This window comes from Lysobacter sp., from assembly GCA_013141175.1.
Classification (GTDB): Bacteria; Pseudomonadota; Gammaproteobacteria; order Xanthomonadales; family Xanthomonadaceae; genus Lysobacter_I.
Map to the genome: position 1 here is coordinate 1255478 of JABFRN010000001.1, position 57671 is coordinate 1313148.

At 65.0% G+C, this 57671-nt stretch carries 44 protein-coding genes and 1 tRNA gene (2 of these 45 running past the window's edge); 31 read left to right on the top strand and 14 right to left on the bottom strand.

All coding sequences use genetic code 11. From position 1 onward, the window contains the following. The 18 genes from HOP03_05690 to HOP03_05775 all read left to right on the top strand — a co-directional run. Window positions 1–107 carry the 3' end of a YciI family protein gene (locus HOP03_05690; GenBank protein NOT87655.1) on the top strand. 328 nt of this gene lie to the left of the window's left edge, so 107 of the gene's 435 nt are visible here — the last part of the coding sequence; its start codon lies beyond the left edge, outside the window; it ends in the stop codon at window positions 105–107. A gap of 31 nt (window positions 108–138) precedes the next feature. After that, complete coding sequence (locus HOP03_05695; protein ID NOT87656.1) at window positions 139–555, top strand: extradiol dioxygenase; 417 nt, start codon at window positions 139–141, stop codon at window positions 553–555. A 33-nt stretch (window positions 556–588) separates the two neighbouring features. Next, window positions 589–1005 carry a VOC family protein gene (locus HOP03_05700; GenBank protein NOT87657.1) on the top strand — a complete coding sequence of 139 codons (417 nt, stop codon included), beginning with the start codon at window positions 589–591 and terminating at the stop codon, window positions 1003–1005. Then, a complete protein-coding gene (locus HOP03_05705; protein ID NOT87658.1) occupies window positions 1002–1430 on the top strand; it encodes a glyoxalase/bleomycin resistance/extradiol dioxygenase family protein in 429 nt (142 codons plus the stop codon). Before HOP03_05700 ends, HOP03_05705 begins: the two co-directional genes overlap by 4 nt. Before the next feature lie 44 nt (window positions 1431–1474). After that, complete coding sequence (locus tag HOP03_05710) at window positions 1475–1933, top strand: SRPBCC family protein (GenBank protein NOT87659.1); 459 nt, start codon at window positions 1475–1477, stop codon at window positions 1931–1933. Between the two features lie 43 nt (window positions 1934–1976). Further along, the gene (locus HOP03_05715; protein ID NOT87660.1) at window positions 1977–2333 is read left to right on the top strand and encodes a DUF1428 domain-containing protein; all 357 of its coding nucleotides are present in this window, start codon (window positions 1977–1979) and stop codon (window positions 2331–2333) included. Between the two features lie 28 nt (window positions 2334–2361). Then, a complete protein-coding gene (locus HOP03_05720; GenBank protein NOT87661.1) occupies window positions 2362–3630 on the top strand; it encodes an RNA polymerase sigma factor in 1269 nt (422 codons plus the stop codon). 186 nt (window positions 3631–3816) lie between these two features. Beyond that, window positions 3817–4485 carry a thermostable hemolysin gene (locus HOP03_05725; GenBank protein NOT87662.1) on the top strand — a complete coding sequence of 223 codons (669 nt, stop codon included), beginning with the start codon at window positions 3817–3819 and terminating at the stop codon, window positions 4483–4485. 2 nt (window positions 4486–4487) lie between these two features. Next, window positions 4488–5987, top strand: coding sequence for an AMP-binding protein (locus tag HOP03_05730; GenBank protein NOT87663.1), 1500 nt, complete (start codon window positions 4488–4490; stop codon window positions 5985–5987). Window positions 5988–5998: 11 nt separating this feature from the next. Beyond that, on the top strand, window positions 5999–6673 hold the full coding sequence (locus HOP03_05735) for an iron-containing redox enzyme family protein (GenBank protein ID NOT87664.1): 675 nt from the start codon (window positions 5999–6001) through the stop codon (window positions 6671–6673). Continuing rightward, window positions 6673–7464, top strand: coding sequence for an SDR family oxidoreductase (locus HOP03_05740; GenBank protein ID NOT87665.1), 792 nt, complete (start codon window positions 6673–6675; stop codon window positions 7462–7464). Before HOP03_05735 ends, HOP03_05740 begins: the two co-directional genes overlap by 1 nt. A gap of 65 nt (window positions 7465–7529) precedes the next feature. Further along, entirely contained in the window at window positions 7530–8195 is a 666-nt protein-coding gene (locus tag HOP03_05745) for a hypothetical protein (GenBank protein NOT87666.1), read from the top strand. A gap of 21 nt (window positions 8196–8216) precedes the next feature. Further along, a complete protein-coding gene (locus HOP03_05750) occupies window positions 8217–8909 on the top strand; it encodes a response regulator transcription factor (GenBank protein ID NOT87667.1) in 693 nt (230 codons plus the stop codon). 47 nt (window positions 8910–8956) lie between these two features. Beyond that, window positions 8957–10336, top strand: a complete 1380-nt coding sequence (locus HOP03_05755) for a two-component sensor histidine kinase (GenBank protein NOT87668.1) — start codon at window positions 8957–8959, stop codon at window positions 10334–10336. 46 nt (window positions 10337–10382) lie between these two features. Next, window positions 10383–11225 (top strand): bifunctional DNA-formamidopyrimidine glycosylase/DNA-(apurinic or apyrimidinic site) lyase, encoded by an 843-nt coding sequence (gene mutM, locus HOP03_05760; GenBank protein ID NOT87669.1) that lies wholly within the window; start codon window positions 10383–10385, stop codon window positions 11223–11225. A 78-nt stretch (window positions 11226–11303) separates the two neighbouring features. After that, window positions 11304–11885 carry a sigma-70 family RNA polymerase sigma factor gene (locus HOP03_05765; GenBank protein NOT87670.1) on the top strand — a complete coding sequence of 194 codons (582 nt, stop codon included), beginning with the start codon at window positions 11304–11306 and terminating at the stop codon, window positions 11883–11885. Between the two features lie 12 nt (window positions 11886–11897). Then, complete coding sequence (locus HOP03_05770) at window positions 11898–14714, top strand: serine/threonine protein kinase (GenBank protein NOT87671.1); 2817 nt, start codon at window positions 11898–11900, stop codon at window positions 14712–14714. 23 nt (window positions 14715–14737) lie between these two features. Beyond that, window positions 14738–15205, top strand: coding sequence for a hypothetical protein (locus HOP03_05775; GenBank protein NOT87672.1), 468 nt, complete (start codon window positions 14738–14740; stop codon window positions 15203–15205). Between the two features lie 7 nt (window positions 15206–15212). On the opposite strand, the gene HOP03_05780 is transcribed toward HOP03_05775, so the two are convergent. The 4 genes from HOP03_05780 to HOP03_05795 form a co-directional block, all read right to left on the bottom strand. Further along, entirely contained in the window at window positions 15213–15836 is a 624-nt protein-coding gene (locus tag HOP03_05780) for a thymidine kinase (GenBank protein ID NOT87673.1), read from the bottom strand. A 59-nt stretch (window positions 15837–15895) separates the two neighbouring features. After that, window positions 15896–16696 (bottom strand): sel1 repeat family protein, encoded by an 801-nt coding sequence (locus tag HOP03_05785; protein ID NOT87674.1) that lies wholly within the window; start codon window positions 16694–16696, stop codon window positions 15896–15898. 176 nt (window positions 16697–16872) lie between these two features. After that, complete coding sequence (locus HOP03_05790; GenBank protein ID NOT87675.1) at window positions 16873–17664, bottom strand: sel1 repeat family protein; 792 nt, start codon at window positions 17662–17664, stop codon at window positions 16873–16875. 51 nt (window positions 17665–17715) lie between these two features. Beyond that, window positions 17716–18522: a hypothetical protein gene (locus tag HOP03_05795; protein ID NOT87676.1), complete on the bottom strand. Its 807-nt coding sequence runs from the start codon at window positions 18520–18522 to the stop codon at window positions 17716–17718. 125 nt (window positions 18523–18647) lie between these two features. On the opposite strand from HOP03_05795, the gene HOP03_05800 reads away from it, so the two are divergent. The 6 genes from HOP03_05800 to HOP03_05825 all read left to right on the top strand — a co-directional run bounded on the left by HOP03_05800 (window position 18648) and on the right by HOP03_05825 (window position 28285). Further along, on the top strand, window positions 18648–20624 hold the full coding sequence (locus HOP03_05800; protein NOT87677.1) for a UvrD-helicase domain-containing protein: 1977 nt from the start codon (window positions 18648–18650) through the stop codon (window positions 20622–20624). A 15-nt stretch (window positions 20625–20639) separates the two neighbouring features. Beyond that, window positions 20640–21413, top strand: a complete 774-nt coding sequence (locus tag HOP03_05805) for a TSUP family transporter (GenBank protein ID NOT87678.1) — start codon at window positions 20640–20642, stop codon at window positions 21411–21413. A gap of 224 nt (window positions 21414–21637) precedes the next feature. Then, window positions 21638–22537: a 5'-nucleotidase, lipoprotein e(P4) family gene (locus tag HOP03_05810; protein NOT87679.1), complete on the top strand. Its 900-nt coding sequence runs from the start codon at window positions 21638–21640 to the stop codon at window positions 22535–22537. Between the two features lie 365 nt (window positions 22538–22902). Next, a complete protein-coding gene (locus HOP03_05815; protein NOT87680.1) occupies window positions 22903–23847 on the top strand; it encodes a hypothetical protein in 945 nt (314 codons plus the stop codon). A gap of 104 nt (window positions 23848–23951) precedes the next feature. Then, complete coding sequence (plsB, locus tag HOP03_05820; protein ID NOT87681.1) at window positions 23952–26669, top strand: glycerol-3-phosphate 1-O-acyltransferase PlsB; 2718 nt, start codon at window positions 23952–23954, stop codon at window positions 26667–26669. A gap of 77 nt (window positions 26670–26746) precedes the next feature. Beyond that, window positions 26747–28285, top strand: coding sequence for a hypothetical protein (locus tag HOP03_05825; protein NOT87682.1), 1539 nt, complete (start codon window positions 26747–26749; stop codon window positions 28283–28285). A 4-nt stretch (window positions 28286–28289) separates the two neighbouring features. Here HOP03_05825 and HOP03_05830 read toward each other — a convergent pair whose 3' ends face one another. The 4 genes from HOP03_05830 to HOP03_05845 all read right to left on the bottom strand — a co-directional run bounded on the left by HOP03_05830 (window position 28290) and on the right by HOP03_05845 (window position 36381). Further along, entirely contained in the window at window positions 28290–30110 is a 1821-nt protein-coding gene (locus tag HOP03_05830) for an alpha/beta hydrolase (GenBank protein NOT87683.1), read from the bottom strand. Between the two features lie 207 nt (window positions 30111–30317). Further along, window positions 30318–31031, bottom strand: a complete 714-nt coding sequence (locus tag HOP03_05835) for a hypothetical protein (GenBank protein NOT87684.1) — start codon at window positions 31029–31031, stop codon at window positions 30318–30320. A gap of 332 nt (window positions 31032–31363) precedes the next feature. After that, window positions 31364–33421, bottom strand: a complete 2058-nt coding sequence (locus HOP03_05840; protein ID NOT87685.1) for a glycoside hydrolase family 97 protein — start codon at window positions 33419–33421, stop codon at window positions 31364–31366. Between the two features lie 221 nt (window positions 33422–33642). Continuing rightward, entirely contained in the window at window positions 33643–36381 is a 2739-nt protein-coding gene (locus HOP03_05845) for a DUF3372 domain-containing protein (GenBank protein ID NOT87686.1), read from the bottom strand. Window positions 36382–36490: 109 nt separating this feature from the next. Here HOP03_05845 and HOP03_05850 point away from each other — a divergent pair, with 109 nt between their 5' ends. Further along, a complete protein-coding gene (locus HOP03_05850) occupies window positions 36491–38020 on the top strand; it encodes a tryptophan 7-halogenase (protein ID NOT87687.1) in 1530 nt (509 codons plus the stop codon). Between the two features lie 243 nt (window positions 38021–38263). Beyond that, window positions 38264–39664 (top strand): MFS transporter, encoded by a 1401-nt coding sequence (locus tag HOP03_05855; GenBank protein ID NOT87688.1) that lies wholly within the window; start codon window positions 38264–38266, stop codon window positions 39662–39664. 140 nt (window positions 39665–39804) lie between these two features. Here HOP03_05855 and HOP03_05860 read toward each other — a convergent pair whose 3' ends face one another. The 4 genes from HOP03_05860 to ubiA all read right to left on the bottom strand — a co-directional run bounded on the left by HOP03_05860 (window position 39805) and on the right by ubiA (window position 46754). Then, window positions 39805–40842 (bottom strand): LacI family DNA-binding transcriptional regulator, encoded by a 1038-nt coding sequence (locus tag HOP03_05860; protein NOT87689.1) that lies wholly within the window; start codon window positions 40840–40842, stop codon window positions 39805–39807. A gap of 300 nt (window positions 40843–41142) precedes the next feature. Beyond that, on the bottom strand, window positions 41143–42591 hold the full coding sequence (locus HOP03_05865) for an MFS transporter (protein NOT87690.1): 1449 nt from the start codon (window positions 42589–42591) through the stop codon (window positions 41143–41145). Window positions 42592–42814: 223 nt separating this feature from the next. Continuing rightward, window positions 42815–45538, bottom strand: coding sequence for a TonB-dependent receptor (locus HOP03_05870; GenBank protein NOT87691.1), 2724 nt, complete (start codon window positions 45536–45538; stop codon window positions 42815–42817). 316 nt (window positions 45539–45854) lie between these two features. Then, a complete protein-coding gene (gene ubiA / locus HOP03_05875; GenBank protein ID NOT87692.1) occupies window positions 45855–46754 on the bottom strand; it encodes a 4-hydroxybenzoate octaprenyltransferase in 900 nt (299 codons plus the stop codon). A 65-nt stretch (window positions 46755–46819) separates the two neighbouring features. On the opposite strand from ubiA, the gene HOP03_05880 reads away from it, so the two are divergent. Beyond that, window positions 46820–46896: transfer RNA gene (locus HOP03_05880), tRNA-Arg, on the top strand. Window positions 46897–47338: 442 nt separating this feature from the next. After that, entirely contained in the window at window positions 47339–51460 is a 4122-nt protein-coding gene (locus HOP03_05885; protein NOT87693.1) for a hypothetical protein, read from the top strand. Window positions 51461–51607: 147 nt separating this feature from the next. On the opposite strand, the gene HOP03_05890 is transcribed toward HOP03_05885, so the two are convergent. Next, the gene (locus HOP03_05890; protein ID NOT87694.1) at window positions 51608–51952 is read right to left on the bottom strand and encodes a helix-turn-helix transcriptional regulator; all 345 of its coding nucleotides are present in this window, start codon (window positions 51950–51952) and stop codon (window positions 51608–51610) included. A gap of 144 nt (window positions 51953–52096) precedes the next feature. Between HOP03_05890 and HOP03_05895 the strand changes: the two genes are divergently transcribed. The 3 genes from HOP03_05895 (at window position 52097) to HOP03_05905 (ending at window position 55133) form a co-directional block, all read left to right on the top strand. Continuing rightward, the gene (locus HOP03_05895) at window positions 52097–52990 is read left to right on the top strand and encodes a hypothetical protein (GenBank protein ID NOT87695.1); all 894 of its coding nucleotides are present in this window, start codon (window positions 52097–52099) and stop codon (window positions 52988–52990) included. Between the two features lie 6 nt (window positions 52991–52996). Next, entirely contained in the window at window positions 52997–53926 is a 930-nt protein-coding gene (locus tag HOP03_05900; protein NOT87696.1) for a hypothetical protein, read from the top strand. A 313-nt stretch (window positions 53927–54239) separates the two neighbouring features. Beyond that, entirely contained in the window at window positions 54240–55133 is an 894-nt protein-coding gene (locus HOP03_05905; GenBank protein ID NOT87697.1) for a hypothetical protein, read from the top strand. Between the two features lie 116 nt (window positions 55134–55249). Here HOP03_05905 and HOP03_05910 read toward each other — a convergent pair whose 3' ends face one another. Beyond that, on the bottom strand, window positions 55250–57671 hold the 3' portion of the coding sequence (locus HOP03_05910; GenBank protein NOT87698.1) for an error-prone DNA polymerase. 677 nt of this gene lie beyond the right edge of the window; 2422 of the gene's 3099 nt are visible here — the last part of the coding sequence; its start codon lies beyond the right edge, outside the window — the gene reads right to left on this strand; it ends in the stop codon at window positions 55250–55252.

Below are 57671 nucleotides of genomic sequence, written 5' to 3' on the forward strand. Positions count from 1 at the left end.
GCCCGGTGTTCGAGGCCGACGACTTCGGCGAGGCGTTCACGCCCGAATTGCGCGCACAGGAAGACCAACTGCGCGAGCGCCTGGAACGCTCGCCGCCATCGGCATGAGCCGCCCCGCAACCATGACAGGACCACGACCATGCCCAACGATGTCTGGCTGAATCTGCCGGTGAGCGATATCGCCGCCGCCTCGCGCTTTTTCGAGGCGATCGGTTTCGCGCCCCAGCCCGGCCCCGGCAACACCGCGACGTCGGCGAGTTTCGCCATCGGCGACAAGCGGGTCATCCTGATGCTGTTCGCCCGCGAGGCATTCGCCGGCTTCGTGCAGCATCCGGTGAGCGATCCGGCCACGGGTTCGGAAGTGCTGTTCTCGATCGGCGCGGACAGCCGGCGCGACGTGGACGAGATCGCCGCGCGCGCACGCGCCGCCGGTGGCCGCGTATTCGCCGAGCCCGCCGAATTCCAGGGCTTCATGTACGGCTGCGGTTTCTGCGACCCCGACGGCCATCGCTGGAACGTGTTGTACATGGATCCCGGCAGTTCCTCCTGCGCCTGATCCACCGATCCCTTCCCATCGACGGAGACCGCCATGCGCTTCATCGCCTACCTCAACTTCAACGGCAACTGCCGCGCCGCCTTCGATTTCTATCGCGAATCCTTCAAAGGCGAGATCACCATGCGCATGACCTACGGCGATTCGCCGATGCGCGATGAAATGCCGGCCGACAACCATGGCCTGATCATGCACAGCCGGTTGGAGGTGGGCGACGCGGTGCTGATGGGCGCCGACGGCCCGCCGCCGCACACCGCCAGCGGCCAGGGCACCTGCGTGAACATTTCGTTGGATACGATCGAAGAGGCGGAGCGCATCTATCAGGCACTGTCCGCAGGCGGCGAGGTGCAGATGCCGCTGCAGGAGACGTTCTGGGCGCATCGTTGGGCTGCGTTCACCGACCGCTTCGGCAAACCGTGGATGATCAACTGCATGAAGGAGTCCGAGTCATGACCCACGCGTCCAAAGCCCGCCAGCTGTTCGTCAATCTTCCGGTCGAGAACCTCGACCGCACCATCGCGTTCTTCGCCGCGCTGGGCTTCGGCTTCAATCCGAAATTCACCGACGAGAACGCCACCTGCCTGGTGATTTCCGAACACATCCAGGTGATGCTGCTGGCGAAACCGTTCTTCGCCGGTTTCACGAAGAAGCCGGTCGCCGATGCACATGCCGCCACCGAAACGCTGCTGGCGCTTTCATGCGAATCGCGCGAAGAGGTCGACGCGCTGGTCGCGAAGGCGGTCGCCGCCGGCGCGGCCACGCCGATGCAGATCAACGACCACGGTTTCATGTACCAGCACGGTTTCGAGGATCTCGACGGACACCAGTGGGAAGTGTTCTGGATGGACGAGTCCAGCTTCCCGCAAGCGGACGCCTGACTCCCCGGCGCGATCCACACCATGACTGCACAGGAGTTTCCCCGATGACCACCGAGACCGGCACGGTCCGCTTCCACCGCGTTCTGCGCGCACCGCCCGAACGCGTCTATCGCGCTTTCGTGGATCTCGATGCCAAGGCGAAATGGCTGCCGCCATACGGATTCGTCGCCAGGGTCCATCATTCGGATGTGCGCGTCGGCGGCGGCTATCGCATGAGCTTCACCAACTTCGGCACCGGCGCGCAGCACAGTTTCGTTTGCACCTATACCGTGCTCGAACCGAACGCGCGCATAGGCTACACGGACCGCTTCGACGATCCGAACCTGCCCGGCGACATGGCGGTGGAGATCCTGCTGCGTCCGGTGTCCTGCGGCACCGAACTGCAGATCGTTCAGAGCGGAATTCCAGCAGCGATCCCAACCGAAATGTGTTGCCTCGGCTGGCAGGAGTCGCTGTCCCAGCTCGCCCGGCTGGTCGAGCCGGACATCGCAGACGGCGCCTGATCCCGCGCCGATCCACATCCCGCAACCACAGAGGAGAACGCACATGGCTTATGTCGATGGATTCGTATTGCCTGTCCCGAAGAAGAATCTCGCCGCCTACCGGAAACTGGCCCGCAAGGCCGGAAAGATCTGGAAGGAATACGGCGCGCTCGAATACGTCGAATGCGTCGCCGACGACGTGATGCCGGGCAAGCTCACCTCGTTTCCGCAGGCGGTGAAGCTGAAAGCCGACGAAGTGGTGGTGTTTTCGTGGATCGTCTACAAGTCCCGCGCGCACCGCGACAAGATCAACAAGCAGGTGATGGCCGACCCGCGCTTGGCATTGATGGATCCCAAGTCCATGCCGTTCGACGGCAAGCGGATGTTCTGGGGCGGCTTCAAGCCTGTCGTCACGTTGTGAGCGCGATGCGGGCGGCGCCGCGACAGCGATGACCGGCGACCGTCTCCATCGCAGCCTCGACGCGCTGTGGCGGATGGAATCGCCGCGGCTGGTCGCGCGTATCGCCCGCATGACCGGCGACCTCGGCACCGCCGAGGCGCTGGCCCAGGACGTGCTGGTCGCCGCGCTGGAACGCTGGCCGCGCGATGGCATGCCGGACAACCCGGCGGCATGGCTGATGGCGACGGCGAAACACCGCGCCATCGACCATCTGCGGCAACGCGCGCTGCATGCGGGAAAACAGGCCGAATATGCTGCGGAACTGCAGCTGCACGGAGCGGACATGGTCCACGATCGCGCCGACGAACATGCGGACGACGACATCGGCGACGACCTGCTGCGTCTGGTGTTCGTGGCCTGCCATCCGGCGCTGCCGCTGGAATCGCGCGTCGCGCTGACCCTGCGCCTGCTCGGCGGGCTGACCACGGCGGAGATCGCGCGCGCTTTCCTGCAGCCGGAAGCGACCGTGGCGCAGCGCATCGTCCGCGCCAAGCGAACGCTGGCGGAGAAACGGGTGCCGTTCGAGGTGCCGCGCAAGGCCGCGCTGGGCGAGCGCCTGGATGCGGTGCTCGAAGTGATCTATCTCGTCTTCAACGAAGGCTATGCGGCCAGTGCCGGCGAGGACTGGATGCGGCCCGCGCTGTGCGAGGAAGCCCTGAGGCTCGGCCGCGTGCTGGTCGGCCTGTTGCCGCAGCAAGCAGAAGCCTCGGGGCTGTTGGCGCTGATGGAGCTGCAGGCTTCGCGCGCCAAGGCGCGCATTGCCGCCGATGGCAGCCCGGTGCTGTTGCTGGAACAGGATCGCGCGCGCTGGGACCGCCTGCAGATCCGGCGCGGCTTGAACTCGCTCGCCCGGGCGCAACGGCTCGGCGGCGCGCAGGGTCCCTACGCGCTGCAGGCCGCCATTGCCGCATGCCATGCGCGTGCGACGCGCGCCGAGGACACCGACTGGTCGCGGATCGCGGCGCTGTATACGGGGCTGGCCGAAGTACAGCCGTCGCCCGTCGTCGAACTGAATCGCGCGGTCGCGGTCGGGAAGGCGCAAGGGCCGCTGGCCGCCCTGGTGCTGGTCGATGCCTTGCGCGACGCCGCCGCACTGCGCGACTACGGGCTGCTGTACGCGGTTCGCGGCGATCTGCTCGAACAGCTGGGGCGTCGCGAGGAAGCTAGCGGTGAATTCGAACGCGCGGCATCGCTCGCCGCCAACGCGCGCGACCGCGCGCTGATGCATGCACGCGCGAGCGCATGCGCGGCGCCGTGAAGACCCGTGCGGCAATCCGCCGTTCGTGATCGAACGACCGAGGGCGCTTGTCGACAATCGTTCGCATCGGCGACGGGATGCGAACGTCGAGCGCGTCACAGCGCAATGAAAGTCTAATCCGGCGCTCACATCCCGCTAACAAACGAATCATCTTCGCTTAATCGCCGCCGATGATGATGCGGCCTCATGACACCGACCCTGCCTTACGTTTCCGCACAGCGCCCGCACGGGTTCGCGAATGGTGCCCTGATCGGCATCGACGACGCGCGACGCACCGAAACCGAGGCTTTCATCGCCCAGGTCTACCGCCTGCGCTATGGCGCCGAACTGACCCGATTCCTGCCGCATCTGCTGGCGTTCCGCAACGCTGCGGGCGGCCTGCAGGCGGCGGTCGGGCTGCGCAGCGGCAACGAAGGCCCGCTGTTCGTCGAACAGTATCTCGACGTGCCCGCCGAGGCCGCCATTGCCCATGCCATCGGCGGCCCGGTGATGCGCGACCAGTTGGTCGAAGTCGGCAATTTCGGCGCGTTGACGGCCGGCGATGCGCGCGAATTGATCCTGCATCTGACCTGCTGGCTGCACTCGGCCGGCTTCCGCTGGGTCATGTTCGCGGCGACCCGGCAGTTGCGCAACGCCTTCGACCGCCTGCATCTGGCGACGGTCGAACTGGCCGACGCCAATGCCTCGCGCCTGATCGACGACCACAACCACTGGGGTCGCTACTACGACGCGCAGCCGAAGCTGATGTTCGGCGATATCGCGGCCGGGCACGCCTATCTGCAGCGCGCGGACAATGTGTCGAAGACGACCTTGGCGATGCCGCTGCTGCCCTGCCTCGCTGCAGGTGCGCTGTGAGCATGCCGGCGGTGAACACCTTCGCGCCGTTGCTCGACCGCCTGCATGGCAGTGCGACGCGCGTGCTGTGGAACGGCGGTGCGCTGGACGATGCCGCGGTGGGCGAAGGCGTGCGGACGCTCGCCGCCACCCTCGCCGCCACCGGCGCGCGCCGCATCGCCACTCGGCTCGACAACGGTCCGGACTGGCTGATGCTGGATCTCGCGATCCGTGCGCTCGACGCCGTGCATGTGCCGCTGCCGACGTTTTTTTCGCCCACTCAGGTCGCGCATGCGCTGACGAGCAGCGGCGCCGACGCGGTGATCGTGCCCGCAGGCGCAGCGCTGCCCGACGCCTTCGCCGCGTGTCCGGCGCAAGCGCTCGGCGACAACCTCACATTGCTGCGGCTCGATCCGACGCCGGTGGTTCTGCCGCCGGGCACCGCCTGCATCACCTACACCTCGGGCACCACCGGTGCACCGAAAGGCGTGTGCCTCGATGCCGCCGCGCTGCTCGCGGTCGCGCAATCGCTGTCCGATGCCGCTGCGCCGCTCGCGCCGAAACGTCATCTGTGCCTGATGCCGCTGTCGACGCTGCTGGAGAACGTCGCCGGCCTGTACGCGGCGTTGCTCTCCGGCGCCGAAATCGCGGTGCCGACGCTGGCCGAAGTGGGCTACACCGGCGCGTCGGGGCTGGATGTGCCGACCCTGATCGCCTGCCTGCACCGCTACCGGCCCGACAGCGCGATCCTGCTGCCGCAGTTGCTGCTGGCGCTGGTGATGGCGGCCGAACGCGGCGCGACGCTGCCGGACTCGCTGAAATTTCTCGCCGTCGGCGGCGGACGCGTCGGCCCCGCGCTGCTGGCGCGCGCCGAAGCGCTCGGGCTGCCGGTGTACGAAGGCTACGGTCTGAGCGAATGCGCGTCGGTGGTCTGCCTGAATCGCCCGGGCGCATCGCGCATGGGCAGCGTCGGCAGGTCGCTGCCGCACGCCAAGGTCTCGGTGGTCGACGGCGAACTGTTCGTCGAAGGCGTGCGCTGTCTGGGCTATCTCGGCGAGGACGGACCGCCGGCCGGCGCCATCGCCACCGGAGACCTCGGCCATATCGATGCAGACGGCTACGTGCATATCACCGGCCGGCGCAAGAACGTGTTCATCACCTCGTTCGGCCGCAACGTGTCGCCGGAGTGGGTGGAAAGCGAACTGCTGCAGCACCCTGCGTTCGCGCAGGCGATCGCGCACGGCGAAGCGCGGCCGTTCAATGTCGCCATCGTCTGGCCGCGTCGCGCGGATCTCGACGATGCCGCGCTGCTCGAAGCGCTGGTCGAAGTCAATCGCGGCCTGCCCGACTACGCGCAGCTCCAGGACATCGTGCGCGCCGATGCGCCGTTCTCGTTCGCCGATGGCCTGCTGACCAGCAACGGCCGCCCGCGCCGCGACACCATCCTCGCGCGCTATCGCGCCGCCGTCGATGCGCGTTACGCGACGGCGTTCGAATCCACCGCTCACGGAGTGTCCGCATGACGGTTCATGCCCTGCCTTTCCACGATCGCCTGCTCGCCGAGACCCAGCGCGAACGCCAGTCGCTGCTGTCCATCCCGATCATCCAGGCTGCGCTGGCCGGGAAGATCGCGCGCGACGACTACATCGCCTTCCTCACCCAGGCCTTCCATCACGTGCGCCATACGGTGCCGCTGCTGATGGCCTGCGGCGGGCGGTTGCCGGCGCGGCTGGAATGGCTGCGCACGGCGGTCGGCGAATACATCGAAGAGGAAATGGGCCACCACGAATGGATCCTCGACGACCTGGCCGCCTGCGGCGCGGATCGCGCCCGGGTCGCGGAATCGCAGCCGGCCGAAGCCACCGAACTGATGGTCGCCTACGCCTACGACACCATCGCGCGCGGCAATCCGGTCGGGTTCTTCGGCATGGTGCTGGTGCTGGAAGGCACCAGCGTGGCGCTGGCCACGCGCGCGGCCGAGACCATCGAAACCACGCTCGGCCTGCCGCGCAACGCGTTTTCGTACCTGCGCTCGCACGGCGACCTCGATATCGGACATATCGCCGTCTACGAAGGGCTGATGAACCGGCTCGACGACGAAGACGACCGTCGCGCGGTGATCCACGCGGCGAAACGCTTCTACAAACTCTACGGCGACGTGTTCCGCAGCCTGCGCGATGGCAGCGATGCATTGGAGCAGGCGGCATGATCGCGCTCTCCGGCCGCACCGTGCTGCTCACCGGCGCCAGCGGCGGGATCGGCGCGGCGCTGTGCGACGCGCTGGTCGAGGCCGGCGCACGGGTGATCGCGGTCGGCCGCAACCAATCGCGCCTGCAGCAGCTCGCACAGCAGCAATCCGGCGGCCGGGTGGTGCCGCTGGTCGCGGACCTGGCCACCGACAGCGGACGCGCGCACGTGATCGCGGTCGCATCGACGCTGCAGCAGACGCCGTCGATCCTGGTGCTCGCGCATGCGCAGAGCGCGTTCGGCCTGTTCGAGGAGCAATCGATGCACGAGCTGCGCGACCTGGTCGATACCAATCTGCTCGCGCCGATGACGCTGATCCATGGCCTGCTGCCGACGCTGCAGCGTCATCCGCAGGCGGCGGTGGTCGCGGTGGGTTCGACTTTCGGCAGCCTGGCGTTTCCCGGCTTCGCCGCGTACAGCGCGACCAAGTTCGGCCTGCGCGGACTGATGGAGGGCCTGTCGCGCGAATACGCCGACCGCAACCTGCAGTTCCAGTTCCTGTCGCCGCGCGCCACCCGCACCGCGTTCAACACACCGGCGGTGGAAGCGATGAACAAGGAAATGAAAGTCGCCGAAGACGAGCCCGCCGATGTCGCCGCGCAACTGGTGGCCGCGATCGCCAGCGGCCGTCCGCGGATGCAGATCGGCTGGCCGGAGAAGCTCTTCGCGCGCATCAACGGCGCGCTGCCGGCACTGGTCGACCGCAATCTGAAATCGCAGCTCGCCATCATCCGCCGTCACGCGCGCCGCTGACCATCGCTGATCGCCAGCCAGCCGCGCGCACCATCGTCCCTGTTTCGTTTCCAAGGAGAACCGCCATGATCCGTTTCCGCAACCGCATGCTCGCCGCCGCAGTGGCCACCGTGCTGCTCACCGCTTCGATGTTCGCGATCGCCGGCGATCTTTCGCCGCAGGTGGGCGCCGTGCGCGACCGCTGGGCCGAGGTCAACTACAACACGCCGAAGAAGCAGCGCGAGGCCGCGTTCGACGCGCTGGCCAAGCAGGCCGCCGCCGCGCGCGCGGCGCAGCCGAAGGACGCGAATGCGCTGATCTGGGAAGGCATCGTGCTGTCGAGTTTCGCCGGCGAACGCGGCGGCCTCGGCGCGCTGGGCCTCGCCAAGCAGGCGCGCGCCGATTTCGAACAGGCGATCAAGCTCGACCCGGCCGCGCTCGACGGTTCGGCCTACACCAGCCTCGGCGTGCTGTATTACTCGGTGCCGGGTTGGCCGGTCGGTTTCGGCGACGACAAGAAAGCGCGCGAACTGCTGCGCAAGGGCCTGCAGGTGAATCCGAACGGCATCGATCCGAACTATTTCTACGGCGATTTCCTGCAGGACCAGGGCGACTGGAAGGGCGCCGCCGCCGCGCTCGACAAGGCGCTGGCCGCACCGGCGCGTCCGGGCCGCGAAGTGGCCGACCAGGGCCGCCGCAAGGAAGCCACCGCGCTGCTCGCCAAAGTGCGCGCGAAGCTTGCCGGCGAGTGAGCGGCGCCGCACACTCGGCGGATGCGCATTCTGCTGGTCGAAGACGACGAATCCCTGGGTGACGGCATCCGCACCGCGCTGCGGCGCGCGGCTTTCAGCGTCGACTGGCTGCGCGACGGCACCAGCGCGCTGGTCGCCATCAAGGACGGCGGCATCGATCTGGTCGTGCTCGATCTTGGCTTGCCGCACATGGACGGGATGGAAGTCATCCGCCAGGCAAGACAGGCGGGCGTCGACCTCCCGATCCTGGTCCTGAGCGCGCGCGAGCGCGCCAGCGACCGCACGCTGGGCCTGGATGCCGGCGCGGACGATTATCTGGGCAAACCCTTCGACACCCATGAGCTGCTGGCCCGCGTGCGCGCGCTGCTGCGGCGCACGAATGGCCGCACCACGCCGATGCTGCGCGTGGGCGCGCTGGAACTGGACCCGGCCCGACTCGCGGTGGTGTGGCGCGGCAAACCGCTGGACCTGCCGCGACGCGAGTTCGCGCTGCTGCGGCTGCTGATGGAGCATCGCGGGCGCCCGATCTCGCGCGAATCCGCGCAGCAGCGCCTGTACGGCTGGGACGAGGACGTGGCGAGCAACGCGCTCGATGTGCACATCCATGCGCTGCGCAAGAAACTCGATCCGGCGCTGATCCGCACCCTGCGCGGCATCGGCTATGCGCTGGACGAAAAAGTCGCGCAGGCCTCGACAGGGGATCGCGACGCATGACATCGATCCACATGCCGTCGATCCATGTGAAGTCGATCCGTCGCGCGCTGCTGCTGTCGATCATCGGCGTGACCTCGCTGGTGCTTCTGGTCGCCGCCGGTTTCAGTTACCGCGCCGGCCTGCAGGAAGCCGGCGAATTGTTCGACGCCAAACTCGCGCATTCCTCGCGCGTGCTGATGAGCCTGGTCGACGAGCCCTTCGACGATCTCACCGCGCACGCCGACGGCGCCAGCAGCGACGAACCGCTGGTCATCAAGGTCTGGCGCGGACAGGCGACCGGCACCGGCGAAGCGCTGGCCATGACCGAGGGCCATGCCTACGAGACCAAGCTCGCGTTCCAGGTCCGCGATGCGCGCGGCGCGCTGCTGCTGCGCTCCGACAGCGGCCCCGATCATGCGCTTGCGCCGCTCGAGCCCGGCTTCGCCAACCTCAAGATCGACGGCGAACACTGGCGCACGTTCTCGCTCGAAGCGCCGTCCGGTCGCTGGTACCAGTCCGGCGAACTTTCCGGCATCCGCGAAGAGATCGCCAGGGAAATCGCGTTCGGCACGCTGCTGCCGCTGCTGGCGGCGCTGCCGCTGCTGGCGCTGTGCGCCTGGTTCGCGGTCGACTGGGCCTGCGCCAGCCTGCAGCGTGTCTCCGATGCCGTGGAACAGCGCGCGCCGAATCGCCTCGAAGCCATCGAACTGGAGCAGGTGCCGCACGAGATCCAGGGCATCGTCAAGGCGGTGAACGGGCTGCTCGATCGGCTGGACAAAGCGCTGTCGCGGGAACGCCGCTTCACCGCCGATGCCGCCCACGAACTGCGCACGCCGATCGCAGCGCTGAAGGTGCACGCCTACAACCTGCGCCAGTCCAGCACCAACGGCGAACGCGAACAGTCGCAGCAGCATCTCGATGCCGGCATCCACCGGATGGAGCGTCTGGTCGCGCAACTGCTCGCGCTCAGCCGGATCGAGAACGGCGGCGGCGCGCACGCGCGCCGGAGCATCGACCTCACCGCAACCGTGCAGCGCCATGAGCGCGACTGCGCCGCACTCGGCGCCGCCGACGGCAAACGCATCCGGCTCACGGCGGAACCCGCGACCGTGCTCGGCGACGAACCGGTCATCGACGCGCTGGTGCGCAACCTGCTGGACAACGCGGTGCGCTACGCCCCGCCCGACGGCACGATCGCCGTGCGCGTCGGCCGCGACGGCGACCGCGCGATGCTGGTGGTCGAAGACTCGGGGCCCGGCATTCCGGAGGAGGCGCGCGAACGCGTGTTCGACCGTTTCCATCGCGAACTCGGCACCGGTGTCGAAGGCAGCGGCCTGGGCCTGTCGATCGTCGCCCACGCCCTGCAGTTGCACGGCGGCGAGATCGCACTGGACACGTCGCCGACCCTCGGCGGCCTGCGTGCGACGGTGACGCTGCCGGCGCCGTGATGCTTGCTCGATCCCATGGATGCCGCACAGGAACGTTGACCGAGTCATGCCCGAACTGCCCGAAGTCGAAACCACGCGTCGCGGCCTGGCGCCGCATCTGGAAGGCCGCCGCATCGCCGCGGTGACCCTGCGCCGGCCGGATCTGCGCTGGCCGATTCCGCGCGAGGTCGAAACGCTGCTGCCGTCGCAGACCATCCTGTCGATACGCCGGCGCGCGAAATACCTGCTGATGGACACCGATGCCGGCACGGCGGTCTGGCATCTGGGCATGTCCGGCAGCATGCGCGTGCTGCCGGCGAACACGCCGGTGCAGGCGCACGATCACGTGGACATGCTGATCGAGGCAAGACGGATCGACGGCAAAGGCAAGACGGCAGCGAAGGTGCTGCGCTTCAACGATCCGCGACGTTTCGGCTGTCTGCTCTGGCAAGCGCCGGGCCAGACCCACTCGCTGCTGCGCGATCTGGGGCCGGAGCCGCTGTCGGACGACTTCGACGGCGACCTGCTGTTCGCACGCAGTCGCGGACGCAAGGTGCCGGTGAAGGCATTCCTGATGGATCAGAAGATCGTGGTCGGCGTGGGCAACATCTACGCGGCCGAAGCGCTGTTCGCGGCCGGCGTGTCGCCACTGCGCGCGGCGGGCAAGGTCTCGCGCGAACGCTATGCCACGATCGCGCAGGAGATCCGCCGCATCCTGGCCTATGCGATCGAACGCGGTGGCACCACGCTGCGCGATTTCATCAGCCCGGACGGCATGCCGGGTTACTTCGAGCAGGAGTTGTCGGCCTACGGGCGCGGCGGTGAGCCCTGCCCGCGCTGCGGGCGACCGTTGAAGCAGGCGATGCTGGCGCAGCGGGCCACGGTGTGGTGCGGGCACTGCCAGCGATGAGGCCAGCGCCCGCGATGACGGTCCGGGGTAGGGCTGCGGTATAGTCCATCTCCAATCGATGAGGCACCGGGCCGGCCCATGAGCGATAGCGAACACGCCGACATCACCCAATGGCTCGACGCCGCCCGCGACGGCGACCGCGCCGCGCTCGACCGCGTGCTCGGCACGCTCTACCACGAGCTGCACGCGATGGCCCGGCGACAATTGGCCGGACAGTACGGACAAACCCTCGACGCGACCGCGCTGGTGCACGAGGCCTACCTGAAACTCATCGGCCGCCGCGATGTGCAGTTCGACGATCGCGCGCACTTCTTCGCCTACGCCGCCTCGGCGATGCGCAGCGTGGTGGTCGACTACGCCCGCCAGCGGCTCGCACAGAAGCGTGGCGGTGATCTGCACCGCGTCACCGAACTGCCGGACGATGTCGAAGGCGGCCTGCGCCTGGACGAGGACATGCTCGGTCTGGACACCGCACTGACCAAGCTCGCCGCTGTCGACGTCAAGCTCGCCCAAGTGGTGGAGCTGCGCTATTTCGCCGGCCTGTCCGAACAGGAAATCGCCGAACTGCTGAAACGTTCGGAGCGCAGCATCCGCCGCGACTGGCAGAAGGCGCGGATGTTCCTGCTGGCCTCGCTCGGCGACGAGAACGGCGAGCGCTGACGCGGTCGATCGATGGACGCCGAACGCTGGCAGCGCCTGTCGCCACTGCTCGACGCGCTGCTCGAACTCGATGGCGAGGCGCGCGCCGCGCGTCTTGATGCGCTGCGCGAGGAAGATCCGGCGCTGGCGGCGGAGATCGAAACCCTGCTGGCATTGGAAGACGACAACGAGGACTTCCTCTCCGAACCGCTGGTGACGCCGCCGCCGATGGCGAAAGCGGACTCGATGATCGGTCCGTACAAACTCGACCGGCTGCTGGGCGAAGGCGGCATGGGCCAGGTCTGGCTGGCGCGACGCGCCGATGGCCTTTACCAGCGTCGGGTCGCGCTGAAACTGCTGCGGCCCGGTCTGGCCGACCCCAATCTGCGCCAGCGCTTCACCCGTGAGCGCCAGATCCTCGCCCGCCTGGGTCATCCGCACATCGCGCGGCTGCTCGACGCCGGCATCAGCACCGACAACCAGCCCTATCTCGCGCTGGAATACGTCGAAGGCGAACCGATCACCGACTGGTGCCGCAGCCGCGACCTGGGCACCGAAACGCGGCTGAAACTCTTTCTGCAGGTCTGCGAAGCGGTCAGCCACGCGCACGCGAACCTGATCGTGCATCGCGACCTGAAGCCGTCGAACATCATGGTCACGCCGCTGGACGAAGTGCGGCTGCTGGATTTCGGCATCGCCAAACTGCTCGACGGCCCGGAGCCCGGCCGCGACAACACCCACACCGAAGTCCGCGCCTTCACCCTGCACTACGCCGCGCCCGAACAGATCCGCGGCGAGCCGGTGACCACGATGACCGACGTGTATTCGCTCGGCGTGGTGCTGTACGAACTGCTGGCCGAAACCAAGCCCTACAAGCTGAAACGGCAGACCGACGCGGAATGGGAAGAGGCGATCCTGATCTCCGACCCGCTGAAGCCGTCGGCGAATCTGCTGCGCGAAGCCGACAGCGACCCCTCGCGCACCCCGGCGCTGCGGCGACGCGCGCGAGAGATCGCCGGCGATCTGGACAACATCGTGCTCAAGGCGCTGTCTAAACGACCCGAGCATCGCTACCCGTCGGTCGAAGCGATGGCGCTCGATCTGCACCGCTATCTCGAAGGCAAACCGGTGCTGGCACGGCCGCAGAGCATGGCCTACCGCAGCCGCAAATTCGTGCAGCGGCATCGCTGGGCGCTGGCGACGGCGGCGCTGATACTCGCGGTGATCACCTCGGCGCTGGTGCTGGTCACCTGGCGCTCGGGAGAGGCGGTGCGCGAAGCCAGCCGCGCCCAGGCGTTGCAGAAATTCGTCACCAATCTGTTCGAACAGGCCGGCGGCAGCGGCCAGCAGGGGCCGCTGGACGTGCGCAAACTGCTGGACGCGGGCGTGCAGCGCGGCAACCGGGAGCTCGCGCGGCAGCCGCTGGATCGCGCGGAGCTGTTCGGCGTGATCGCGCGCCTGCGGCTGGGCCTGGGCGACTATCGCGAAGCCGAGCGACTGTTGCGGACCCAGAACGCGATCCTGATCGGTCTGGAGGACCCGCCCGACAGCCTGCGCTTGAGCTCCGCCTCGGATCTGGGGCGCACGCTGCGCCTGCTCGGTCGCCCCGCCGAGTGCGTCACGCACATGCAGCCGCTGGAAACCGACGTCCGCGACCAACAGCGCCAATTGCCGGTGCAGGTAGCGGAGTTCTATTCGGAACTGGGCCGCTGCCAACGCGCCGAAGGCAAACCGAAAATCGCGCGGTTGCTGTTCCAGCGTTCGCTGGAAGTGCGCCGCAATACCCTGGAAGACACGGCCGGCGTGGTGGAAAACCTCGCCGATCTGGCCGATCTGGAACGCGATGCCGGGCACACCCAGGCCGCGCTGGAGGGTTTCAGCAACGCGCTGGCGCAGCTGCAGGCCAGCGCGGGCAACCGCCACCCGCTGGCGATCGGCCTGCAGCAGCGGCTGTGCGATCTGGAGCGCAACGCCGGGCAGCTGGTCATCGCTGAGCGCGATTGCCACGATGCGCTGAGTCTCGCCCTCGATCTGCACGGCGAGGATCATCCATCGAGCGTCAACGCGCGCCGGCAGCTCGCTGCGATCCACGTCGATCTGGGCCGCTTCCGCGAAGCCGGCGACGCTTACCGCAGCAGTCAAAAATGGCTGATCGAGCATCTGGGCAGGAAGCACGAAGATGTCGCCCGCGACGACAACAGCCTGGGCATCGTGGCCTGGGAACTCGGCGACTTCGACACCGCGCTGCACCACCTCGACCGCGCGCTGGCGGTGCTGCGCAAGGACCCGGGCTCGTGGATCTATCAGGGCGTGCTGTTCAACAAGGGCATGGTGCTGCACGACGCCGGTCGCGACCAGGCCGCACTGCCGCTGCTGCTGCAGGTCGAAAAACTGCGCATCGCCAGTCTGGGCAAGAACCATGGGCGTATCGGCGACACCGAGCGCATGATCGGCGAAGTGCTGGCTTCACTGGGTCAATACACGGCCGCGCGTCTGCGCCTGGTCAATGCGGTGAAACTCACCCGCGCCGGCGTGGGCTATGGCCCGTCGCACCCGCATACGCGGCGCGCGGAACTGTCGCTCGCGCTGTTCGACCTGGCGCACGGCGATCTGCCGCCGTCGGTGTCGACCCAACTCGAACAACTCGCCGCGCTGCCGAAATCCGATCCGGAACTGCGCAAGGTCGCATGGCTGGCCGCGACCGCGATCGCCAACCAGCGCTGCCGCGAGCCGGGTTTCGGGGGAGACCCGGGAATGCTCGACGCGATCGAAGCGGAGATCGACGCGGCGCTGCCCGAAGGCGGCGCCTTCGTCCGCGAGTTCCAGCGCGTGCGCAGTGCCTGCCGCTGATCCACTCACAGGAGAACACCATCATGCAGACCGTATCCCCGCTTTCCCTCGTTGCCTGTCTCATCGCGCTGTCGATGATCGCCAGCGGATGCGCGGGCTCCGAGCCTCGCGCGGCCGACGCACGGAACGATGCGAAAACCGGCTCGATCGAAGGCAACATCGCGCACCCGGCGCACGCGATTCCGGCGATGCGCATCTGCGCGATCGGCAGCGGAGCGTCGGCGAAATCCGTCTGCGTGCGCACCCGTCGCGGCCAGGGCCGCTATCGCATCGATGGCGTGACGCCGGGCGATTACATCGTGATCGGCAGCAGCGACGAAAGCGTCAAACGCCTCGGTGGCCACGTGCAGCAGGTGCAGTGCATCCGCGCGCCATGCCCGGAGATGCCGGTCTCGCTGAGCGTCGCGCCCGGAGCGCATCTGGCCGGCATCGACATCAACGGCTTCTACGACCAGCGCGACGATTTTCCGGCGCTGCCCGCCGACGACTGAGCCCCGCTCAGGTCAACGGCAACGGCTGCTGCAGCGGGTCGATGCGGCCTTCGCCGCGCATGACTTTCTTGTATTCGTCGCGGCTGACCGACACGTAGCGATCGTTGCCGCCGATCTCCACCTGCGGCCCGTCCTGCAGCGCGTGGCCCTGTTCGTCCACGCGCACGGTCATCGTCGCCTTCTTGCCGCTGTGGCAGATGGTCTTGATCTCGGTGAGTTCGTCGGCCCACGCCAGCAGGTACTGGCTGCCCTCGAACAGTTCGCCGCGGAAATCGGTGCGCAGGCCGTAACACAGCACCGGGATGCGCAGCCGGTCGACGATCTCGCTCAGCTGCCAGACCTGCGACCGGGTGAGGAACTGCGCCTCGTCGACCAGCACGCAGTCGAGCTTGCCGTGTTTGGCGATGTCGGCACGGACCCAGGCGTCCAGATCGTCGTCGCGCTCGAAGGCCTGGCCCTCGGCGCTGAGCCCGATCCGCGAAGCGACCGTGCCGGAGCCGCCGCGGAAATCGAGCTTGGGCGTGAAGATCAACACCCGCATGCCGCGCTCGCGGTAGTTGTGCGCGGACTGCAGCAGGGTCGTGGTCTTTCCGGCGTTCATCGCCGAATAGTAGAAATAGAGCTTGGCCATGGCCCCTAGTTTAAAGGGCGGACGCCGCGAATGCGTCCCCCGGCCCCGCACTTCGGTCGTCAGGGTTTCGGCGCTTTCGGCGGGTCCACCGCAGGATCGACGTTTTCGATCTCGCCGACTTCAACCATTCCGTTTTTCCAGGCGATATCCTGCTTTTTCCAGTATTTCTGCGGCACCACTCGGTCCGGCTCATAGAGCCTTTCCAGGTTGGTGCGCGCCATCCCGCCCATCAACACGGTGGCGTTGTGTTCGATGGGGGCGTTGCGTGTTCCGGCCGATCCGATTTCAAGACGGGTCTTGAACCCGGTTCGAGACCCGGTGACGCTGCTGCGCGCGTGGCCCAACGCGTTCGACAGCCGCTCCTGGGCGATGGGATCGCCGTACTGCGCATACATCGCGCGACCGCGCCCGGCGACCGCCTGCTGTTGCTCGACCGTCAGCTCACGCCACATGCGCTCGCGAATCGCAAGGAACTGGGGGTATGCCCGCTCGGCCGCGAGGTCCGACCATACGTAGGCTTCCACCCGATCCTCGGGCACGCCGAACCCGTACCAATACAACAAGCTCAACCGGTGTTGCGAGTATTTGTCGGCATGGCGCGCCGCAATCCGGAAATGGCGAACGGCATCCTCCCATCGCTCATCGACCACCGCTCTCTGCCCATAGAAACGATACAGCTCGTTGGGATGGTAGGCCGCGCTGCGGACCAGTTCGTCGTAACGGAGAATGACCTCCCGATCCGTGTCGGACCGGACATCGGTCGCTCCGGGGCGAGGGCCGGCATAGGCCGCCAACGCTGGCGGGCACAGCACAACCCAGAGCAACGCGCTGTTGATGAAGATGCCGGTATTCACTGCCATGACCATCGCTCTCCCGTGGAATCGCTGCACAGCCAGCGGTACGGTGCGGTTCCTGTCTACGCCTTCGCTGTATCGACCGTCAACAGTCAACCGGGCGAGACGACGAACGGTCATCGAAGCCGCATGTCGTCCGTCGCCGCCGGGACATCGGGGCCGGCGCGGGGCCGGCGCCAGCGTCAGGGCGCGGGAGCAGCTTCCGGTTTCGCCGCGCCGTCGTCCACGTTCTCGATTTCGCCGACCTTCACCAGGCCGTTCTTCCAGACCATGTCCTCGAACGCCCAGTACTTCTTCGGGTCGGTCCGCGAGGCGTCGTACATGTCTTTCAGGTTGACGCCGCCGACCGAACCGAACAGCTGGTTGCCCGGACCGATGCTGGAAATGACCAGCCCGGCGTCGAAGCCGGTATGCGACCCCGTCCGCTGCCGCAGGCCCTGCGCGATCGCGCGCTCGACGCGCGGCTTGGCGACGGCATCCGCGTACTCGTCGAAGAAGGCACGGCCGCGTGTGGGCACTTCGGCCTGCTGCAGCGGCGTGAGTTCGGCCCACATCCTCTCGCGGATGGCGAGGAACTGCGGATAGCCGCGCTCGGCGGCGAGATCGGCCCAGATATAGGCCTCGACGCGGTCGGCAGCGACACCGACGCCATGCCAGTACAGCATGCTCAACCGATGCTGCGAATACTTGTCGGCATGGCGCGCGGCGATCCGGAAATGACGCGCGGCATCGCCCCAGTCGCCCGAAGCGGCGGCCTTGTTGGCATGGATGCGATGCAGCTCGTTGGGGTGGTTGAACGCCATCTTCACCAGCGCATCGAAATCGTGCTTCGCCATCGCATCGGTGTCGACGGTCGCCGCCTGCAGGGCCTCCGTCGATCCGGCGGTGGCTTCGGCGGCGGGCGCGGCGCAGGCCGCGATCGGCAGCAGCATTGCGCAGCTCATGGCGAGCAGGCGCGGTGTGGATCGTGTCATCGGGTGCTCCTCAACATGGATATCGGCAACGACCGCAGTCTTGGCGGCGCTTCACTGTCCGGGCGACGGCGGCGCCGCGGGCACTTCGGACGCGGGCACTTCGGGCGCGGTCGCATCGACATCGGGTGCGGCGGCGGGAATCCGCGAATCCGGGCCGTCCGCTGCACGCGGCCGAACGTCCTCGAGCTCGCCGACTTCGACCTTGCCGATCCTCGGCTTCATCCACAGCTTGTCCTGCCACGCCCAGTATTTCTTCGCGTTCCAATAACGCTCGTCGTAGAACTTCGAACCTTCGATCGCCTGCGAACCCGACGGCCCGGGAATCTCGATCTGCACGCCGCGATTGAAACCGGTGCGGCTGCCGGTCATCTGGCTCTTGCCGATCCGCAGCTGGTGCTCGTAGCGGGGCTTGGCGGCTGCGTCGCCGAAGCGCGCGTACACGGACTGTCCTGCTTCGATCGCACGGGCCCGTTCAGGATCGCTCAATGCGTTCCAGTACTTCTCACGCAGGCCCAGGAAGCCGCGATAGCCGCGCTCGGCGGCCAGATCCATCCAGACATAGGCCTGCACCGGGTCGCGCGGCGTCCCCTGGCCGTTCCAGTACATCTCGGCGACCATGCCCTGCGATGGCTTGTCGGCGAAAAAACCGGCGCGTCGGAAGAAGCGCAGCGCGTCATCGAAACGACCCTGCTTGAAGGCTTCAAGCCCGAGCATGCGGTACTTCAGGTCCTGGTGGTGATCGAGAAAGCCGGCGGTGATCAGCAGCGGATCGTCCTGCGGATCCGGCGGCGGCTTGTCGGCGGCGGACGCCATGGCGGCGACCGACAGCATGACGATGCAAAGGACAAGGGAACGCATCATGAACCTCGGTGCCGGTGGGGATGTTTCCGTGATGGATGCACACGGTAGCCGAATCGTCGCGCCGGCACAGGTAAACTGATGTCCTATACGACTTCAGTCATACCGACTTCCTTCACCACGTCATGCGCGGCCTCAACCCTCCCCAACGCGAAGCGGTCCTCCATGCCGAGGGTCCGCTGCTGGTGCTCGCCGGCGCCGGCAGCGGCAAGACCCGCGTGATCGTCGAGAAGATCGCGCACCTGATCCAGTCGAAGCATTATCCGGCCAAGCGCATCGCCGCGATCACCTTCACCAACAAGTCGGCGAAGGAAATGCGCGAGCGCGTCGCGCGCCGGATCAAGGGCGATGCAGCGGAAGGCCTGACCATCTGCACCTTCCACGCGCTGGGCCTGAAGCTGCTGCAGATCGAGCACGCGAAGGTCGGGCTGAAGCGCGGGTTTTCGGTGTTCGACAGCGACGATTCGCTGGGGCAGATGAAGGATCTGATGCCGGGCGCGAAAGGCGATGCGATCCAGGCGATGCAGGGCCTGATCTCGCGCGCCAAGAATGCGGGACTGTCGCCGGAGGAAGCACTGGCCGCCGCGCAGACCCCGCGCGAGCGCGAAGCCGCGGCGCTGTACGCGAAATACCAGAAGCGCCTGAACACCTTCAATGCGGTCGATTTCGACGATCTGATCCGGCTGCCGGTGCAACTGCTGGAAAGCGACGCCGACTGCACGCTGGGCTGGCGCGAGCGCATCGGCTATCTGCTGGTGGACGAGTGCCAGGACACCAACGACGCGCAGTATCGGCTGCTGAAATCGCTGTCCGGCGAGAAAGGCCATTTCACCTGCGTCGGCGACGACGACCAGAGCATCTACGCGTGGCGCGGCGCGAACCCGGAAAACCTGTCGCAGCTCGGCAAGGATTATCCGCAGCTGCGCATCGTCAAGCTGGAACAGAACTACCGCTGCAGCAACCGCGTGCTGCGCGCGGCGAACGCGCTGATCGCGAACAACCCGCACGAGCACCTGAAAAAACTCTGGAGCGACCAGGCCGACGGCGAGCGCATCCGCATCCTCGAATGCCGCGACAGCGAGCACGAAGCCGAACGCATCGCCGCCGAGATCCAGTTCCTGCACAACTCGAAGCAGGCCGAGTGGCACGAATTCTGCATCCTGTTCCGCGGCAACCACCAGTCTCGCCCGCTGGAAAAAGCGATGCAGCTGCTGCGCATTCCGTATCACCTCAGCGGCGGCACCGCGTTCCTCGACCGCGGCGAAGTGAAGGACGCGCTGGCGTGGCTGCGGCTGATCGCGAACCCGGAAGACGATGCCGCGTTTTTGCGCGCGGTGCAGGCGCCGAAGCGCGAAGTCGGCGCGACCACGCTGGCGAATCTCGCCGAACTGGCGCAGAAGGCGGGCCTGCCGATGTCGCGGGCGGCGGAATCCATCGGTCTGCTCAAGCAATTGCAGCCGCGCGCGGCGAATGCGCTGAGCGGTTTCGTCGACATCGTGCGCGGGCTGCGCAGCGACGCGCGCACGCTGACCCCGTCCGAACTGGTGCGCAAACTCAACGAACGCTCCGGCCTGCTCGCGGCGCTGCGCGCGCAGTGCAAGAACGAGCAGATGTTCGCGATCCGTCGCGGCAACCTCGACGAACTCGGCGACTGGTTCGACAGCGCGCGCGGCGGCGGCCCGGGCGAACTCGCCGCGTCGCTCGCGCTGCTCAGCCACGCCGACAAGAGCGACGCGGGCAATCAGGTGCGGCTGATGAGCCTGCACGGCGCGAAGGGCCTCGAATTCCGCTACGTCTTCATCATCGGCCTCGAGGACGGCACCCTGCCGCACGAAGCCAGTCTCGAGGAAGGCCGCCTCGACGAAGAGCGCCGGCTGCTGTACGTCGGCATCACCCGCGCGAAGGAACAGCTGTGGCTGTCGCACTCGCGCGAGGCGCAGCGCTGGGGAAGCAAACTGCGGCTGTCGCCGAGCCGTTTCCTCGACGAACTGCCGGACGCGGAAATCCAGCGCGATGGCGCGGATCCGGTCGCCGACGCCACGCGCAAACAGGAGCGCGCCAGCGCCGGATTCGCCGCGATCAAAGCGATGCTGGAAGGCTGACTTGGACATTCCCCAATGGACATAGCCGTCGTCGGCATCGTCGCGCTGCTGGCGTCGGGGCTGACGTTCTTCTCCGGCTTCGGCCTCGGCACGCTGCTGCTGCCGGCGTTCGCGCTGTTCATGCCGCTGGAACAGGCGGTCGCGGCGACCGCCGTGGTGCACCTGCTCAATGGCCTGTTCAAACTCGCGCTGCTGCGCGCGCACATCGATCGCGGCGTGCTGCTGCGTTTCGGCGGACCCGCGCTGTTGGCCGCGCTGCTCGGCGCGTGGCTGCTGTCGCGGCTCGGCACGCTGCCGGCGCTGCATGCCTACACCGCGTTCGGCCATCGTTTCGAGATCCTGCCGCTGAAAGCGGTGATCGGCGCGTTGCTGCTGCTGTTCGCGCTGGTCGAACTGGTGCCGAAACTGCGCGATCTGGAATTCGACGTGCGCTGGCTGCCGCTCGGCGGCGCGCTCAGCGGATTCTTCGGTGGCCTCGCCGGCATGCAGGGCGCATTGCGCAGCGCGTTCCTGGCGCGCAGCGGCCTGGACAAGCAGGCGTTCGTCGCCACCGGATCGGCGATCGCCTGCGTCATCGACGTGTCGCGGCTGGCGGTCTATGCCGGCACGCTGCTGCGCGTCTTCGGCTCGCTCGATCACCGCCTGCTCGGCGCTGCGGTGCTGGCTGCATTCGCAGGCGCGTGGTTCGGCAACCGGCTGTTGCGCAAAACCACGTTGCAAGGCATCCAGCGCATCGTCGCGGCGATGCTGTTCGTGTTCGCGCTGGGGTTGATCGCAGGTGTGCTTTAGAGCCTGTTTGTCATCTGTTTGATAATTCAAAAATTTGTTCGTCATTCCCGCGAAAGCGGGAACCCAGCGTCTTGAAACCCGTGCAGTCACACAGACACTGGGTTCCCGCTTTCGCGGGAATGACGAGGAAAAACGGCATTCGGGTGAGATTTTGAACAGACTCTTAGGCCGTCGTGTCACAGGCGTCGGCTACACTTTCGGAATTCCGTCCGCGTGGAGCCGTCATGCGTCAGTCACTGCTGTTCACCGCCCTGTTCACCGCCGCGCTGGGGCTGAGCGCCTGCCGCACCCTCCCGGACGGCGGATCCGCCAACGCAGCCAGCGTCGATGCACCGGCGGTTGCGACCGTCGCGGCCGACGACAATCTGAATGCGGTGCTGTGGATGCAGCGTTCGGTCGAGTACCGCGCCGCTGCCGAGACCGTCTACCGCGCCGCCAGCGACCGCCTTGATGCGGCGCTGAAGGATCCGGACTGGGACGCGCTGGTGCCGGATGAACGCGCAACGCCCGCACGCGGGCTGCCGCCTGCTGTCGTGATGGATCTGGACGAAACCGTGCTGGACAACTCGCCGTACCAGGCGCGCCTGGTCCGCGAGGGCAAGGAGTACAACGAAGCGACCTGGGACGCCTGGGTGCGCGAGGAGAAGGCACAGCCGGTGCCGGGCGTGGTCGAATTCGCGCGCGCGGCGCAGGCCAGGGGCATCACCCTGATCTACATCTCCAACCGCGCCGAACATCTGATCGCGCCGACGCTGGCGAATCTGCGCGCCCTCGGGCTGCCGGTGAAGGACGACAGCGTGTTCCTCGGTCTCGGCACCTTCGTCGCCGACTGCGAGCAGGAAGGTTCGGAGAAACTCTGCCGCCGACAGCTCGCCGGGCGCAGCTATCGGGTCCTGATGCAGTTCGGCGACCAGCTCGGCGATTTCGCCCAGATCCTCGCCAACACGCCGGAGGCCCGCGCGGAACTGCAGGCGCGGCACCGCGGCTGGTTCGGCCAACGCTGGTGGATGCTGCCCAACCCGAGCTACGGTTCCTGGGAGCCGGCCGTGTTCAACAACGACTGGCGCCAGCCCCGCGACCAGCGCCGCGCACTCAAGCGGGACGCGCTGAACCTCGCAGAATGAAGTCAACGGCGACCATCACGGGCCGAACGTCCGTCAACGTCGCCGCGCTGCGGTTTCGCCCGTCGACCAAACGCTGACAGCCGATTGCTCGATGGAAATACATTGTTGAATGAAAACAATATGTTATGGCTTGTTTATTCAAGCATTGCATTAACAATCGGCCCTCGATACCCTGTGCCCTGTCCGGCGATGCCGGAGCCATGCCACAACCGTGATCCACCGGCCTCGGCCGGACCCTTTCGGGAGACCTTCGGGTCTCCTTTTTTTTTGCGGTCGCTTGTGGGACCCGTCCCGGCCCGCCAAGATGCGGGCGATGCCGCTTCCCGCCCACCCCCCCCCGTCCTGCACGCACACTGCCCGCCCTGTTGGCGGCGATGCTGGTGCTGGCGACCGCTGGCTGCGATCCGGGGCAACGCATCGCCCCGGGCGCGGGCGCGGCGACCGAGCCGGTGCAGGCCGTCGCGCTGCTCAGCCAGCACCTGCGCGACAACGATCTGCAGGCCTTCGCCCGCGATGCGGTGCCGCCGCCGCTGCGGGCGCCATTGGCCGCCGCCTGGCAGGCCGGTCGCACCCGCTGGCCGCTGGATGAACTGCCTTTCGACCAGAAGATTCCCGGCATCGTGGCCACGCTGTCGGCCGACAAGGCCGATGTCCAACTGCGCCGGAGTTTCGACCGCCAGTTCGCCAATGCGAATACCGAGATCCGCGCGGCGGCGAGCGCGCTCGGGCTGTTCGGGGTGAAATTCCTGCAGGGCGACGACACGCTCAGCGCCGAAGAGCGCGCGCATTACGCGCAACTGGTGTCCGCGATGAGCGAATGGGGCGTCCGCGCGACCCTGGGCGACCCCAAGCGCGGGCGCGGCGCGATCGCGCGGCTGACCCTGGCCGCACGCCAGACCGGGCTGCGCGATGAAGCGGATTTCCCGCGCTTCGGCATGGACGAAAGCCTGCGCCGGCTGACGCCGCTGATCGCCGCGCTGAAGGAAACGCTGCGCAGCTACGACCTCGATCTGGACCAGAGCCTGGACACGATGACGCTGTCGCTGGAAAGCCGGGAAGGCGACCGCGCCCGGGTGCGGATGCGCTACCGCCTGGCCGGCAAGGCCATCGACACCGTAGTCGCGGTCGAGCGCATCGACGGCCACTGGTACCTCAGCGATTTCCTGCGCCACGCCCGCGCGGCGGCGGCGCTCGCACCGATGGAGACGCCGGATGCCGCGCAGAAGACCGCGCCGGTGACGGCAGAACCGCTCATCGCGCCGCCCGGGGTACCGCCAAAATCAGCGACGAAGCAGCCACCTTCGTCATAATGGCGGCGCCCATGCCGACCTCACCGAACCAACCGACACTCTTCGACGCCGCGCCGCCCGCACCGGACACGGACACGGACACGCCGCCTGTCGACGGCAGCGCCATGTCTCCTGAAACCGCGCCTTCTGAAACCGCGCCATCGAACGCGACGCCGGCGCCCGTCGAAGACGACACGTCCGAGACGCCCGACGACAGCGGGACGCCGCAACAAACCGAGCTGGCGATGCTGCCGGTGCCGATCGCCCCAGCAACGCCGCCACCGCCGCGCGGACGCCGGCCGTGGTGGGCGGGTCTGCTGGGCAAGATACTGGAGCCCTGGATCGAACTGAGGATCGAACCGCTGCCCGAGGCGCTGGCCAACGACCCGCGCCCGATCTGCTACGTGCTGGAAGACTACGGGCTGTCGAACGCACTGATCCTCGACCGCGCCTGTCATGAAGCCGGGCTACCCTCCGGGCTGCGACCGCTGGCCGGCGATCCGCTGAAACGCAAGCGCGGCTATGTCGCGCTGTCGCGGCGCAACGCCGGCAGCACCCTGGTCAAAGCCGCCGACATGGCCGTGGACATGGCGGTGGACATCGCCACCGGCAAGCCGCCGAAGATGGCGCGTCCGGCGCGACGTCATTCCGAGGCGCTGGCGCGGCTGCTGGAAGCGCATCGCGCCGATCCATCGATGGACGTGCAGCTGGTGCCAGTGTCCATTTTCGTCGGCCGCGCGCCGGACCGGAACAACGGCTGGTTCTCGGTGCTGTTCTCGGAGAACTGGACCCTGGTCGGCCGCTTCCGCCGGCTGCTCGCGATCCTGCTCAACGGCCGCGACACCCACGTGCAGTTCTCGGCGCCGGTCGCGGTGCGCGGCGTGGTCGCCGAAGACCTGCCGCCCGAGCGCACCGTACGCAAGCTGTCGCGCGTGCTGCGCACCCATTTCAACCGCATCCGCGAGGCGGTGATCGGACCGGATCTGTCGACGCGGCGATTGCTGATCGACAAGGTGCTGTCCGCCGATCCGGTGAAGCAGACCCTCGTCGACACCGCGCGCCGCGAGAACAGCAAGGTCGAGGACGCCTGGAAGAAAGCGCACGCCTACGCCTACGAAATCGCCGCCGACTATTCGCCGCCGGTGGTGCGTTCGGCATCGTTCCTGCTGACCACGGTGTGGAACCGCATCTATCGCGGCGTGCTGGTGCATCACCTCGACACGCTCAAGCAGGTCGCGCCCGGCTATGAAGTGGTCTACGTGCCCTGCCACCGCAGCCACATGGACTATCTGCTGCTGAGCTATCTGCTGTACACCAAGGGGATCGTGCCGCCGCACATCGCCGCCGGCATCAACCTCAACCTGCCGGTGATCGGCACGGTGCTGCGCAAGGGCGGCGCGTTCTTCCTGCGCCGCAGTTTCCGCGGCAACGCGCTGTATTCGGCGGTGTTTTCCGAATACGTCGCGCAGCTGGTGGCGGGCGGTTTTTCGATCGAATACTTCATCGAGGGCGGGCGCTCGCGCACCGGCCGCCTGCTGCAGCCCAAGGGCGGCATGCTGGCGATGACCATCCGCGCCTACCTGCGCCAACCGACGCGGCCGGTGCTGTTCCAGCCGGTGTACATCGGCTACGAAAAGCTGATGGAAGGCAACAGCTACCTCGACGAACTGTCGGGCAAACCGAAAGCGAAGGAATCGGTCTGGCAGCTGTTGATGGGCATTCCCAAGGTGCTGCGCCAGAACTACGGGCAGGTGGTGGTGAATTTCGGCGAACCGATCAAGCTCGGCGACATCCTCGCCGAACAGGCGCCGGACTGGGACGGCACGCCGGTCGGCGAAGACGAGAAACCGCAGTGGCTGGCGGGCGCGATCGACACCCTCGCCGATCGCGTGCAGATCAACATCAACCGCGCCGCCGACGTCAATCCGATCAACCTGCTCGCGCTCGCGGTGCTGTCCACGCCCAAGCACGCGATGGGCGAAGCTGATCTGCTGGCGCAGATCGCGCTGTCGAAAACGCTGCTCGCCGAAGTGCCGTATTCCGACCGCATCACCGTCACCCCGCACACGCCGGAGCAGATCGTCGCCCACGGCGAAGACATCGGCGTGCTCGCGCGCACCGCGCATCCGCTGGGCGACGTGCTGCACGTCGACGGCGACACCGCCGTGCTGCTGAGTTATTTCCGCAACAACGTGCTGCACCTGTTCGTCGCCACCGCGTGGATCGCCTGCTGCTTCCAGCACAACCGGCGGATGAGCCGCAACACGCTGCTGCGCATCGGTCGTTCGCTGTATCCGTTCATGCAGACCGAACTGTTCCTGCCGTGGGACGAGGACGGCTTCGCCGATCAGATCCAGCAAACCATCGCGGTCTTCATCCGCGAAGGCCTGCTGCAGCAGGTGAGCGAAGACGATGGCGGCATCCTCGCGCGCAACGCCGGGCAGTCCGACGAGGTCTTCCGCCTGCGCGCGCTCGGCCACCCGCTGCAGCAGGCGTTCGAGCGCTACTACATCGCGATCTCGGTGCTGGCCAAGAACGGCCCCGGCGCGCTGGGCGCCGCCGAACTGGAAAGCCTCTGCCACCTCGCCGCGCAGCGTCTCAGCCTGCTGTACGCACCGGCCGCGCCCGAGTTCTTCGACAAGACCCTCTTCCGCAGCTTCATCCAGAAACTGCGCGAAATGAAGCTCGTGTGGGCCGACGGGAACAGCAAACTCGTCTTCGACCAGCGCCTCGACAACTGGGCCAAGGACGCCACCACCATCCTCGGCCGCGAACTGCGCCACACCATCGAGAAAGTCAGCCCCGAAGCGGTGAAGCCGGAGACGCCGACGGCCGCGAGCTGATCCGGTCGCGGGATGAACAATGATGCGGCGGATGCTATGTTCGCGCACGCTCCCCCACCCTCCGCGCGGAACTCCCGATGCAACGATGGCTGTCGCCCGCGACCCTGTTCGCGATGTCCCTGATCTTCACCGTATCCGCGCATGCCGAACCCCTGGCCTGCGGCGTCTACGTCGATGCCGACTCCGGCGCGCGGCTTGAGGTCATCGACATCGAGCGGGTGCGCATCGTGCGCGACGGCATGGCACCGTCCGCGCAGATCCATCGCCGCGACGGCAAGACCCTGCGGCTCTACGACATCGACGAGGGCTATCCGCCGGACGATTACACCGTCAGCGCCGACGGCCGCACGGTCACCGGCGTGGACGCGGCGTTCCGCAAGACCTTCGTATTGGAAGGCATCACCGCGTGCACCAGCGCACGCGTCGCCGCGCCCGGCACCTGCGCCGCGGACATCGATGCCTGCATCGCCACGGTGGACCTGGCGGCCGATGCGATGCTGCAGCGCTATTGCGACGAGGGCATGCCGTTCGCCTGCGTGAAGGCGATCGACCGCGAGCGGCGCCGTGCGGAGCATCCCGACGCCTACCGCGACGAAGACGCGCCGCCGCCCGAATGCCGCGAAGGCACGCCGACCTTTTCCGCGGAGGCCTGCGAAACCGTCGTCGCGAAGCTGCTGGGCGCCGCGCTGGCCGAGGCCGCGACCTCGATGTACGCCGACGACGTGCCGCTGCCGCAGGCGCGTCTCGAAGACTTGCCGGCGCTGTGCGCGCGTCACGGATCGGCGAAAGTCTGCGCCAAGGTCGCGGAAGAACTGTGGATCGGCGGACGCTACGCGCAGAGCCGCGATGCGCTGCGCATCGGCTGCGACCGTGGTGGCGACCCGGAGGCCTGCAAACAGGTCGGGCCGCTGGCGGGCTTGAACGACGCGCAACTGAAGACCGTGCCGTCGACGACGCTGCCCTGCGGCCGTTACGTGGCCGACGCCGGACTGATGAGCGAACTGGATTTCGGCGATCGCGGCATCGTCACCGGCTTCGGCGGCGATCTGCGCGCACGACTCGAAGCGGGCCTCGTGCGCATCCGCCACGACAAGGGCGGCGACTTCGTGCTGCAGCGCATCGGCGACGATCGCCTGCTCGGCATCGACGACTGGAACCGGTATGCGGTCTATCGCCGCGACGGCGGCGCGAGCGCATGCGCGGCGCCGGTGGTGTTCGAGGAAACACCGCTGCTCGAAGACTGCCCGCAGCCCGGCACGGAAACCGCGGTCGCCTGCTGCGAACGCGGCAGCCTGCACGGCTGCAACATCGCTGGACATGAGCGTGCACTGAGCGGCGCATGGGCCGAAGCGAAACCGTATTACCTCAAGGTCTGCACCGCCGGTGTGCGGATCGGTTGCGAAAACCTGACCCAGGTCTTCGCGCGCGGCGACGACGACACCGTGCCCGAGGATCTCGACCGGCTCTGCGCGAAGGACCCGCGCCACGTCGCCTGCGATGTACGCGAAACCACGAACTGGGCGATGCTGGCGTTCTCGAAAGCGACCGACGATCTGCTGCGTGAAGTCGAGCATGATCTCGACGGGGACGCGCGCAAGGACGCGCCGCAGAAATAGCGTCTCAGCGAGCGAGCAGAAACCGCAGCGGAATCTCGACGCGCGCGCGCCACGCCGCTTCGTTGTGATCGGCGCCCTCGAAGCGTCGGCTCATGAGGTTCTTGCCTTCGCTGTAACCGCCTGCACGCAGCGCCGCATCCATCCGCAGCTGATGCGACGCATACCGCGCATCGAGCCCGGCGGTGCCGTGATCGAAATACAGCCGGTGCGTGCGCGGATCGGGTAGATGCGCGCCGAGCCAGTCGACCACGCAACCGTCGCAGGCCGGCCAGTGCGTGGACACCGCGCCGATGCCGCCGAACACGTCAGGATACTGCGCGACGGCATACGCCGAAATCAGTCCGCCCATGCTCGAACCCATCACGAAGGTATCCTCGCGACCGGGCAACGCGCGGTACTGCGCATCGATGAAAGGCTTGAGTTCGTCGACCAGGAAACGCAGGTATCCGTCGGAACGGATGTCCTCGGCGCGACCGATCGCACGCCCATCGATTCCGCTTCCCACCATCCCGGTGCGCACCGGTGCCTTCGGCATGTATTCGGCGAACCGCAGCGGCGTATTCCACACCCCGACCACGATGGCCTCGCGGATGTCTCCGGCTTCGATCAGCCGCGTCATCGCGCCATCGATGTCCCAATCGATCCCGGTGTAGCCCAGCCCCGGGTCGAACAGATTCTGACCATCGTGCATGTAGAGCACCGGGTAGCGTCGCTGCGGGTCGCTGCCGTAGCTCGGTGGCAGCCACACGTCGATGTCGCGCGCGTCGACGTGCCGCGATGGCACGCGCTGCCAGCTTTCGGTGCGTCCGGTGGCATTCAATGGCGGCGCATGCACGGCGTACGCCCAACGCAGGAACTCCGGCAGCATCTGCGCCCACGACGCCTGCTCGTGCTTGCCGCCCGCAAGTACGAACAGCGCCGCGTCCGCGCGCGTGCCTTTCGCGGCATGATCGGGATTCACCGAGTGGCCGAGCTGGCGCAGCCCCGGTTGACGCAGATGATCGCCATCTTCGGCTTCGCGCCAGCCATCGATCAAATCCCGGGTGTCGTCGAGCACATCGATGACGCCGTCGCGGTCGCGGTCGTCGGTTTCTTCGGCGTCGCCGACCGCGAAGAAGAATCTGCTGCCGGCGTGATACGCGCCAATCGCGATCATCCGCTGGGCGAACCGGCTGCTTTGGATTTCGTCGAGGTTGTCGGGCTGCGGCGACAGCCACAGCGACGGCGAGAACGCACCGACGTTCGCGAAGACCTCCGGATACTGCCAACCGAGGTTCAGCGCGTTCGCACCGCCCAGCGACCAGCCGAGGATCGCGCGCGCCTCCGGTCGCGGGCGGGTGCGGTACCGCGCGTCGATGGCCGGCACCAGCCGCGTCGCGACCCACTCGGAATACGCATGCGCCAGCGTGCCGATCTCACCCGCGCGGTGCGGCGACACCAGGCCATGCTGTCCAGCGCGATCGGAAAAGCCGTACGCCGCGATACGGTTATTCGGCATATCGATCGCGACCGCGATCAGCGGCCGGATCTCATTGCGATCCATCAGCTCATCGAGCGTCGCCTGCAGCGCGACCGCTTCGGCATCCTGACCGTCGTTGAGATACAGCACCGGATAACCGATGCCGGACTTCGGGTCGTAACCATTGGGCAGGAAGATGCGGATGCGCAGGCCGTTGTCCGCAAGTTCCGGCGCTGGAAGATCGATCGTATCGATGCGGACAAGATCATTATCCTGAATGATCTGTTGTGCAAAGCATGGAGATCCAGCACTCGATCCCAGCATCAACAACAGCACGAAACAGAGGAGATTCGATCTGGCGGTCATGAGATGTATTCCCGGGAGTGATGGATACGATCAGAGACTGCAAACTTCAATGAAAGCTGGCGGTACGGTGCGCATAACGTGTGGAAAGCGGCTGAACTGGAAGTAGGCTGGGCTGAAAAGCCCAGCATACGTTGACCATGTCGGTGCTGGGCTTTTCAGCCCAGCCTACGTCCGGCCATCATCGATGGCATTTTTCGTGCGCATGGATCATGCAGACGCCATATTGCGGCGACAGGTGAAAAAACCGTTGAGACTGAGCCGGCCCGCGCGGGGATCGCGCGACAACAGCTCGGGATGCGCGATCTCGCCGCTGTGGAACAGGGTGCCTTCGTAGAAGATGATCCGGTTGTAGCGCGCGGGAACCGACGCGAGTTTCTGGAACCATGCGTTCGATTCTGTCATGTAGCCGGTATCGATGCCGTAGCGCGCCCGGAATGTCGCGGCGTCGATGTTCGCGGCGTCGGCGATCATCGGCATGATCGCCTCCGGCGGATGCTTCGGGCCATAAAAACCGGTGCCGCCCAGGCGCTCGTCGCGAAACAGGTACAGCACGGACGCGACGATCCGCTGGCGCGCTTCGGCGGCGAAACGATCGATGTGACAGATCGATTGGATCGGCGCGAGTTGTTCCGGCGGCGTCGCGGTGATCGCGAGCCGGCTGTACATCCGCTCGGTGCGCCGCACGTCGAACGCGCGACGCATATGCGCCGTGAAGAACGCATCGAGCTGCGCCGAGAAGGCATCCGGCATCCGCAGCTCGGGGCCCGGATAGGCGTTGTGCCCGGTCTCGACGAAGTCGCCGACATGCGCCGCCGCATGGTTGACCAGCGCATCCGGATCGAGCAGGGCATCGTCGATCACATGACAGACGTGGCGGCCGGCGATGGGAACGGTCTGGATGCGTGGGTTCTGGTTGAACATGGGATGAGAGTCCAGCAGTCTGTCGAACGAGCGCCCGGAATGTTGGGCGCGGTTTGTATCGTGGGCCCTTCGCGACTTGCATCGCTCCCGCAAAAGCAGCGCCCTCCTGCGGGAGATACTGATGCCGCACAGTCGAGCCAGCGATATTCCCTCTCCCTGTGCGCAGCACGGGGAGAGGGTGCCCGAGGGCGGGTGAGGGGCGCTCTTCGGAGCGCATTGCAACCGCTCGGCCCCTCATCCGGCGCTGCGCGCCGCCTTCTCCCCGCGGTGCGGGGAGAAGGAAAACCCCACCAACGATTCGAGAGGCGCCATGTCGCGGCCAATGCCCACGGCTAACGTTTCGGCACGAATCGGATCGCCTGACCGCCACCCGCTCCCAGCCATATCGTGAGCGTATCGGTGCTGGTGACTGTCCTTGTTTCGCGAACGAACGCGAACTGGTTCGTGCGGTAATCCGCGCCGTCGCCGTCGCGGTAGATCTCGGCGACATACCTGCGCTTCGGACTCAGGAACGACAGCGACACCTCCAGCGTGCGCGCGTTCTCGTCGGTCACGCTGCCCAGATACCACGCTTCGCTGTTGCGATCCTTGCGTACGAGGGTGGCGAAATCGCCGACTTCGCCGTTGAGTACATGCGTTTCCGACCAGTCGGCGGGCACGTCGCGGATGAACCGGAACGCGTCCATGTGCTTCGCGTAGTTCTCCGGCAGATCGGCGGCCATCTGGATCGGACTGTACAGCGTCACGTACAGCGCGAGCTGCCGCGCCAATGTGCTCTGCAGCTTCTGGCCGCGCCCCTGCAGACTGAGCACGCCGGGGGTGAAGTCCATCGGGCCGGCGAGCAACCGGGTGAAGATCAGATTGGGCTCGTGCTCGGGCGGATTCTGCGGATGGCCCCAGGCGTTGAATTCCTGGCCGCGCGCGCCTTCGCGCGAGATCCAGTTCGGGTAGGTGCGGCGCAGGCCGGTGTCCTTGATCGGCTCGTGCGCGTTGATCGCGACGTGGTGCTTCGCCGCCGCCTGCACCACGCGCAGGTGGTGGTTGCTCATGAACTGGCTCTCGTGCCATTCGCGCAGTACCGGATCGCCCGGCTGGTCCTGGCGTTCGATCTGTCCGGCGTCGCAGACGTAGCCGGTCTTGACCGCATCGATGCCGAGGCGCTGGAACAGCGCGAACGCCTGACCCATCTGCCGCTCGTAGTGGCTGACCGCGCAGCCGGTTTCGTGGTGGCCGATCAGATGCACGCCCTTGGATTTCGCGTAGGCGGCCAAGCCTTGCAGATCGTAGTCCGGGGTCGGTTTGCTGAAATCGAAATCCCAGCCGTTGGCGAACCAGTCGCCGTCCCAGCCGGTGTTCCAGCCTTCCACCAGCACGCCGCGAAATCCGTATTCCGCTGCGAAATCGATATGGCGCCTGGTGTTCTCGGTGGTCGCGCCGTGCTTCGGCCCGGTCGCCCAGCTCTGCTCGTCGAGATGCATCGCCCACCACACGCCGACGTACTTGGACGGTTTGAACCAGCTCACATCGCCGAGCACGTTCGGTTCGTTGAGATTGAGGATCAGATTGGACTCGACCAGACCGCCGGCGCGATCGGCGATCTGGATCGTGCGCCACGGCGTGGTGAACGGCGTGCGCCGCACGACCTTGGCCGGGCTGCCCGGGGTCAGCGAGGCGCGCAACGCGCCACCGTCGGCCTTCACCAGATTCATGCCCGCGTAGTCGACCAGCGCCGCCTCGTGCAGCGTGACGTGGACGCCGTCGTCGGTGCGCAGCGTGATCGGCGTCTGCGCCATGCCCACTTCCGCCAGCGGCGTGCGGCTGTAGAGATATTCCTCGCGGTTCCATTCGTAGGCCGGAATCCACCAGGCGGTCGCCGGCTTCGCGATCGCGAACTCGGTGAGTTCTTCGGCGATCTGCACCTCGTCCATCGCCGGTTGTTTCGGAAACTCGTAGCGGAAGCCCACGCCGTCGTCGAACACGCGGAACACCACATCGAAGCGGCGATGGTCGCGATCGCTTTCGGCGATCCGCGCGCGCAGCTCGTTGTAATGATTGCGCACGAAGCGGCGCTCGCCCCAGGGCTGTTCCCAGGTTTCGTCGAAACTGCGCGACGCCTGCGTCTCCAGGGTCAGGCCGCGCAGCAGCTGGCGGCCGTTGCGCAGGATGAAACCCAGCCGCGAATCGCCGACCAGCGGCTGGCCGTTGCGCAGCACGCGATAGGCCAACCGGCCCTCGCCGGTGAGGTCGAGCTCCACCTTCAGTTTGCCGTCGGGCGACGACGCTTCGGCAACAGTGGCGGCAGATGCCGGGCCGGCGATCCACGCGACTGCGAACAACACGCACGCCGCACCGATGCGATGCGCGATGGAATCAGACTGGGGAGTACGCATGATGGATCCTTGTTGAAGGAGATTGAAGCAGAAACATCAGATCGGTAGGGTGGAGCAAGCGCAGCGCAACTCCACCATCACAAGATGAAATACGCAGCGCAAGACAAGCGGAATCGACGTTCTTGCGACTGGGAATGGCGCTTTCCGTTGGCTTGATGGATGGTGGAGTTGCGCTGCGCTTACTCCACCCTACTTGCCGCACCCTTGTTCGGAACGAGAGATCATTCGGCCACATACACCACCGCCGTGCGCGCGGGAATCAAGAATTCACCGGATCGCGCATCGTAGCGCGCTTGCTCAAGTGGCCGCGTATCAGTGACGTCTCGCGCGCGTTGCAGGGGATGCAGCACGTATGGCTTGCCCGATTCTTCCGAAAACGTCAGCGTCTGCGCCTCGGGCGAGACATTGATGAAATACAGGATCTCGCGAAAGCCGGCGCCTGCGTAGCCTTCGCCATCCAGGTGCGCGGTGATAACGGCCGGGTTCTGCTTTGGTCCGACATTGCGGAACGACAGCCGCGCTTCCACATCCTTCGCCGTGCGCATGCGGAACAGCGTCGAACTGCCGCGGATCTTCAGCAGATCGTTGAAGGCATCGCGCATCCAGACGATGTCCTCAGGCCTGGGCTTGATCGACCGATCCGCCAGCACCGGACGCAGCAGCGCCCAGTCCTTGCCGTTGTCGTTCGGCGGCGGCAATCCGGCGCCGAAACCGTTGTCGGTGTAGCTCCAATCGAGGCGATTGAACCAGTCGCCCGAGTCGAAGCTGTTGCGGTCCAGCGATTTCGAGCGCAGCACATCGATGCCGGCATGGAAATAGGCGATGCCCTGGCTGAAGGCGACGAAGGACGCCCCCAGCAACTGCACGCGCGCACGGTCTTCGCGCGGAGTGTCGCGCGGCAGCTTCAACGCGAGGATGTCGAACAGGGTCGGGTTGTCGTGGTTCTCGACGTAATTCACCACTTCGCCCGGCTGCGCGGCGTAGCCGGCGGGCTGTCCGGCGTAGTCGATGTCGGCGAGCCGTTTGTGCTCGCCAGCGAATGTGGTCATGCGCACATCGCGCAGTGTGCCCGCCAGTCCGATCCGCGCCATGTCCGCCGCGCGCAGCAGCGCATCGCGCTGGTCCTTGCCCGCATTGAGGGCATTCGGCGCGTAGCCCAGACCGCTCAGCAATCCCTGCCCCGCGATCAACGCTTCGCCGCTGTCGCAGCACCCGCCGCCGCGCAGCGCGTCGCGGGCGCGGTCGCTGAAGGTGGCGATGCCGCTGCCGTTCAGCGACAGCTGCGAGGCCTGCACGAAGCGCGCGCCGTTGGCGATCTCACCGAAATTCCAGCCCTCGCCGATCAGATCGATATGGCGGCCGGCGGCGATATCGACCGCATGCTGCAGCCGTTCCATCGCTGCGCGCGGCTGGTGGCCCATCAGATCGAAACGGAACGAGTCGATGCGGTAGTGCTTCGCCCAAAGCGCCGCTGATTCGATCATCAGCTTCGCCATCATCCGGTGTTCGGTGGCGGTGTTGTCGCAGCAGGTCGAGCGCTCGACCTTGCCGTTCGCATCGAGGCGCTGGTAATAGCCGGGGACGATGCGGTCGAGCACCGACTTCGGCGCCTGGCCGGACACGGTGGTGTGGTTGTAGACCATGTCCATGCCCACGCGCAGCCCGGCCGCGTGCAGCGCCTGCACCATCGCCCGGAACTCGCGCACGCGCCCGGCGCCGTCGTCGGGATCGGTGGCGTAGCTGCCTTCGGGCGCGTTGAAGTGGTACGGGTCGTAGCCCCAGTTGAAGCAGTCCTTCGCCGCGACCGCGCTGGAGGCCGCCTGCTGCGCCTCGCTGTCCGGCGCGGCGACGGGAATCTTCGGCGTGATGCAGCCGCGTTCGGGCACCGTCGCAAGATCGAACACCGGCAGCAGGTGCACGTCGGTGATGCCGGCCTGGCCGAGCGCGCGCAGATGGCGCATGCCGGCCGCGTCGGATTCTGTGAACGCCAGGTATTTTCCGCGCCACGCGGGACGCACGCTCCGGTCGCCGATCGAAAAATCGCGCACGTGCAGTTCGTAGATCGTCATGTCGGTGGGCGAGTCCAGCGGCGCCGGAGGCGACATGCCGACCCAACCCACGGGCTGGGTGGTGGAATGATCGAGGTCGAGGACCACGCTGCGCTTCGAATCGGCCGTCAGCCCGACCGAGTAGGGATCGGTGACGCGATTGCGGACGATGCCGACGCCGGGCACGAACACATCGACGAGGAAGGCATAGCGCTGCCCGTGCAGCGCGCCGGGCAGATCCAGCGTCCACACGCCGGTAGCGTCGTCCGCGCGTGCCGGGAGCGCGCGCGTGCTCTTCGCATACAGGCAGACCGCGACCGCGCGCGCGGTCGGCGCCCACAGCGCGAACCGGGTGGCGAAGTCCTCCGAGATCGCCGGTTGCCCATGACGGTGCACGCCCAGCGTGGCGTTCTCCGCTGCCGCATACAGATCGTCCAGCGCGCCCGGCGTCTGCAGCGCAGTGGCGTCGAGCACGCGGCCCGCCTCGTCTTCGCGCACCAGCAGCAGCTGGCCGCGCAGCAGCGCCGGCAGCGCGGCGGCATCGGCCGCGTCGAGCAGCAGACGCGGGCCATCGCCGATGAACCTGAAGCGTTCGGCCAATGCGGCGGTCATCTCGACCTTGGCCTGCTGTAGCCCGAGATGCCCGTCGGCGCCGCTCACCGGCCGGCCCGCCACCACGCGCAGCCGCGCGGTGGCGGCGTGGTAGAGCCGGAAGCGCGCAGCGCCGTCGGTCTTCGCGCCGGGCCATTGGATCAGACGACGGTCCAGCCAGTAAGCACGTGCGTCGCGGGCGGGCTCGGCGGCCGGATGCAGCACGGTCGCGGCGTCGTTGGCATCGCAGGCGGCGCGCAGCGCATCCAGGGGCGGGGCGGCCATCGCCGCAGCCGGCAGCAGCATGGCAAGCAGCGACATGAATACGTATGCAGGCCGCCACCGCGCAGGGCCGTCTCGCCGCACTGCAGGATGACCGGTGGCCGTCGTCGTCGCATACTTGTCGCGCATTTCAATGAGACTTCGCTGCATGAACGCTGTGCCTGTCGTCGAAAACAATCGTGTGTCCGAAATCGTGATCGTGGGCGGCGGGACGGCCGGCTGGATGACCGCTGCCGCACTGTCGAAGGTGCTGAATCGATCCTATTCGATCCGGCTGGTCGAATCCGAGGAAATCGGCATCGTCGGCGTGGGCGAAGCCACGATACCGATGATCAAGCTCTACAACACTGCGCTGGATCTGGACGAGGCCGAATTCCTCCGCAATACGAAAGGCTCGTTCAAGCTCGGCATCGAGTTCGTGAACTGGGGCCGGGTCGGCGACAGCTACATCCACGGCTTCGGCAAGATCGGCCAGGACCTGGGCATGGTCGCGTTCTACCAGTATTGGCTGAAGATGCGCCAGGCCGGCAAGGCGGCGCCGCTGGACGATTATTCGATCAACACCGTCGCCGCGCGCCAGAACAAGTTCATGCATCCGGTCAGCGATCGCCCGAACTCGCCGCTGGCGGACATCGCCTACGCCTACCACTTCGATGCCGGACTCTACGCACGCTATCTGCGCGGCTTCGCCGAAGCGCGCGGGGTGGTCCGTACCGAAGGCAAGGTGATCGGCGTCGAACAGAATCCCGAAACCGGCTTCGTCAACGCGATCACGCTCGACAACGGCGAACGCATCCCCGGCCAGCTGTTCATCGACTGCTCGGGCTTCCGCGGCCTGCTGATCGAACAGACGCTCAAGACCGGCTATATCGACTGGACCCATTGGTTGCCGTGCGACCGCGCGGCGGCGGTGCCGTGCACCCGCACCACGCCGCTCACGCCATACACGCGCTCGACCGCGCGCGACGCCGGCTGGCAATGGCGCATCCCGCTGCAGCACCGCGTCGGCAACGGCCATGTCTTCAGCAGCCAGCACATCAGCGAGGACGAAGCCGTCGCGACGCTGATGGCCAATCTCGAAGGCGAAGCGCTGGCCGAGCCGCGCGTGCTGCGCTTCGTCACCGGCAAACGCAGGAAATTCTGGAACAAGAACGTGGTGGCCATCGGCCTGGCCAGCGGTTTCATGGAACCGCTGGAATCGACCAGCATCCATCTGATCCAGTCGAGCATCGCGCGGCTGACCGCGTTCTTCCCGCATGCCGGTTTCGACCAGACCGACATCGACGAATTCAATCAACACGCCGATTTCGAGTTCGACAAGATCCGCGATTTCCTGATCATGCATTACCACGCCACCGAGCGCGACGACACGCCGTTCTGGAACTACTGCCGGACGATGGACGTGCCCGAGTCGCTGACCCGGAAGATGGAGCTGTTCCGCAGCAACGGCCGCATCTTCCGCGAATGCAGCGAACTGTTCGCCGAGCCCAGCTGGATGCAGGTGATGTACGGCCAGCGGGTGGAACCGCGCTCGTACCACGCCATGGTCGACGTGTATCCGGAAGAGAAGATCATCGAATACATGGAAGGGATCCGCGGGGTGATCGCCAATTGCACGCGGGTGATGCCCACGCACGAGGAATTCATCGCCAAGCACTGCGCCGCCAAACCGATGTGATCTTCCGCGAAGACATTCGTGCTGCATGCTGGTGCGCAACCGCCGTGGTGGCCCGGATGCAGGACGATGCCATGCTCGCGACGGCATCGCGCGCCTGAATACGTTTGCAGCGGAAATGCTGCGTTGCAACGTGCCGCATGCGATGCGCGCGTGCATCGTTAGCCGCGTACGATCGCGCTGCGGCGCAGTACACGGCGCATCAACACACACGTTTCATTACACGTTTCATTCAAGGGCACCACGATGAACCCAGGCACGACCAGTCCGAAACCGCAGCTGTCGTTCTGGCAGATCTGGAACATGTCGTTCGGCTTCCTGGGCATCCAGTTCGGATTCGCGCTGCAGGGCGGCTTCATGTCGCGCATCTTCCAGACCCTCGGCGCGGAAAAGGACGCGCTGCCCATGCTGTGGATCGCCGCGCCGCTGACCGGGTTGCTGGTGCAGCCGGTGATCGGTTATTTCAGCGACCGCACCTGGCATCCGGTGCTCGGCAGGCGCCGGCCGTACTTCCTGGTCGGCGCGATCCTCGCCTCGATCGCGCTGATCTTCATGCCGCACTCGTCGGCGCTGTGGATGGCGGTGGGCCTGCTCTGGGTGCTGGACGCTTCGATCAACATCAGCATGGAGCCGTTCCGCGCGCTGGTCGCCGACAAGCTGCCCGAGAACCAGCGCTCATACGGCTTCGTGCTGCAGACCCTGATCATCGGTATCGGCACCTGGGTGGCGAGCAATCTGCCGTGGTTCGTCAACCAGCTGGGCGTGTCCAACGAGGCGGGCCCGGGCGTGGTGCCGCTGTCGGTGAAGGTCGCGTTCGCGGTCGGCGCGTTCGTGTTCCTGACGAGCATTCTGGTGACCGTGTTCACCACCAGGGAATATCCGCCGGAAGACCTCGCACGTTTCTCCGAAGAGAAGCGATCCTCCGGCAATTTCATCGGCGAGATCGTCCACAACATCCTGCACATGCCCCGGCAGATGCTGAGCATCGGCGTGGTGCAGTTCTTCAGCTGGCTGTCGTTCTTCAGCATGTGGAGCATGGCCACGCCGGCATTGACCGAGCACGTGTTCAAGGCCCCGGCGCCGGATCCGGCCGCGTTCGACACGGCTGTCGCGGCGCAGGCCGACGCGTTCCAGACCGCGAATGCCGCATATCAGAACGCGGCGGATCTGGTCGGCTCGTACATGGGCTATTACGGACTGTCGTCGATGGTGGTGGCGCTGCTGCTGAGCTTCTACGCATCGCGCTTCGTGCTCAACCGCAAGCTGGTGCACTTCGTTTCGCTGCTGCTGGGGGGCATCGGCTTCCTGTCGATGGCCTATGTGCCGTCGCCGCAGTATCTGGTCCTGTCGTTCGCGCTGGTCGGCGTGTCGTGGGCCAGCATCCTGTCGATGCCGTACGCGCTGCTGGCGTCCTGCGTCGAGGAGAGGAAGATGGGCCTGTACATGGGCATCTTCAACATGTTCATCGTGATTCCGCAGATCGTCGCCGCGACGCTGCTGGGGCCGACGCTGAGGGCGGTCTTCGACAACCAGCCGATCTACGCGCTGATGATCAGCGGCGGCAGCCTGATCGTCGGCGCGATGTGCCTGGTGCTGGTGCGCGAACCGAAGATCGCGCACGACGGCGCAGTCTCCGCAGCGCATTGACGCCCTGCTCCTGCAGGAGCGACTTCAGTCGCGAAGCAAACGATGTTTCGGATTGCGGTCGTTACAGCGGCTGCAATGCGCACAGCTTCGCGACTGAAGTCGCTCCTGCAAATCGATATCGCTATCGCCCTGCGCGGGTTTCAGCCCGCCGCCCCGCTCGACCGCCGCACCACCAGCGTCGCCGGCAGCATTTTGCTTTCCGCCGGCTGTTCGTGGACGCGTTTGAGCAGGGTCTCGACCAGCAGCTCGCCCGCACTGGCGGTGTCCTGGTACACGGTGGTCAACGGCGGATTGCAGAACCGCGACATCGCGATATCGTCGAAGCCGACCACCGCGATGTCCTCGGGCACGCGCAGGCCGTGTTCGAGCAAGGCGCGGATGGCGCCGATCGCGATCAGGTCGCTGGCCGCGAACACCGCGTCGAACAGCACGCCCCGGCCGAGCAGCGCCTTGGCGGCTTCGTAGCCTTCTTCTTCCGAGCTGAGCGCGTCGACCTGCAGCGCGGATTCGGCCGGGATGCCCGCTTCGCGCTGCACCACCTCGCAGCCGCGATAGCGCTCCCAGAATTCCGGATAGTGGCCGGAGGCATCGCCGAGAAAAGCGATGCGCTTGCGGCCGAGGCCGAGCAGATGCTCGCCGACCAGGCGTCCGCCGGCGAAGTTGTCGCAGCCGATCGACACGCCCGGCTGGCCCGGCAGCACCGCGCCCCAGCGCACGAAATGGGTGCCCTGCTCGACCAGCTTCTCCAGCTTGGGCCGGTAATCGACATAGTCGCCGTAACCGAGCAGGATCAGGCCATCGGCCTTCATGCTGTCTTCGTAGTCGGCGTGCCAGTCGTCCGAGAGCTGCTGGAACGACACCAGCAGATCGTGGTTGTGGCGGGCGCAGGCGCGGGTGATCGAGCCCAGCATCGACAGGAAGAACGGATTGATCTGGGAGCCGTCTTCGGTCGGGTCCTCGAACAGCAGCAGCGCCAGCGTGCCGGCACGCTGGGTGCGCAGGCTGGAGGCGCGGCGGTCGACCTTGTAGTTCAGCTCCTGCACCGCATCCATCACCCGCTTGCGCGTGTCGGCATTGACCAGCGGACTGCCGCGCAGCACGCGCGAGACGGTGGCCTGCGACACCCCGGCGCGGTGCGCGATATCGACCGAGGTGGCCTTGGTTTTACGAAGCGACATGAGCGGGTCCATCAGGTGCAGACCTGAAGTGTAGAACCTTGGCTGTCGTCCCGCACTGCCGGCGCCGGCGCGGTGCGCAAACGGCCCGGCACCCAAGCCTTCCTCACGGTTCTCTGCGCGCTGCAAAGAAGCGCCGTCATTCCCGCGAACGCGGGGATCCAGCGACTTGCAACTTCTGCGCAGCGCAAAGACACTGGATTCCCGCGTGCGCGGGAATGACGAAAAAATGCGTCCTACCAGTCAATCGATCTGTCTGGATTCCTTGAAGAAGCGTGGCGTACCCATGACTCGTCACCGCACTCAATGCGCGGCGGGCGCGCCCTCGGCCACATCGCGACGCGGGCCCTGCTTCACCGCCAGCCACGCCACCGCCGACAGCGCCATGCACACGCCGCCGATCGCGAACACCAGCGCCTTGTTTTCCAGCTGCGACAGCAGATAACCCACGCCCAGGCTCACCGCCAGCTGCGGCAGCACCACGCTGAGATTGAACACGCCCATGTACAGGCCGATCCGCGCCGGCGACACGCTCTGCGAAAAGATCGCGAACGGCAGGCTGACGATCGCGCCCCAGCCCAGACCGATGATCGCCATGCCGAGGTACAGCATCGGCGCGCTGTGCACGAACAGATAGACGAAACCGAAGCCGGCCGCCATCAGCAGCAGGCTGATCGCATGCACGCGCACCTCGCGGAAACGCTGCGCCAGCGGATTCAGCACCAGCCCCGGCAACACCGCCGCGACCGCGTTCAACGACAGGAAACTGAAGGACATCAGCTGCCCGGTCGCATCGTCGTCGAGCTGCGGAAACCGCTGCTGCACGAAGCCGATGATGAACACGAACAGCGTCTGCATGCCGAACCAGCTGATCGCATGCGCCGCCAGCACCTTGCGGAAACCGGCGAGATCCTCATGGCCGTCGAGCGTCTGCCGCTCGGTCAGCGCATGCGCGATCAACACCAGCGCCAGCGCACCGAACACCACTTCCAGCCACAGACTGTGGGTGTGGTAACCCGCCATCTTCAGGCCCATCGCGATCAGCGCATACACCGCGAACGCCCACAGCGGACGCATCAACATCAACAGCGCACCGACGCCGAGCTTCTGGGCCGACGCGCCGGTTTCGGTGTGCGCCAGCACGCGTGGTTCTTCGACCAGCAGCGCGGGCACGATCGAGAACACCAGCGCCAGGCCGGCGCCGAAATAAATCAGCGCGATGTTGCCGTAGATCGCACCGATGGCGTACGCGAGCACGCCGAACGTGCCCGACACCGTCTGCATCCACGTATAGCCCGCCGTGCGCTTCGCGCCTTCGGGCGTGACGTCGGTGATCAGCGAGCGGGTGGGATTGAAACCGAGATTGATCGAGAGATCCAACGCCAGCGCGACCGCCACCGCCACGCCGAGAATCGCGTCGAGGCCCAAGGCCTTGTCGATCGCGCCGATCGATGGCAGTGCCAGCAGCATGGCTGCGGTCAGCACGCCGCCGACCAGGATGAACGGCCGCCGCCGCCCGCCCCAGAACCACACGCCGTCGCTGATGATGCCGATGATGACCTGGCCGAGAATGCCCGCCAGCGGACCCGCCGCCCAGACGATGCCGATCTCGTCGAGCTTCAGCCCATACTTCGTCGACATCAGCCAGCTCAGCGCCGAAATCTGCACCGCCAGCGCGAACCCCATCGCCGTCGACGGCAGGCTCAGCAGCATCAGGAACGGCAGCGACAGTCGTTGTTGCATCCGCAGCATGGGCGGTCCTCCCCGGGTGGTGGGGCAGCATAGCGTGTCGGTTTACGCGCTGCGGTGAATACGGTTGCTGTTGCGACGCAGCATCACGATGGCGATGCGCACAGACGCCCGCATGACGCAATCATCGACGAAGCCTGCCGTGCGCAGCAAAGAAAAGGCCCTTGCCGGGGGGAACCGGACAAGGGCCAAATGCTCGCCTGTTGAGAGCGGTATTGCTTGAAGCTTAGTAGCGGTAGTTCACGCCGAACAGATAGGTGCGGCCGTATTCGAAGTACTCGCGCGGCTGGGCGTCATTGCCGCCGAACGAGGAGCGGAACGGCTCGTTCTCGAGGTTGTTCACCTGCAGCAGGAACGACAGGTCCTTCAGCGGGCCCGACTGGATGCTGTAACCCAGCTGCAGATCGGTCACCGTCTCGCCTTCGAAGGTGCGACGGGTGCGATCGCCACCGAAGCCCTGCACCTCACCCACGAACTGCGAGCGATGGCGCTGGCTGACGCGGGTGGAGAAGCCGAAGCGCTCGTAGTACGCGGTGATGTTCGACACGTACTTCGACAGACCGGGCAGCGGCTCGTTCGGAGAGCTCGGACCCAGCGGCTGGACGCTGCTCTTGGTGTCCGAATAGTTCGCCTGGATGCCGAAACCCATCAGCGGCTCCCACAGCACGTCGAGCGGCACGGATGCCGCCAGCTCGAAGCCCTTGACGGTACCGCCGTTGCCGTTCACCGGACGGGTGTACACGCCGACCGGATTCGGTGGCGGGTTCGCAGGATAGTCCGCCGGATCCACGACCGTATCGTTGATGTTGAACAGCGTGCTTTCGTTGTAGATGTAGGTCTTCAGATCCTTGTAGAAATACGCAGCGCTGACATAGGCCTTGTTGCCGCCGAAATATTTCTCGTAGGACACGTCGTACGAGTTCGCTTCCCACGGCCTCAACCTGGAGTTGCCGCCGTCGCGCGTCCACCACGGTATGCGATTGCCCGTGATCGGATCGATGGGATTGACCGCACCGGTGATCGGGTTGATTGCACGATTGCGGTCGACGCTGACGTTGTTGTTGACGCGCATGTCGTCCATGCGCGGACGCGCGACCTGCTTGCCCGCGCCGAAGCGGACGAACTGATCCCACGGAAGCCCGAACGACAGGTTCAAGCTCGGCATGAAATCCGTGTAGTTGACGCCATCGGCGACACTGCGGCCCAGCGGGTTGCCTTCAAAGGTCTCGTTGCCTTTCGAGCTCTGATCGACGCTCACGGCCTGGATGCCGATATTGCCCTTGACCGGTACCGGGCCAAGATCGGTGTTGATATTGGCTTGGAAGAAAGCGGTCGTGACCTGCTCGTTCACTTCCCAGTTCTTGTTGGTGATGTCTTTGTTGTCGTTGCGACGACGCGTGTACAGCGTGTTGTAGGCGCGCAGCGCGTCGTAACCGTAGATCGACGACACCCCGTAGGCATTGAAGGCCGAAGAGGTCGCAAGATCGGTCGGGATGGGCGCGGAAATACCGTCCGGGCAACTGGGCGACACGCCACCGAGGCAGGCGGTCAGGTCGAGGAAGGATTCGTTCGAGGCGCGGCTCTTGGTGCGATCGGTCAGGTTGGCGCCGAATTCGACGCTGCTGAACCAGCCCTCGTCGAAGGTGCGCTCGAAGTCGAAGCGCAGCGAAGTCAGGCTGTCCTTGACTTCGAAGTCCTTGATGTAACCGTCCTGACCCCAGCCGCCGGCATCGCCCAAGCGGAGAATGCTGGCATCGCCGTAGTCGTAGCCGAAATCGTGGTCGAAGTAGCCATTGCTGTTGAAGTCGACCGTGAGCGTATCGCGCGGGCGGCCCGAAGCGATGCCGGAATAGGTTTCCAGGATGCGCTCTTTGCGGGTCGCACCGGAATAGCTGATATCGGCCGATGCGGTCCAATGCGGGCTCAGCGTCAGCTCGTGCTTCCAGCCGATCGCGAACAGGTCGTCGTAGGTCGCATTGAAGTCGTTGCGGACCACCGGGTTGATGCCGCCGGTGAATACCGCGTGCGAAGGCGTGTTGCCGGCGGCGGGAGTGCCACCGAAGGCGGCGGCGAATTCCATGCCGCGCTTCTGCTCTTCGCGATCGAACTTGGAGTAGAACACGTCGATCACGGTACGGTAGGTATCGTTGGGAGCGAACTCGAGCACACCCATGAAACCATCGCGCTGGTTGTCGTTCTGCAGGTCGTACAGCTTGCCGCCACCGTAGATGCCGCCACCGTCGTAACCCCAGGTATCGCCGAACTGTTTGGCTTGACCCGGATTGTTGAGGTGGGCGTAACCCAGCGCGATACCGACGGTGTTGTCGGCGAACTGGTCGATGTAGGACAGGCTGTAGCGGTAGCCGGTTTCTTTTTCGTCGCCGACCTTGTTCTGGTCGCCGCGCAGGTTGGCGGCGAAGGCGCGCTTGCCGTAGGCGAGCGGGCGGATGGTCTTGAGGTCGACGGTGCCGGAGAGGCCCTGGCCGATCAGCTGCGCGTCGGAGGTCTTGTAGACCAGCACCTGGCTGACGAGTTCGGACGGGTACTGGTCGAACTCGACGCCGCGGTTGTTGCCGAGGCTGACCTGCTCACGACCGTTCAAGGTGGTGGTCGAGAAGTCGCCGGCGAAACCGCGGATGTTGACTTCCTGCGGACGTCCACCGAAACGCTGCGCGGTCAGGCCGGGCAGGCGTGCCAGGGAGTCGGCGATCGAGGTATCGGGCAGCTTGCCGATGTCTTCGGACGAAATCGCCTCGACGATCGAGGTCGACGCCTGCTTGGCATCGATGGATTCCTGGATGCTGCGGCGGATACCGACGACTTCGAGGGTATCGAGGTCTTCGGCTTGTGCTTGGTTCTGGTCGGCCGTCTGGGCATAGGCGGTGCTGACCATCATCAGCGTGGCGGACGCCAACGCCGTACTCAACAGGTTTCGCTTCAAAGGCTGCATGGATCCCCTCCACATCAGCTGGAATTCGTTAGCAGGCCCATGCGCGAATCCGCGTCTGACGCGTGTGTTCCGCAGTTCCCGGCACGTCCGGCGTCCAGCCTGTCCCCGGCGTGCCCGGCGATGGTAGTCGGTGGCCGGGGAACAGACAGTGCCCTGCATACGTATTCATGCAAAAACCCGGTCAAATCAGGGTCATGGAAGCGTTTTGACGTCAAAAACCACGGCCGGACAGGTTAGGCTGGACGGTTGCTGCAGTGCAGCAACGCGGTGCTCTCGGTCGGGGTCGGCCCGGATAGCCCGTCCGGCGCAGGCCCGATCAGGCCTTCTGCCACAACGCCACGGCCAGCCCCACGAACACCGCCATGCCGACCCAGTGATTGTTGAGGAAGGCGCGGAAACACCGGTCGCGCTCCCGGTTCCGGCCGATGAAGAACTGGTAAGCCACCAGCGCCAGCGCGACCCCCAGCCCGGCCCCGTACGCCATCCCGAGTCCGGCCTGACGGCCGATCAGGCCCAGACCAGCGAAGAACAAGGCGTACAGCACGCCCAGTGCAAGCAGATCGAGGTCCCCGAACAGGATCGCCGTGGATTTGGCCCCCGCGCGCAGATCGTCCTCGCGGTCGACCATCGCGTACCAGGTGTCGTAGCCGGTGGTCCAGCAGATGTTGGCCACGTACAGCACCCAGGCCATCGGCGGCACCTCGCCACGGACCGCCGCGAACGCCATCGGGATACCCCAGCCGAACGCCAGGCCCAGGTAGACCTGCGGCAGATAGGTGTGGCGCTTGAGATAGGGGTAGCTGGCCGCCAGCGCCACGCCGACGACACTCATCAGAATGGTGAGCCGGTTCATCGTCAGCACCAGCGCGAACGCGACCAGCATCAGCAGCGCGAACACCGCCAGCGCCTCGCGCCCCCGCACCGCCCCCGTCGCCAATGGCCGGCCCTTGGTGCGTTCGACCAGCGGATCGAGCCAGCGATCGACGTAGTCGTTGATCACACAGCCCGCCGACCGCGTGAGCCACACGCCCAGCGAGAACACGACCAGCGTCCACCACGGCGGTACGCCATCGGCGGCCAGCCACAGGCCCCACCACGTCGGCCACAGCAACAGCAGCCAGCCGATCGGACGATCGCCGCGCACGAGTTTCCAATACACGGCCAGGCGTTCGCGCCAGACGGGCATCTCAGCGGAATTGGCGGGGACTTCACTCATCGTTCTGGGGTCGCGGCGCGGCAGGCTCGCGCCATCCGCTCGAATCGGGGACAATAAGGCATCAGGCGCCTGTAGCTCAGCCGGATAGAGTAGCGGCTTCCGAAGCCGTTGGTCGGGGGTTCGAATCCCTCCAGGCGCGCCAATTCGACTAAGACAACCGCTCTCTGCGGTATCCACGACCCCTGCATTTCGCAGGGGTTTCGCGTTTTTCCCTTGGACTCGGCCTTCATGGCCCATCGCCTCGTTTGGCGAAAAATTCGCCAGTTTTCCCTCTCTCCTCTCCGTTCCCTTGGACTTCGCGCTTGTCAAGTGCAAGCGACGGTTTTGCAATTGCTATGCATATCAACGGGTTATGCTTGGTCTTGGGAGAGCGGTTTTGTGGGGTCAATGCCTATCCAGCGGGATGCTAACGACTTGCGGCGCAGCTCAAGCGATATCGCAATCGTGCGCAGTGCGCGGTAGCCTGATCGTAAAGCAACGTAAAGATACCGGGGGTAGATCCCGCCGAGCATCTGGACGTACCCAACGACAAAGCGGCGAAGGGATTGTCCGCGCGCTGCTCGACTTGGAGTGAAGGGGTACTCATGGACAGCACGGCTATCGCCGTCATTGATCGTCGAATCGAAGTGATCGAAGGCTCGGACGAACAAAAACGCACTATCAGTCGAGTCAGCCAATTGCGGGGCTTGCCCTGTGTCGTTCTGCTCGGTGAACCTGGCAGTGGAAAGACAACTGTGTTGCAGTCTGAGGCTCGATGGCAAGGCACCGAGGCGATCAAAGTTCGCGCTTTGACAAATGGCGTTCGAACGCAAGCCGAGACATTGTTTCTTGATGCACTTGACGAATATCGCAGCGACGGCCAAGCAGCTGACAAAGTCTACGGCCTTGCACACGCGATCGCCGGTGCTGGCGCGCAAGCATGGTGGCTGAGTTGCCGCGCCGAGGATTGGCGAAAAGAATCCGATCTCCAAGCAATTCAGGCCGTCCGTAACACGACCCACGGCCAACCCATCGTCGTCGGTCAGTTGCTTTCCTTAAATCACTGGGAAGCGATCGAGATGCTGCGAGCGCTCGGCGAGGTGGACCCAGAGGCGTTCTTGGATAAGGCCGAGTCTCTCGGCGCAGAAGCTTTCACACACAACCCTCTCAGTTTGCGCCTGCTGCGCGCCGCTGTTGCAGCCGAGGGGCACTGGCCACAGACCCGCTTTGACTTGTTCGAGTCTGCAGTCCGGCGCTTGGCGCACGAAAATAATTCGGATCGTAGGCACGATCGCCAGAGGCCATCCCATGAGGTCATCGTCAAGACCGCCGATATTGCGAATCTGATGCTGCTGGTATCCGGCGCGCGTGCCCTTTGGCGCTCGGCTGCGATCCCACCCGGCGCATCGGGCGGGCGGCTCGACTACCTCACGGCGCACGACCTTGAGATCCAGCCAGATTTGCTCCGTTACAGCTTGGATACGGCGTTGTTTCGCGGCGAAGGCGAGGCGTTCGAGCCGATGCATCGCACGATTGCAGAATTCACCGCTGCACGGGCGCTCGCACGCGCGGTGCGCGGTGAACCCGGAAGCGCGGCCTTCCCGCTGTCTCGCGCCCTGGCGTTGATCACAGCTCCTGATGGCGGTCCGCCAACCGAGCTGCGCGGCCTGTTCGCATGGTTCGCTGCCCATCTCGCAAAACTTGGAAATCGTGACGGCACGCAGCAGTTGATCGAAATTGATGCGCCAACAGTAATGTCCTATGGCGATGCGGCCGTCTTTGACACCCCATGCAGGCGAGCGATTCTTCGCAATCTGACCAAGGCAACGCCATATTTTCGCAGCCGTGAAGGCGGCAGCACATCAGTCGGTGGTCTGGCTGGAGAAGACCTCGCTGCAGACTTCGACGAGATCTTGCGCGCACCTATCGACGGCACTCAGCGCCATTTTAACGTGCTGGACGTGCTCGCCAGCGGTGCGCCGGTGCACTCGCTCAAGCATCTGTTGCGCGAGATGGTGTTGGACCCGGCCCGCCCCGGGTGGGTGCGTCGACAGGCCACAGCCGCTTGGTTGAATGGACACCCGCACCCGGCCCGGGGGCGTCGTGATTTATTCGATGCGCTCGCGGCGGAAACCGTGTCGGAAAGCCAGGAAGACACTCGATTGAATCTCGTAAACGATGCGCTCGATCCTGCATTGACGACTGCCGACCTACGCCAGTTGATCTCGGCATTGAGAAACTCCAGTCGCAGTCATACGGTGGGTCGTGCCACGTGGTTGAAAGCCGAGCTTGAAAAACGCCCGCGTCATGATTTGTTCGATATCTCGATTAAAAACTGGATTCGCGAAAATAGCGGTCCTGACTACAGCTCGGAAATCAACGACCTGCTGGATGAAGCGTTAGCAACGATCATACGAAAAGCCGGTGGCCTTACGGCAGATCGTCTTTTGCAATTGGTAATGAACGCTAGCTGGTACGCATTCCCTCACCTTGAAGAAGAATCACAAGCAGCCGTGCGAGAGTGGCTTGATGCCGATGTTGAGCGCGAACTCGCACTGTTATGGGCAATTAGAGATTCTCTGTCTTCAAATGATAAACCATGGATGGTGGTATCTTGGTTCATAGAAGTTACGAAGCGAATGCCGAGCGCTGGAACCGGGCATCGGTTATTGTCGATGGCAGACACATGCGCGGATACTGAGCAAGCGCGTCCCATCCTCGATATTGCATTTCATTGTGCGAATCACATCAACGCTGATCCTGGTCTTTACTGGCAGCTCTACGAGCACCTGAGTCGAATTCCGGAGATGGCCGACCAGTTCAGAAAACTGCGCATCCATGAGCTTGAGCCATGGCGCCTCAATGAAATGAAAAAAAGGGCAGAAGCAAGAAAAAAAAGAGAAGCCCAAAGGAAAAAAGATGTTGGAAACATAACGCCGTTAATCCCAGATGTCAGAAGCGCGAAACGGCCAAGAATCTTGGAATGGGGCGCACAGCATTACTTTGGTTGGCGCAGAAGCGATTCTGGCGCCATACCACCAGGCATGCCTGCCGTGGTCGAAGCGTTTAATTACGAAGTTGCGAAAGCCATTGAAGCAGGCTGGCGTCATATTCTTACCCAAAATTTCGCATGGCCAAGCGCTATTGATATCGGGCAAATAGATGCACAGAGTAATCATTATTTTGTAGAGCGCTCCGCTCTCGCAGGCTTGGATCTTTCCATGGAGCAAGCAGAACAATCAAAACTTTCTGATGTTCCGCTGACGGTCGCGATCTCAGTCCTGAGAGAGAGCAATACGGTTCGACATCAGGCGCGTCGCGAGCGACTGGAAGCTTGGGCGATTGAGCGAATTTGCAAAGATACAGTAACTGCTGTTGATGCTTTACAGGCATTCTGGATCGCAGCTCTCGATGCCGGCGCGACAGATGTAAGTTTACTGCCGTGGCTCAATCGTTCGCAGCCCGCCTTGCAAGTGCTCTCTCATGCCCTGCCCTCGTTATTGCGTGCCCGCCCGAGCATGCCTGCTCATGCGTTGGGTCAAGCATTGTCAGCGGCGGTGAAGTGCGTTCCGCCTTCAGTGCTCCGCGATCTCACCCAGGAGGCGTTGACGAATACTGCTTTGATAGGAAAGTCACGCCTTTTGTGGCTTTATGCCGATTTTTCTCTCAGTCCGGCGAAGTACGCTGAGCCGAGCGCTGTATTGCCAAGCGAGCGAAACATCCTTGCGGCATTCGATCTGGCATTGCAGTCAGACGATCTCCTCAATGCTCTGGATATCAATGATGATGCGCATCCGCTTCGACGGGCAATGATCATTGTCGCGCTGGGTCGTTATGCATCCCCCTCAGCAGACTATCCGAATGCTCGATATTTTCGAACATCCGGTCGGGAAGAAGTCGTTCGTCATTCAATCAACATGCTCGGCGCCATGACAGGCAAAGCGGTCACGTCGTTGCTTTCTCAGCTGATCGCTGATCCCAGACTGGAGTCATGGCGCAAAGAACTTGCTCATGCCAAGTTTCAACATCTTAGGATAGTTCGCGATCAAGCCTTCGCGCACCCGTCACCCCTTGCTGTACGCGAAGCATTGACGGGAAAAGCGCCGGTGAATTCTGCGGATTTACGCGCAATCATCCGTGAAGAGCTTTTGCGCTTGCGGCGTGAACTGAGAACTGCGGCCGACAGCCCATGGCGGGAATACTGGGACAATGTCGGTAAACGTGACCTTACGCCGACACCGAAGCTAGAAAATAGTTGCCGCGATCACCTGATTCTTCGGCTTCGCGACCGAATGCAGCCCTATAGCATTGCGGTTTTATCGGCTGAGATGCGGCATGCAGACGATAAGCGAAGTGATATCTCGTTATGCAGCCACGCTGGAAGAACTTTTCCGATCGAGATCAAGCGTGACTCGAACGACGGGCTTTGGACTGCCCCAGCAACCCAGCTTCAGGCTTACGCGAACGCCGATACTGCGGACGGTAGTAGTCTGTATCTGGTGTTTTGGTTCAACCACCGTGATTCGCGGCTTCCAGCACGGCCAGACGGTGGCGCCAATCCAACGTCTGCGCAGGAATTACAGGACATGCTAGTCACCGATCTACCGGAAGATATGCGGTCGATAGTCGACATCATCGTATTCGATGTGTCGGACATTGATGGAAAGTTCGCATCAAAGGTAAAAAAATCTGTGTCTTCCCGCCGGAAATCAAAGTCGGCGCTATGAATGCGTTTCACTGATTTGGCAAAAATTACATGAACGCGTCTACAGGGCCAAGTGTCCTATGGGGAAGCATCCGCCTGCCCATGTCTGAGAAACCGTTCTGCGCGAGGTGGCAGTCCGAAGCAGGCGGCAGCGCAGCCAGAGGCATGTTTATCTAGCACGTGCCACGTGTTTGGCAGCGGGCTGATCGAACAGGTCGACCATCTTCCTGAGCCGGTCCTTGTCGGCCCGGTCCATGCCGACGTATTTGCGGAAGAACCGCAGGTCTTCGGGGGACGCCTTCACGGGCGGCGGCTCACCCAGCAGGTCTTGGATGGTCACGCCCAGGGCTTTGGCCAGGTCGACCAGGACCTTCGCCGACAGATGGGGCACCTCGCGGTTCTCCAGTTCCCAGACGTAACTCTTGCTGATGCCGGCCGCCTGGGCCAATCCCTCCATCGTCAGGCTTGAACTTTTGCGTAGTCGCCTCAATCGAACGCTGAGTGTAGTCGCCATTCGTCTTCTCCCTCGGCCGGAGGCACCGCTATACGGTGCATGAATATTCATATGTGAATTTTACTAGCCTATGACTTCAGGCGATTGACAACCGTGATGCGAGTTCTAAAATCCAGATTTTAAGTATGTCGATATCGAACAAGCGTGGATCTGCGGGGCGCTTTATCGGCGAAGGGGATCGCCGACGTAAGGACGAGGTTTACGCTGGAGACAAACGTGTCCAGCTCTGTAGTGCATTTGGATTTACTGTTGAAAATTCCGCCTGAGGAAGTCCTTTTCGACTTCCTGGCGCAGTGCGGCCTGCCGCTGCGCTTTGGCATCGTGGACACGGACGGCTACGCTTACGAGACGCTGCGCATCGCCGCAGCGATCGAGCGCGCGCCATCGCCCGTCCGCGATTGCATTCTGGCGAGCATGCGGCACGTCGCCCTGCTGACCGACGAGGCCGGACTGGAGGCATTGCGCGCGGTGAACCAAGCGCACACCGGTCGGGTGAGCGCCTTGCACCTGCCGGATGCTCCGGCGCAGTGCGCGCTGTGGATGTACCTGCGTCACCGCGATCTTTTCGATGAAGCCGTCCGCCTTCGCGGAATTTACGCTCAACTGACCGAACCCATGTTGCTCGACACCTTGCGTCAACCGCTCACCATGCCCGACAACCTGGTCGTGGACAGCGTGCGCCTGTACGAGGCGACCTTGCTCGATGAGGTGACCGGCGGGGAGATCGCGATCAAGGCGCCCGAGGGCGATGTCCGGGTCAGCGTATTGGACCTGCTGGACCACTGGATGCCGATCGAGAACCCGATGCGAAACAAGCGATTCAGTGTGGTCGCGGCCAAACTGGGCATCGAGTTTTTCCCGGAGCCCGGACAGATGATCGGTCGCTCGGTGGTACTGGCGCTGAGGAGGCGTGGCGGCAGCAATCTGGGCGATTTCGACGCCGGTACTCGCGCCCACTTCGAGGCCTGGATGAGTCACTGGCGATTGACGCCGGGTCATGGCGGGCACGCGGGTCCATCGCTGTCGACGACGGTCTGATGCGCAATGGACGTGTTGGATCTGTTGGCCTCCTGCATCGAGCAGGAGCGCACCGCGATTGCGCCGGCGCTGGCCGATATGGCCGAACGTGGACGGCTCGAACATCTACAGCAGTTGGGTGCGCTGGTTCCCGCGCGGGCACGGGTGATCATTTGTCCGCGCTGCGAAGCACGCAGCGTACGGGTCATCGCTGCCGGTTCGGCGTTCTGCGCCGAGTGCGGACAAGTCGCGCTGGCGGTGAAGGACATGCACCGGCTCGCGCCCGATGGCGACTGGCTGCGCCGACGGATCGCGCAGGCACTTGATCTGGCGGGCGAGTCGGCGTGGGTGACGATTCCTGGCCGGGTCTGGCGGATCGGCGATGTCGGGCAAACCAGGAACCGCCATCGCGTGTTGTTCGGACAGCAGTTGACCGACGTCACGGTACAACGCGCGTTACTGGCGGTGTGGCCGACGCATATCGGGGACATCTCGGTGATCATGATCACGACATCTCGAATCGAGCGCGTATTCCTGCCAGGCGTACAGGTGAGACTCGTTCCCCTGTCGGCCGCATTTCGGGTCCGCGGTGGAGGCCTGGTGATGGACGAGGCTGTCTGGGCGAGTGTGCAGGCACCAAGTGCTCAACGCGCCACCAAACCTCGGCGCGGACCGTTTGCGCACGATTTCTGTGAAGTGATCCTGTCTGGTGAGGCCGCACCGATCCCGCTGACCCGTGCCCAAGCCGCGATTTTCCGAGTTTTGTGGGAGATGGAGGGCGCCTCCATGGATCGTGAGACTTTGATGCATGAGGCCGGCATAGAGTTGGACAAGCCGGTCGATGTCTTTCCACGGAACAAATATCCGGACGCGAATCGGGCTTATCGGGTCCTGGTTGCGTCTGATCGGCGCGGGCGCTACCGCCTGCCTCGCGATGCGCCCGGTCCGTCTCAGTGATCGGCCGAGCGCCAGTGAAAGTGCCCAGCCAAGCTTTGTCTTTTGCTCGAAGGGTTGTTGGACTTGCAACAGAGCAGCATCTGGGTCGCGCCGACCGTGCTGCCGAGTTGAGGGCGGCATCGCTTATGAGACGAATCGTGACCTATCAGCAAACACTTGACTTGAGTTCGGTCTATTCTGACAACGATGCCGGATAGTCCTGAGCTGCGGATGTTAATTTTCGACTGAAATGGACGTTGTGGCCACTCCCTCGCAAGATCAGGAGACAATACGCGCACCGATCCCCGTATTGGCCAACGAATTTGGATTTCTCATGACCGAAGCACTACCTTTGCGCTCTCCGGTGTTGATCTTCGAACGTCAGATAGCAGGGTCGGCATTCGCCGTCGCACCCGAGCGTGAGGAGGAATTGTTGGTAGCGGCACCTACGTTTTCGCTTGCTCTTTCCAACGACAAGGGATTTTATATCCGCGTCAATATGTCTACTCATGAGGCGATCCTGCCGATAGCAACGCTTGAGTATCTCTGGACCTGTGCTTACTTGTTCTGGGTGCTTTACCAAGAATACGTCGACGCTCAGCGGCGGGGCGATGAACAACTTGATCTCTCTGCACGGCGCAACGTTTGTGATGCGATAGATGTATTCAACTGGGCACGGAATAATCAGAAGATCTCCGGAGTCGAAGATTGGCCTGATGCTCTGCCGAGACCCAGTAGAGGGGGCGTCCACGACGATGTTTCCGTTGCTAACGAGTTGTTCTTGGTGGCAGTCGCGTGGATCATTCATCATGAAATTGCACATATCCGCGCAAAGCATCCTGCAATGCATCGAAGCTACGCGGTCCAACAAGAGATCGAAGCCGATGAGATGGCCACAGACTGGATTCTTAGCGGGTGCGAGGATTCAGAGCTGCGCAGGAAACGCCAGCTTGGAATGGTAACGGCACTGTTGGCCATGCAGCTACTGGATGAGCCATTGGGCGCAGATACCTACGTAAGCACTCATCCTCCAACTGTCGAACGACTGTATGCCTGCCTTGATCGTGCACAGGTCAATGATGACGGTGTGCCGCGCGCGTTCGCCGCTGTTGTGCTGCAGTTGCAGCTCGCTCAATTCGAACTTTCGATTCCGTTGGATGGGTCGTCCATTCAAGATATTCTCGCTGGTGCGATGATCTCGTTTCATACGGGCAGGCGCACTCGCTGATCAACTAAGGCGTTGGAGAAGGTCAGTTAGCTTGAGCGCCGCTTGGCATACAGGCATCCTCGATTGGAGGTGCGTTAAGCACTGGCTACGTCCAATATCCAGCATCAATCATAACTTTAGCGAAAGTCCCGACTCTCAGGTCGAAGCGTGGCCATGAGCGTTCCGTAATCGTGCATCCTCTGCACGATCAAGTGCTGCACCCCATCGGCCCGCTCCAGCCGCCCATCGATGGCCATCAGGCTCGACTCCAACAGCTCGCGCCGCTGTTCCTCAGCCGTCCGCTGCCACACAACGGCGTTGACCATGCCATGTTCGTCTTCGAGCGTCACGAAGGTCACGCCACTGGCGGTCTCGGGTCGTTGGCGCATCCGCACGAGGCCGGCGAAGCGCACGCGCTTTCCGTGCGGCAGCTTGGCGAGGTCGGCTGACGATAGGCATCGCCGCGCCGCGAGCTGTTTGCGGATCAGGCTGAGCGGGTGTCGGCCGAGGGTGAGGCCGATCGAGGCGTAGTCGGCGACAACGTCCTCGCCTGGTGTGGGCAGTTGGATTGCGATGTTGGGCTCGACCGTTTGCGGGATACCGTCGAACAGCGGCAGTGGCGCTTCGACGCCGGCCACGGCCCAGCGGGCGCGGTGGCGATGTCCGCTCAAGCCTTTCAGCGCACCCGACTCAGCGAGTAGCGCCTGGTGTCGGCGATCGAGGCCTGCACGATGGCAGAGGTCGGTGACATCGCGGAACGGTCGTTGTGCGCGTGCTGCCGAGAGCCGCTCGGCCAGGTCCTTTGCAAAGCCACTCACCAATCGTAGGCCGAGCCGGATCGCCGGCTTGCTGCGCATGTCGCCGTCGACGAACTCCAACGTGCAATCCCAGTCGCTGTAGCGCACATCCACCGGCAGTACCCGGATGCCCTTGCGCCGCGCGTCTTGCAGCAGTTGGTCGGGGGTATAAAAGCCCATCGGCTGGCTGTTGATCAGGCTGACGGCGAAGGCGGCGGGTTCGTGGCATTTCAGCCAGCAGCTCGCATACGTCACGAGCGCAAAACTGGCCGCATGGCTTTCCGGGAAGCCGTAGCTGCCGAAGCCTTTGATCCGCTCGAAGGTCTGCTCGGCGTACGCACGGGCGTAGCCGCGAGCCAGCATGCCGGCGAGCAGTTTGTCGCGATACGGCTCCAGCCCACCGCGTCGCTTCCACGCGGCCATCGAGCGCCGCAGTTGGTCGGCCTCGCCCGGCGTGAAGCCTGCGGCATCCACTGCGACCTGCATCACTTGTTCCTGAAACAGCGGGACACCGAGCGTGCGCTCGAAGACGTGTTTGAGGCCGGGCGGATAGTCGATCGGTTCCTCGCCGCGACGCCGACGCAGATAGGGATGAACCATATCGCCCTGGATCGGCCCGGGACGGACGATCGCGACCTCGATCACCAGGTCGTAAAAGCAGGTGGGCTTCATCCGCGGCAGCATCGCCATCTGCGCGCGCGATTCGATCTGGAACACGCCGATGGTATCGGCGCGACTGATCATGGCGTAGGTGTCCGGGTCTTCCGCAGGAATCGTCGCGATCGACAACTCTCGGCGCCCGGTGTCGCGCAGCAGGTCCAACGTCTTGCGCACGGCGGTGAGCATGCCGAGCGCCAGACAATCGACCTTCATCAAGCCCAGGGTGTCGAGATCGTCCTTGTCCCACTGCAACACCGTGCGGCCTTCCATTGCCGCATTCTCGACCGGCACCAAGGTGTGCAGCGGATGCTCGGAGATCACCATGCCGCCCGGGTGCTGCGAGAGGTGGCGCGGAAAGTCGATCAGCTCAGCGGTCAGCCCGACGATCTTGCGAAGGATCGGTGTGTCGGGATCGAAACCTTGCTCTCGCAGGAACTCCGGTACCGGTGCGTGTCCGCCCCAGCGATCCATCGTGCGCGCGAGCCGATCCACCTGGTCGGGCGGCAGGCCCAGCGCCTTGGCCACGTCGCGAACAGCACCTCTGCCGCGATAGCTATTGGCGACAGCCGTCATCGCGGCGCGGTCTCGGCCATAGCGCTCGAACACGTACTGGATGACCTCCTCACGGCGCTCGTGCTCGAAATCGATGTCGATGTCCGGCGGCTCGTTGCGTTCGCGCGAGATGAAGCGCTCGAACAGCAGGTTCATGCGCGCAGGATCAAGCTCGGTCACGCCGAGTGCAAAACACACCGCCGAATTGGCGGCCGAGCCGCGTCCTTGGCAGAGGATGCCTCGGCTGCGTGCGAAGCGGACGATGTCGTGCACGGTGAGAAAGTACGACTCGTACTGCAGCTCGGCGATCAGCGCCAGCTCATGCTTGATCAACTGCCGTGCCCGATCCGGCGCGCCCTGCGGCCAGCGCCATGCCGCACCTTCCTCTGTCAGCACGCGCAGCCATGTGGTGGGCGTGTGTCCCTCCGGCACGAGCTCATGTGGATAGGTGTAGCGCAACTGATCGAGCGAGAAACGGCAGCGCTCGGCGATGCGCAGCGTTTCTGCGAGCAGATCGTGCGGATAGATCGCCGCAAGCGCCTGGCGGCTG

What these genes read in the sequence shown, in the direction of transcription:
- HOP03_05695 (NOT87656.1), top strand. Translation starts at nt 139, where the DNA reads ATGCCCAACGATGTCTGGCTGAATCTGCCGGTGAGCGATATCGCCGCC.
- HOP03_05700 (NOT87657.1), top strand. Translation starts at nt 589, where the DNA reads ATGCGCTTCATCGCCTACCTCAACTTCAACGGCAACTGCCGCGCCGCC.
- HOP03_05705 (NOT87658.1), top strand. Translation starts at nt 1,002, where the DNA reads ATGACCCACGCGTCCAAAGCCCGCCAGCTGTTCGTCAATCTTCCGGTC.
- HOP03_05710 (NOT87659.1), top strand. Translation starts at nt 1,475, where the DNA reads ATGACCACCGAGACCGGCACGGTCCGCTTCCACCGCGTTCTGCGCGCA.
- HOP03_05715 (NOT87660.1), top strand. Translation starts at nt 1,977, where the DNA reads ATGGCTTATGTCGATGGATTCGTATTGCCTGTCCCGAAGAAGAATCTC.
- HOP03_05720 (NOT87661.1), top strand. Translation starts at nt 2,362, where the DNA reads ATGACCGGCGACCGTCTCCATCGCAGCCTCGACGCGCTGTGGCGGATG.
- HOP03_05725 (NOT87662.1), top strand. Translation starts at nt 3,817, where the DNA reads ATGACACCGACCCTGCCTTACGTTTCCGCACAGCGCCCGCACGGGTTC.
- HOP03_05730 (NOT87663.1), top strand. Translation starts at nt 4,488, where the DNA reads ATGCCGGCGGTGAACACCTTCGCGCCGTTGCTCGACCGCCTGCATGGC.
- HOP03_05745 (NOT87666.1), top strand. Translation starts at nt 7,530, where the DNA reads ATGATCCGTTTCCGCAACCGCATGCTCGCCGCCGCAGTGGCCACCGTG.
- HOP03_05750 (NOT87667.1), top strand. Translation starts at nt 8,217, where the DNA reads ATGCGCATTCTGCTGGTCGAAGACGACGAATCCCTGGGTGACGGCATC.
- mutM (NOT87669.1), top strand. Translation starts at nt 10,383, where the DNA reads ATGCCCGAACTGCCCGAAGTCGAAACCACGCGTCGCGGCCTGGCGCCG.
- HOP03_05765 (NOT87670.1), top strand. Translation starts at nt 11,304, where the DNA reads ATGAGCGATAGCGAACACGCCGACATCACCCAATGGCTCGACGCCGCC.
- HOP03_05770 (NOT87671.1), top strand. Translation starts at nt 11,898, where the DNA reads ATGGACGCCGAACGCTGGCAGCGCCTGTCGCCACTGCTCGACGCGCTG.
- HOP03_05775 (NOT87672.1), top strand. Translation starts at nt 14,738, where the DNA reads ATGCAGACCGTATCCCCGCTTTCCCTCGTTGCCTGTCTCATCGCGCTG.
- HOP03_05780 (NOT87673.1), bottom strand. Translation starts at nt 15,836, where the DNA reads ATGGCCAAGCTCTATTTCTACTATTCGGCGATGAACGCCGGAAAGACC.
- HOP03_05785 (NOT87674.1), bottom strand. Translation starts at nt 16,696, where the DNA reads ATGGCAGTGAATACCGGCATCTTCATCAACAGCGCGTTGCTCTGGGTT.
- HOP03_05790 (NOT87675.1), bottom strand. Translation starts at nt 17,664, where the DNA reads ATGACACGATCCACACCGCGCCTGCTCGCCATGAGCTGCGCAATGCTG.
- HOP03_05795 (NOT87676.1), bottom strand. Translation starts at nt 18,522, where the DNA reads ATGCGTTCCCTTGTCCTTTGCATCGTCATGCTGTCGGTCGCCGCCATG.
- HOP03_05800 (NOT87677.1), top strand. Translation starts at nt 18,648, where the DNA reads ATGCGCGGCCTCAACCCTCCCCAACGCGAAGCGGTCCTCCATGCCGAG.
- HOP03_05805 (NOT87678.1), top strand. Translation starts at nt 20,640, where the DNA reads ATGGACATAGCCGTCGTCGGCATCGTCGCGCTGCTGGCGTCGGGGCTG.
- HOP03_05810 (NOT87679.1), top strand. Translation starts at nt 21,638, where the DNA reads ATGCGTCAGTCACTGCTGTTCACCGCCCTGTTCACCGCCGCGCTGGGG.
- plsB (NOT87681.1), top strand. Translation starts at nt 23,952, where the DNA reads ATGTCTCCTGAAACCGCGCCTTCTGAAACCGCGCCATCGAACGCGACG.
- HOP03_05825 (NOT87682.1), top strand. Translation starts at nt 26,747, where the DNA reads ATGCAACGATGGCTGTCGCCCGCGACCCTGTTCGCGATGTCCCTGATC.
- HOP03_05830 (NOT87683.1), bottom strand. Translation starts at nt 30,110, where the DNA reads ATGACCGCCAGATCGAATCTCCTCTGTTTCGTGCTGTTGTTGATGCTG.
- HOP03_05835 (NOT87684.1), bottom strand. Translation starts at nt 31,031, where the DNA reads ATGTTCAACCAGAACCCACGCATCCAGACCGTTCCCATCGCCGGCCGC.
- HOP03_05840 (NOT87685.1), bottom strand. Translation starts at nt 33,421, where the DNA reads ATGCGTACTCCCCAGTCTGATTCCATCGCGCATCGCATCGGTGCGGCG.
- HOP03_05845 (NOT87686.1), bottom strand. Translation starts at nt 36,381, where the DNA reads ATGTCGCTGCTTGCCATGCTGCTGCCGGCTGCGGCGATGGCCGCCCCG.
- HOP03_05850 (NOT87687.1), top strand. Translation starts at nt 36,491, where the DNA reads ATGAACGCTGTGCCTGTCGTCGAAAACAATCGTGTGTCCGAAATCGTG.
- HOP03_05855 (NOT87688.1), top strand. Translation starts at nt 38,264, where the DNA reads ATGAACCCAGGCACGACCAGTCCGAAACCGCAGCTGTCGTTCTGGCAG.
- HOP03_05860 (NOT87689.1), bottom strand. Translation starts at nt 40,842, where the DNA reads ATGTCGCTTCGTAAAACCAAGGCCACCTCGGTCGATATCGCGCACCGC.
- HOP03_05865 (NOT87690.1), bottom strand. Translation starts at nt 42,591, where the DNA reads ATGCTGCGGATGCAACAACGACTGTCGCTGCCGTTCCTGATGCTGCTG.
- HOP03_05870 (NOT87691.1), bottom strand. Translation starts at nt 45,538, where the DNA reads ATGCAGCCTTTGAAGCGAAACCTGTTGAGTACGGCGTTGGCGTCCGCC.
- ubiA (NOT87692.1), bottom strand. Translation starts at nt 46,754, where the DNA reads ATGAGTGAAGTCCCCGCCAATTCCGCTGAGATGCCCGTCTGGCGCGAA.
- HOP03_05885 (NOT87693.1), top strand. Translation starts at nt 47,339, where the DNA reads ATGGACAGCACGGCTATCGCCGTCATTGATCGTCGAATCGAAGTGATC.
- HOP03_05890 (NOT87694.1), bottom strand. Translation starts at nt 51,952, where the DNA reads ATGGCGACTACACTCAGCGTTCGATTGAGGCGACTACGCAAAAGTTCA.
- HOP03_05900 (NOT87696.1), top strand. Translation starts at nt 52,997, where the DNA reads ATGGACGTGTTGGATCTGTTGGCCTCCTGCATCGAGCAGGAGCGCACC.
- HOP03_05905 (NOT87697.1), top strand. Translation starts at nt 54,240, where the DNA reads ATGACCGAAGCACTACCTTTGCGCTCTCCGGTGTTGATCTTCGAACGT.